Here is a 47,908-nt window from a genome sequence, read left to right as displayed (position 1 = left end):
CGCCCCTACATCGTCGTTACCAATCCCACTTGCCCCTAAACCCTGCCCGATGCGCCGGTACCTTAACTACTTTCTGAGCGGTTTCCTGATTGTGGCCCCCATCGGGCTCACGGCGTACATTCTGTTCGCGTTGCTGCGCTGGCTCGATGATCTGTTTGCGGGCCTGAGCTTCGATATACCCGGGCTGGGATTGGTGGTAGCCGTACTGCTGATTACGGCCGTAGGCTTCGTGGCTAAATCGTTTCTGGTGCGGCCTTTCCTTATTATTACCGAGCGGGTGCTGCACCGCACGCCGCTGGTCAGCATCATCTATTCGAGCCTGAAGGATTTGTTCGACGCCTTTGTGGGCGACAACCAGAAGTTCAACCGTCCGGTGCTGGTGCGCCTCAACAGCGCCGACCAGGTGTTCAAGATGGGCTTCGTCACCCAGCCCAGCATGGCCGCCATCACCCGCGACGACCTGCTGGCCGTGTACTTCCCGCACTCCTACAACTTCTCGGGCGAGTTGGTGCTGGTGCCCATCGAAAACGTCACGTATCTGGAGCTGCCCAGCAGCGAAATCATGAAGTTCATTGTGTCCGGCGGCGTATCGCGGCTGGGGTAGCCATCTGTCATCCTGAGTGCAGTGGGGGGCCTGTGCAGAAGCTATTTCCTGTTTGAGGTTAGCTTTTGCGCAGGTTCTTCGCTGCACTCAGGATGACAGACGGTTTGACTTTGCACACCCGGTTGCAACCGCCTCAGTTGCCACTTTCTACGCTTCGGGGGCGGCCACCGACGGTTGGGCAACCGCCCATTGAGGAAATGCAGTGGAAAGATTATATTTAGTCCACTCAGCTACATAACCGCCTCCCGCTCATGGAAACCACCGACCGCGACCCCCAACTCTGGCGCCTGGCCCGCCAACGTGCCAAATTCAAGTCCGGCCTGCTCACGTACCTGCTCGTGAATGCCCTGCTGTGGGCTGTATGGGCCTTCACGGGGCGCGATGCCAGCCCTATTCCATGGCCGTTGTGGGTGTCGTTCTTCTGGGGCATCGGGCTGGTTATCCGCGGGCTGAAAGTCTATGGGAACCTGGGCTGGGCCGACAGCTCGGAGCGCGAATACGAGAAGCTCCTGCGTCAGCAGCGCGACGAACTGCGCTAACCGGCGCACGGACCAAAATGAGGCCGACTATTGGCCGGGTTGGGCAACCTTCCCGGCCGGGCGCGGGTTAGGGGTACCATGAAATCCCGTTACTTCCTGCCCCTGCTGCTGGCTCCGCTGGCCCTGAGTTCCGCCGTCACGCCCGATCCCGCGGCGGCTCCCGATGCCAACCTGAGTAAAATAAAGCTGCCGCCCGGCTTCAGCATCAGCTACTTCGCCCAGAACGTGAAGAGTGCCCGCGAGCTGGCCCTGGGCCCCGATGGCACGGTGTACGTGGGCACCAAAACCGACAAGGTGTACGCCCTGCCCGACCGTAACAAAGACGGCCGCGCCGACGAAGTACTTACCCTGGCCACCGGCCTGAACGCGCCCAACGGCGTGGCCGTGCGCAACGGTAGCCTCTACGTGGCCGAAATCAACCGCATCCTGCGCTACGACAACGTGGGCGCTAAGCTCAAGCAGCCGCCTAAGCCGGTCGTAGTCAGCACTGCCCTGCCTGATAAGGAGTGGCACGGCTACCGCTACATTGCCTTCGGGCCCGATGGCAAGCTGTATGTGCCGGTGGGGGCGCCCTGCAACAGTTGCCTGCCCGAAGCACCAATCTACGCCACCATCAACCGCATGAACCCCGACGGCTCGGGCCTCGAAACCTTCGCCTACGGCGTGCGCAACACCGTCGGCTTCGATTGGAGCCCTCGGGATAAGGCGCTTTGGTTTACCGACAACGGCCGCGACAAGCTCGGCGACAACACCCCGGCCGACGAGCTGAACCGGGCCACCAAGCCCGGCCAGCACTTCGGCTTCCCCTACTTCTTCGCCGGCGACGTGCCCGACCCCGAATTTGGCAAAGGCAAATCGGCGGCTACGTACGTGAAGCCGGCCTGGAAGCTGGGGCCGCACGTGGCGGCGCTGGGCATGAAGTTTTACACCGGCAAGCAATTTCCGGGTAAGTATCAGAACCAAATTCTGATTCCGGAACACGGCTCCTGGAACCGGAGCAGCAAAATCGGCTACCGCATCACCCTGGTTACGCTCGATGCTGCCGGCCAGCAGGCCACCAGCTACCAAACCTTCGCCGAAGGCTGGTTGCAGGGCCAGAAGCCCTGGGGCCGCCCCGTAGCCCTGCTGGTAATGCCCGACGGCTCGCTCCTGGTGAGCGACGACCAAAATGATGCCGTGTACCGCATCAGCTACAAGGGGTAATTGTAAAATCAAAAGTTGGGAAGAACGATGTAGGGGCGGGGCTTGTCCCCGCCCGCCGGTAAACAGTATTATTGAACGGCGGATAAAGGCCCACAACGCCTCGTTTCGGCGGCGGGCGGGGACAAACCCCGCCCCTACATCGTTCTTCCCAACTTTTGGCTTAGTATTTTGCCCCCCATGAAAAAGCAACGTGAACCCAAGCGCACGGTAGGGCGGCGGGAGCTGGTTGATTTTCCGGCGCTGCAGCTCTGGGGCGTGGAGGCCAAGGTGGATACCGGCGCCTACACCGGGGCATTGCATTGCTCCAACATCCACCAGGAAACCGATGCGCAGGGCGTCACGCGCCTGCATGTGCAGCTGCTCGACCCCTCACATCCGCATTTCGATGGCTCGCCCATGATCTTCGACACGTTTAGCATGCGCGACATTCGCAGCTCCAACGGCGAAGTGCAGCAGCGCTACGTAATCGAGGCCGTTATCCGGCTATTCGGGCAGGATTTCAACACCGAATTCTCGCTCTCCGACCGTTCCGATATGAAATATCCCGTTCTTGTGGGCCGGGTGCTGCTGCGCCAGGCCCGGTTGGTGGTCGATGTAGCCCGGCGCAACGTATCGTACAAGTTATTAGCGCTTGGTGCCTAGCTGCTTGTGCCCGCCGGATGGTTGGTAAAGCGTAATTCGCGCAACTCTCCGCAGGCGTTCAGCTACGCCCTCAACACCCCTTTCGCCTTTACAGTCTGCACCCCAATGAAAGTAGCGATTCTATCGCGTGAGCCAACGCTCTATTCGACCCGCCGGCTGGTGGAAGCTGCCGAGCAGCGCGGCCACGAACCCGTAGTGATTGACCACCTGCACTGCAACCTGGTACTCGAAAAAGGCCAGCCCGGCATTATCTACCAAGGTCAGCGGCTGGAAGGTATTGATGCCATTATCCCGCGTATCGGGGCCTCGGTTACGTTTTACGGCTGCGCCGTGGTGCGCCAGTTCGAGATGATGAAGGTGCGCACGGCCATCGACAGCCAGTCGATTGTGCGCAGCCGCGACAAGCTGCGTTCGATGCAGATCCTGAGCCGTGCCGGCGTGGGCATGCCCAAAACGGCCTTTACCAACTACTCCGACGACGTGCCGGCCATGATTGAGCAGGTAGGCGGGGCCCCGGTTATCATCAAGCTGCTCGAAGGCACCCAGGGCCTGGGCGTAGTGCTGGCCGAGTCGGCCAAGGCGGCCCAGTCGGTTATTGAGGCCTTTCATAATCTCAAGGCCCGCATTATTGTGCAGGAGTTTATTGCCGAAAGCAAGGGCGCCGATTTGCGGGCCTTTATTGTGAACGGCGAAGTGGTAGGGGCCATGAAGCGGCAGGGCAAGGAGGGCGAGTTCCGCTCGAACCTGCACCGCGGCGGCTCGGGCAAGCTCGTAAAGCTGAGCCGGGCCGAGAAGGCTGCCGCGTTGCTGGCGGCCAAGTCGCTGGGCCTGGGTATTGCGGGCGTTGATATGCTGCAGAGTACGCGCGGCCCGCTGGTGCTGGAGGTGAACTCCTCGCCTGGCCTCGAAGGCATCGAGCGCGCTACGGGTCTCGATATTGCCGGCAAAGTCATCGAATACACCGAGCAGCTGACCCAGAAGAAGAAGTCGGCCGACGCGAAGAAAGCGTAAGCAGAGGGGGAAGTTCGCCTGTCATCCTGAGTTTGCGAAGGACCTTATCTCATGAAGACGACCAGTTCCTAAGACAGTCCTCACAGGATAAGCTCCTTCGCAAACTCAGGATGACAGGTGTGCTTCTGTTCTCGTTGCCTGCTCTCCACCTCGTTACCTTCCCACACCATGCCGCAACCCGCCCCCGACCAGCTTCTCCTGAACGGCCTGACCATTGGGCCGGGCGAGCGGGTGCTTACCCGGCTCGTGATTTCGCGGCTGCCTTCGGGAACGGTGATTGACATTCCGGTACATGTGTTCCGGGCCGTGGAGCCGGGCCCCACGGTGCTGCTGATGGCCGGCATGCACGGCGACGAGGTGAACGGCATTGAAACCATTCGCCGCCTGATTCGGCGCGAATTGCTGCAGCCGTTGCGGGGCACCATCATTGCCATTCCCATCCTCAACATCTACGGCTTCCTCAATTTTTCGCGCGAGGTGCCCGATGGCAAGGATGTGAACCGCAGCTTCCCCGGCAACCCGCGCGGCTCGCTGGCCAGCCGCGTGGCCCACCGCTTCATGCGCGAAATCATGCCGCTCATCGATTACGGCATCGATTTCCATACCGGTGGCGCCACCCGGGCCAACACGCCGCAAATCCGCTGCCTGCTGCACGAAGACGCCGAAACCGACGCGCTGGCCGCCGCTTTTGCTGCTCCCTTCACGCTGCACGCCGGCCTGCGCCCCGGCTCGCTGCGCGAAACGGCCATGCAGGAGGGCCGCCGCATTATCGTGTACGAAACCGGCGAGTCGATGCGGCTGGATGAGCCGGGCATCGACCTGGGCATTGCCGGTACGCTGCGGGTGCTACACCATCTGGGCATGGTGGCCGAGGCTCCGGCGCCAGCCCACCCAACGGTGGTGTGCCTGCGCTCTACCTGGCTGCGGGCCCGCTATGCCGGCATTTTCCGTAGCCTAGTGCAGCTGGGCCAGCATGTAGAGGAGGGGCAGGCGTACGGTTCAGTGGCCGACCCTTACGGCGAGCGGTCGGTGCGGTTGGAGTCGCCGGTAACGGGCTACATCATCGGCCTCAACCACATGCCCGTCGTGAACCAGGGCGATGCGCTGGTACACGTAGCCCGCCTGGATGCCGCCCCCAGCCGCGCCGACCTGGTAGTGCCCTTTGATGAAAAGCCCATCAAGCGCACCGAAGAAGACGTGCACGAGGTAGACCGGGCCGACGACCCCAGCACGCTGCCTGACGACGACGGGCACGGCGACGAAGTGTGGTAGGCGCGGGCGCACCGATTCGCCTATTCGCCTATTCCCTGTACTTTTGCCCGGCTGCCCTTCGGCGGTTTTTTGCTTCTTCTTGTTTTCTGAATGAAAAATTCCACTCAACTGATTGTAAATGCGCTGCTGGTTGTGGCCGTGGCCGTACTGTTTTACCTGCATTTCGCCAGCGGTAAGCCGGCCAAACCGGCCACCGCGCCCGCGCCCATAGCCGCAGCCCCTACCGATACCACCACCGCCGAGCCTGAGGAGCCCGAAGTACCCCTTACCCCGGCCGTATTGGCCGATACCAACAAGGTGGCCTACGTAGAAACCAACCGGCTGCTGGAAGAATATCAGGGCATGAAAGACGCCAGCAAGCGGCTCGAAGCCAAAGTCCGCGGCTGGGAAGCCCAGAATAAAAAGCTGGTAACCAGCTTCCAGACGGCCGTGCAGCAGTACCAGCAGAAGGCCGAGAGCATGAGCGCCGAGCAGCGTGCCGCCACCGAGCAGCAACTGCAGGCCCAGCAGATGAAGGTGGGCCAGGAGCAGGAGCGCCTACAGGGCCAGGCCCAGCAGGAGCAGGCCAAGCTGAACGACCAGGTGATGAGCCGCGTGAACAAGCAGATTGAGAAGTACGGCAAGGCTAACGGCTACCGCCTGATTCTGGCTACCGGCGCCGGCAACATTGCCTACGGCCGCAAAGACCTTGATATTACCACGCCGGTGCTCAAGTACCTCAACAAGGAGTACGCGGGCAAAAAGTAGCCATACAGCCACCCCATCCCAAAACGCCCAACGGCCCGACTTAGTAAGTCGGGCCGTTGGGCGTTTTGGGATGATAAGCGTTTCTGCCAACAGCAAGGAAACAGGAGGCTGCTAGAAAACGAAACGTAGGCTTACGGCTGCGTCATTGTATAAACCGGTATAACCTCGGAATACTTCAAAAAATGGTTTGTAGTCGAGGGCTACTACAAACGGCAGATCGGGTAGCTTGTACTCGAGGCCCAGGATGAGGTCGGCCCCACCTACCAGCCTGTTCTGATCGTCGAAGTAATACCTGTTTTTCTTCCGGCTGAAGCGGGAATCCTCGAAGTAATAGCGGCCCTGATAAACGCCCAGGTGAGCCCCGGCACCGTAGTAAAACTGCAGGCCTTTGAAATCGGAAATAGGCAGGTGTTTCTCCAGCAGCAGCGTCAGGCGGCCACCGCGGGCGGCATACTCACGCGTGAGCAGGCCCTCTACGGCCACGCCATTCTTGCCACTCAGGAAGTGCTTTACCGTGAGGCCCGACGACCACCCGCCAGCCCGCAGGCCGATGCCGGTAGTGTAGCCACTGTTGCTCTTTTTTTGTGCTAGGGCCGGAGTGCCCGCTGCCAGTACGCCCAGCGCCAAAGCGCCGGTTAGCCAGAATTTCATGTTGTAAGAAAAGTAAATGGGGAAATCAGAATTCCCGGCAAAAGTACAACAGGGGCCCCAACTAAATTACCCGACCATACTTCCGGCCCTGCCTTCGCGGGCAATAGCATCGGAGCGGTGGATGCGGATGCCGCCCCCATCATCTTCGGCCGCCCGCAGCATGGCCCGGGCCACGGTATCGGCCCCGATGGCGCGGTAGGGGCGCAGGGGGCCCAGCAGCAGCGGCTGCAGCAGGCCCAGCAGCCCGCCGGCCAGCCGCTCGCCCAGGCGTGGGTTCGGGCGGTGGCCCAACAGCAGCGAGGGCCGGAAAATGTGCACGGCATGAAACGAGGTCTGGCGCACGGTGGCCTCCATTTCGCCCTTCACCCGCGTATAGTAAGCCGCCGAACCAGCATCGGCCCCCAACGACGACACCACCAGCAGCTGGCCCCCGAAGTTGGCCGCCGCCAGCCTCGCCAGCTCTGTTACGTACGTAAAATCGACCTTATAAAAGGCCTCGCGCGAGCCCGCCTGCGCCATAGTGGTACCCAGGCAGCAAAACACGTCGTCGGCCACCAGCTGCTGCCGGTAGTCGGCGAGGCGCTCAAAATCAACCACCAGCTGCTCCAGCTTTTCGTGCACCAGCGGCAGCGGCTTGCGAACCAGGGCAATAACGCGGCTGTAGCGGGCCGAGGCCAGCAGCAGTGGCAGTAGCTGTTGGCCAATCAGGCCGCTGGCACCGGCAATCAGGGCAGTTTTGGGCATCTTGGTTGGGTTTTGACTGAGCAGATCATTCTGAGCTACGTGAAGAAGCTGAAGAACGGCGTAGGGGCGGGGACAAGCCCCGCCCCTACGCCGTTCGATACAGCCCGGTTAGCTGGGGCGTAGCTGGGTGTGCTCGGGGGCCAGATCGACCAAGCCCTGCTTGTAAAGCGCGCCCAGGGCCTTTTTAAAGATTTTTTTGCTCATGCCCAGGCGGCGGTACACGTCGTCGGCCAGGCTTTTGTCGCCCAGGGGCAGGCGGCCGTCGGGGGCGGCGCGCAGGGCTTCGAGCAGCGTGTCGGCCTGGGCGCGGGCCTCGTCGTAGCCAGGCTGCTGCAGGCTCAGATCTAGCTTACCATCGGGGCGGATGGCGCGGATGTAGCCCGTGTGCACGTCGCCGAGGCGCAGGGGCTTGAACACCTCGTTGTGGAAAATGAGGCCCTGGTGGGTGCCATCAACCAGCATTTTGTAGCCCAGATCGGTTTCTTCGGCCACGAACAGCTCGGCCGCGTCGCCTACTTTGCCCGGAAACGGGTCGGGGCTCAGAAACCACTCCCACTTGGCCGAGGCCACAATGCGGTCGGAGGTATCGTCGAGGTACACGAACACGGTGGCCCGCTCGCCGGGGCGCAGGTTGCGGCGCTGGTTGCGGTAGGGCAGCAGCAGGTCTTTCTCCAGGCCCCAGTCGAGGAAGGCGCCGGTGCTTGTTACGTCGCGCACGGTGAGGGCCGCGAACTGGCCCACGCGGGCGAAGGGCTCCAGGTTGGTAGCAATCAGGCGGTCTTCCGAGTCGCGGTACACGAACACGCGCACCACATCACCAATTTGGGTGCCCGGCTCCACGTATTTGCGCGGTAGCAGCAGGTCGCCGTCGTCGGAAGTCAGGTAGAGGCCGAAATCCACCTCCCGCACCACTTCCAGGTCGTTGAAATCACCGAGAACCATAGGGGTAATTATGAATTATGAATTTTGGATTTTGAATTGGGGCGGCAGCGGGGCACGAAGGTACGCAAAGGGCGGGGGGAGCCTGGCGGCGGCCCCGGAAGAATGCCAGGCAGCGGCGGCGGCGGGTGAATTTCATCTGCCGGGCTATGAATTTCACGCGTCGTCCTATAAAATTCATCCGAGAGCCTATGAAATTCATGCGTCGTCCTGTGAAATTCATCCGTCGTCCTATGAAATTCATCCGTCGTCCTATGAAATTCATCCGTCGTCCTATGAAATTCATCCGACTGGCTGTGAAATTCATCCGACTGGCTGTGAATTTCATCCGACTGGCTGTGAATTTCATCCGGCACCGGGCGAAAAACGAGGGGACGGGGCTACACGCCAAACGGGGCCGGATGACGCGCATCCGGCCCCGCGGGGGGAAGGGTGGGGGCCTGGCGGGCCCTTCCTATTTGAGCCGGTCGGCTTTGCGGGCCGTGCTTTGCTCGAAGCGGGTTTTGAGCACGGCGCGGGCATCTTCGGCCCCTGATATGCCCTGGCGGGCGGCCTGCTGCACCGAGTTGTAAAAAGCCAGCGCCGTGACGTAGGCCTCGCTGCTTAGCTTGATGCTGGTGCTGCTCAGGTTGGAGGCCAGCGGCTGCAGGCGCCGCCCAATGCGCTGCAGCTGCTCCCAGGCCACCAAATCCTGGCGCAGGCCGGCAATATCCACGTAGCCGGGGGCGAGGCTGGGCTGCTGCTCGGCCAAATCGAGGGCCTGCTGCATGAAGGGCAGCGAGGCGTCGCCGGCTTTGGGCAGGCGCTGCACCTCCTTGCCGGTGAGCGTAACCAAAACCGGGGCCAGCGCCGATTCCAGTGCGTCGAGGGCGTCGTTGATTTTCTTCAGGTCGGCCGCGGCCAGGTTGATTTGCAGGTTGTCGGGGGCAGGCATACGCAACGGGGGGTAGGGGAGAGAAGAGAAAAGACAGCGCGGCCCGCCAAGGCCGGCGCAAGGGCGGAAAGCCGGTGTCAAGATAACGGGTTTTAGGCCCGCAGCCAACACCCTAGCGGCGTATGGGCTAGTGCTTTATCTGGAGCTGCCGGCGCTCGGTTTGCTGGCCCTGCCGGCTGTGCAGAAAGTAGAGTCCGGCGGGCCAGGCGCGGGTGTCGAGGCGGGTGGGCTGCTGCCCGGCGCGGCCCTGGTACACGGCCTTGCCCTGGCTGTTGCGGATGGTGAGCACGGTGCCGGCGGGCTGCTCCAGCGTCAGGGCGCCATCGGCCGGGTTGGGGTAGGCAATGGGCTGGATAGAGGCCATGCGCGACTGAGGCGAGCAAACGGGCCGACCGTTGATATACGTCTGGTCCACGTTTACGTACCAGGAGGCCGTTTTCAGCCCGTCGCATTCGTTCTGGAACTGTACCTGCACATAGACATAGCCGCTTTCGGGCATCTGCAGCTCCAGCACCGAAGACGTGGCCCCCGCCGCTATCTGGGCCCCACCGCTGACGGTCCACTGGAAGTTGGTGTTTTGGCCGCGGGTGGCCTCGGTGATGGCGCGTAGCATGAGCGACGTGTAGGGGCAGACCGTACCCCCGGCCGGCGTGTAATCAGAAGAACTGATGCCGCCCTCGCCCGAGCCGGTGAGCAGCTGTACGAACAGCGGATTGGAGGGCTGGCAGTTGGCATTGATGGCGCGCACCTGCAAAATGCCCTCGGTAGCGGCAAACGTGGCCGGGGCCTGCAGCTGCAGCTCGGGCACGGCAGTTACGTAGGGGCTGGTAGCGGCGGGGTTGCCCACTACCGCGAAACCGGCCGGAAACTCCCAGCGGTAGCCCGTGGCGCCCGCCACAGCCGCGAAGCGAAACAACGGCTGCTCGCTGGCGCAGACCCCGAAGGTATTGCTGCTACCAATGACCGGAGCCGTGAAAGCCGTGGGCGTGGCTACCTGCGGGTTCCAACCAATATTGGCGTTGCCAGCCGGCGTGGTGTAGCCCACGCAATTGTAGGTGGCCGTAGCGGAAGCCGTGCCGCCGCCGCTGCCGCTGGGCACGACCGACACGCTGGCCGCGTTGGTGGCACTACCGGGGGCAAAGTTCCAGCCGGCGGGCAGGCTCCAGGCAAAGGAGTTGGCCCCCGGCTGGCTGGTAGCAGCCGTAAGCGTAAGCGGACGCTGGTCGCCGCAGGTCAGGGTCGTGCGCGAGGCGACGATGCCGGTGATGGTGGGCAGGGTGCGACGGATGCGCACGTATTGGGGGTTGCTGGTTTGCGTAGCCGGTGCGTTGAGGCCAGGGCCCTCGCACTCGCGGCTCCACAGCTTGACGGCCACCAACTCATCAAACTGCCCGGCCGGCACCTGAATAGTGATAGTTCGCCCGCTCAGCCAGTTGTTGGGCCCAAAAACGGTAGCGGGCTGTCCCCCGACGACGGTGAAGGAAGGCGGCACGCCCCACAGGTAGCTGGTGATAGGAAAGCTTGTATTACTGTTAAAGTAATGCTCGGGCAGTGTGAGCGTGAGCGTTTCCGCACCGCCACACAGCGGCAGGTTAATTTCTGTCACGCCGTTGATGCGGTCGGTGATGTTGCGCCCGAACACTGATTTGATGGTGACGCTGGGAGCAGTAGGTACGGTGACATTAATCCAGCTTGTCCCATCAGGTCTTTGCAGCCCCGCAGTAATGTTGCCGGCCTCGCCATTGCCCCATGTTACTTCGTACTCAGCCCGGCCGTTGCTGATAACGGGCGCCCTGTTCAAGGTGCCACCCGTCGCGTTAGCTCCAGAAATCCGGTAGCCCTCTGGGATGCCAGTCAGCACATACGTAACCGTTTGATTGGGGCAAACGCTTGGCGTATAGTTTAGAAAAGCAACCTGAGCTGTTGCGTTGGTACTGCTCAGTAGAAGCAGAAAGAATACAGCAAGAAATAATTGCCGAACCGGAAGTAAGTAAACTTTCATAGAAAAGGGGAAAAGAGTGAAACATTGGATTAAGAGCTACCACTTTATTGCTCTGCCAAAGCAATAGAGCAGAGTAAGTTGACTAACTGGCTGAACGACGGTTCGAAATCGTTTTTCGCTGTATGTGCCAGAGAGTGTTGAAAAAATCTGGCCGTTGTCAGAGCGGACAATTACACCAGACGACTCCCACTTAAAGGCCATATAGTTTGCTAGAATCGTTGCCTCCGCGCTCATATACAAGTAGGGCGTTAGCTGATAACGGATGCCCAGTAAAGGCCGCAGAAAGACAGAGGTGGTAGTGAAGCGGGTGTCGAGGTTTTCAAAGAGCGTAACTGCTCTATTATCCAAATTAACATCACGCCCGGAATACTCTAGTTTGCGGTAACTACTGTACCCAACACCCACATCCAGGCCGGCGTAGCCAATCCATCGCTTAGTGAAAACCCGCTGCCGCTCCAAGCCGACGTAGAGTTGTCCCCCCCAATTATTATTTGAGAAATCTCCATTGGTAAGGGGCTGGGCTCGGTAACGCCGCCCGTAATCTTGGTTGAACACCAGCCCTAATCGTAAGGCTTGGTTAGGCTTGGTCTGCCGCTTGTAGAGCAGGCCCAGAGGCAGCGTGCGGTTGTTCTTGAAGAAACCGTCGAGCACGGGGCTGGCCGTCAGGCCCAGCTGGTGCTTGTAGGTAGCCACCGTATCGGGCGGGGCGGTTTGGGCCGTGGCGGCCAGCGGCAGGGCGGCGGCCAGCAGCAGCAAGGGCCAGCACCGGCAGGTGGAGAGAGAAGGGGGAGCTTTCATAGCAGAAAGGGAAAAAAGGGAAAGGAAAAACAGGCCACCAACGGGGCGAGCCGGATAGAAAAGCAAGCGTGAGCCGGAGCCGCCCAACCAGAGGGAGGGGGTAAGCCAGCAGCAAGACAAGGTGTAGTAGGGAGGGCGCTGCCCGGCGCGGGGTAAAGCAATAGAAGCGGGCGGCGATAGAATAAGAGCGGCGGGGCCTACGCGGGGTTAGCGCTAAGCAGGGGCTATACTACTACGCCTCCACGTAAAATGCAATAGCGGTATATACCCCCCCTATTATAATTGTATATGCCTGAAATACAGGAATTTTTATTTGCGTAAGTGCCAATCCTTACTGAAACCGCGTGACGCCGGGCTGGCCGAAGCTGAAGTCGGAGAAGCCGTAGTAGGAGCGCGAGTTTTCGAAGATGCGCAGGCCGTTGGGCGAGTCGAGGCCGCGGGGGTAGAAGCCCAGCGTGAGCTGAATGGTGCGGATGGCGGTGTACTCGTTGCGGAAGCGCAGGCCCAGGCCCAGGCCGGTGTAGGGCTTCTCGAAGAAGGGCAGCAGGCGTTCGGGCTTGCGGGCATTGAGCCAGGCCACATCGGCGAAGCCCACCACGGCCATCCGGAAGCCCAGAAACGAGAGCGGCGTGTACATGGTAGCCTCGTAGTTGAGCGTAACGCGGCTGGTACCCGTGAGCGGGCCGGTGGGCCGAAAGCCCCGGAGGCCCCGCTCGCCATCAATCGTGAGGTACTCGTTGGCGAAGCGGTGCAGGCCCAGCGCCGAGCGCTGCCACAAAAAATGCCGCCACTGGAAGTTGCCGGTGCTGTAGAGGCGGGTGAAGTACAGTATCTCGCCGCTCAAAAGGCCCTGCTGCCAGTCGTTGCTGCGGCTCCGTACAAACCCCCCAAATTCGCCGCTTAGGTACAGGTAGCCCCGCTGCGGCCGGTAAGTAGCCGACGACAGCCGCACGCCATAGTAGCGGCGGTTGCCGGCCGGGTTGAACTCGTAGCCAGTTGTAAAGCTCACCAGCGAGCCGGTCGGAATATCCTCGGTGCGGCCGAAACCAAACAGATATTTGTCTTTATAATATCGCCGGATGCTATAGCCCACCGTGCCCAGCATCAGGTTGGCGCTCTGCAGGAAATCGAAGGGCTTTTCGTGGTAGGAGGTGCGCACCACGCGGGCCGCGGCAATAATGCGGCCGGGGCTTTCGTAGCCCAAATCGTAGCTGCGGGGCTGGAAAGCGCGTCCCACCCAGGCGTCCTGGGTGTTGTAACGTAGGGGCTGAAACTCGTAGGGCTTCTCCGCCGAGCCGTCGCCGGCAGTGGTGTAGAGCCAGTCGAAGAAGCTGTAGCTGACGGCACCGGCCCAGCGGGTATTGATAGAGTAAAAGTCGCGCGAGACACCGATGCTGCCCTCGCGACGGCGGGTTTCGTCGCGATAAGTAGCCCCGGCGTACACGAAGTTGCGGAACGGTACGCGGTAACTGCCCCGGTAGGCCCAGGTTTGGGCGCGGGGGCCGGTATCGGTGCGGCCGTAGGCGTAGCGGTTACTGAACTGGTGACCCAGGCCCAGGAAGTTCTCATCGCGCAGCCCCGCCACGCCCGAGCCTACGTCACGTAGCTGAAACGAGCCATTCAGGCTGAACAGATCTTTGGTAATCACTACCACATCCACGCTGTCGGCGGTAGCGGTGCGCTCGTCCACGTACACGCGGGCGTCCAGAATCTCGTCGGTCTGGCGCAGCAAACGCTCCGATTCGGCCAGGGCCTGGGGCTCCAGTTCGCGGCCTTCGCGTAGCAGCAGCACCTGCCGCACCCGCGAAGGCCGGGTTTTCAGGTGGAAGGCGTTGCCGGTTTTCTCCAGAATATTGCGTGGCACCCGCAGCGAGTCAGAAATGCTGTAGCCAAACGCATCGAGGGACGTAATGCGGATGCGGCGCACGATTTTGTAGTTGTGCTGCTCGAACTGTCGGTCGAGCAGGGCCGCATCGAGGCCGGCCTGGTCTTCGCGCCGCTCCCGAAACGAAAACACGGCCGCCGCCGCCCGCCCCAGAATCGTTTTGCGCCGCGTGTACGCTTTGAGCCCATTAAGCATGCGCTCCTGATCGAAGCGGCGGCGCAGTGAGTCGGGCCGGATGCGGCCGGCTGGCCGGGTGCTGTCGGGCGGCAACGGCAGCGCCGTCTGGGCAGCGGCCGGCGCAAGGCCGGCCCCCAGCCAGAGCAGCAATAGCAGCAGCCGTAGCACGCACTTTATCATCCGGACACAGGAAAGAAACAAGGTACGACGTCCGCCTGAGTTTGGCGCATTCCGAGGCTGCTACCAGAGGAACGCAGGAATGTAGGGGCGTGGCTTGACAATGAACGGAATCGTGGAACCGGGTAGCAAGAACGACGTAGGGGCGGGGCTTGCCCCCGCCCGCCGATGAACGGTACAGCCAGAACGCCTCAATGGAACGGCGTAGGGGCGGGGCTTGTCCCCGCCCGCCGGTGAACGGAATCGTAGAAACGGTGCTAACGGCGGGCGGGGGCAAGCCCCGCCCCTACAACGTTGAAGCGGCGCGAACGTGCCCCGCCGGAGAACCTTCTAGATAGTCCGACTTTACTGCCGGAGTTCGGAACGATTCCAACGAAATTAGCCTTGTAAAGCTTGCGCGTATGCGCGGGAAAAACTATTTTTAAGCCAGAAAATAAGCCCGATGAACGAAGAGCGCATCCAGGAGAAGCTAAGCATATTGGCAGACGCGGCCAAGTACGACGTGTCGTGCAGCAGCAGTGGCGGCAAGCGCAAAAACGTGGACAAGGGCCTGGGCAACGCCGAGGGCATGGGCATCTGCCACAGCTACACCGAAGACGGCCGCTGCGTGAGCCTGCTCAAGATTCTGCTCACCAATCACTGCATTTTCGACTGCGCCTACTGTGTGTCGCGCAAGAGCAACAACGTGAAGCGCGCCGCCTTTACCGTGGACGAAGTCGTGGATTTGACCATGAACTTCTACCGCCGCAACTACATCGAGGGCCTTTTCCTGAGCAGCGGCATTTTCTCCTCGCCCGACTATACCATGGAGCGGCTGGTACGCATCATCAAAAAGCTGCGCACCGAGCACCGCTTCAACGGCTACATCCACGTTAAGGCTATTCCGGGTGCTTCGGAGGAGCTTATTCAGGAGGCCGGCCTGTATGCCGACCGTCTGAGCGTAAACATCGAGCTGCCTTCGGAAATGGCCCTTCAGAACCTGGCACCCGAGAAGAATTACGAGGAGATTCTGACCCCGATGGCCCAGATTCGGGACGGCATCACGCGGACGAAAGAGGAGAAGGCGCTGTTCAAGAAAGTGCCCCAGTTTGCCACGGCCGGCCAGAGTACCCAGCTCATTGTGGGCGCGTCGGCCGAAAATGACCTGCAAATCATCAACCTCAGCGACTCGCTCTACAAGGGCTACGGCCTGAAGCGGGTGTACTACTCGGGCTACATCCCCATCACCGACGATGCCCGCCTGCCCCAGGTTACGCAGCCGCCGCTCATCCGCGAGCACCGCCTCTACCAGTCCGACTGGCTCATGCGCTTCTACGGCTTCCAGGCCGACGAAATCCTCGACCCCGCCCACCCTTTCCTCGACCTGGAGGTAGACCCCAAGCTGGCCTGGGCCCTGCGCAACCGCCACGTATTCCCGGTCGATGTAAATACCGCCGACTTCGAGATGATTCTGCGGATTCCGGGGGTGGGGGGCCGTTCGGCCAAGCGTATCGTGGCCGCCCGCCGCTTTACGCCGCTGGGCCTCGACCACCTGCACAAGTTTGGCGTGGTGCTCAAGCGGGCCAAATTCTTCCTCACCTGCCGCGGCCAGGCCCTAGAGAAACGCGACTATGATGAGCAGACCATTCGCCGCCAGATTCTGTTCGGGGCCGGCTCCGTCCGCTCCGCCCTCGTTACCCAGCAGCTCGATTTATTTGCCCAAGCTTCTTAACTGAGTTGTCAGTTGCTAGTTGCCAGTTGTCAGGTCGTTCTTGTTGAGCGGTTTGATGAACGGCCTGACAGCTGACCGCTCGCAACTGACAACTCATATGACTGTTGCTCATCGCGCTGCCGACGCGCCGGCCGCTCCCACCGTTCTGAAAGTAGCCCGCGTGGCCTGTTGCTGCAAGCTCTCGGAGCTGCTACCGGTGGTGCTGCGCATGCACCAGGAGGCGGCCCGCAACAATGGTAAATTCCGCCAGCCCAAAGCGGCATAGTTCCGCGCCGGGTTCCCGGGGCTGAAACCCTGGGCTACGTAGCGAAACTGCCACTGCGGGTTTTATTGTCTCTGTCAACTGAAGCCGCGAAGGGCGGTGTAGGGGCGGGGCTTGTCCCCGCCCGCCACTGAACGATTTGGTGACGGGCCGTTATAGAAACCAAACGGCGGGCGGGGGCAAGCCCCGCCCCTACACCGCCCTCCGCAAACTGAGTTATCGCTGCTGCCCATGTCCCGTTCCCTGATTCCGCGCCGCTCGGCTACCGAAGCAATGGCTGCGGCCACTCACCGCCGCCGTGCTGCCCCCGAGCTTACGCAGCCGCCCCTCGATTACGCCTACGACGGCTCGTTTGAGGGCCTGTTGTCGGTGCTTTTTCAGGTGTACGACCGCAAGGCCGCGCCCAACAGTATTCAGCCACTGGGGGCGGTGCAGGGCGGCCTGTTTGCTCAGCCCGTGGAAGTGGATACCGACGAAACAGCCGCCGCCCGCGTCTGGGAGGGGCTGCTGAAATACATGGACAAAGAGGCCCGCACGCGCCTGTTTCATGTGTTTCTGAGTGAGGACGCTAACCGGGAGCTGCTGGTGTTTCGCTACGCCGATACGGCTATGCGCGCCGGCCGCGACATTGCCGAGAACTACTCCGACGACAACGTGCGCCGGGTGCAGCGGCTGGCCCAGCAGATGTACCGCGAAAAGCACCGCATGGAAGCCTTTGTGCGCTTCGAGAAGACGAGCGACGGGCTATTTCACGCCACCATTGAGCCCGATTTCGACGTGCTGCCGCTCATTGCGTCCCACTTTACCACCCGCTACGCCGATCAGCGCTGGCTGATTTTCGACCGCCGCCGCTCCTACGGCCTCTACTACGACCTGCACCGCACCGACATCGTGCAGTTCGATGCCGACACCGCGCCCCAGCGCCGCGCCGCCGTGTCGGCCACCGTGCTCGACGAGCGGGAGCCGCTGTTTCAGGTGCTCTGGCAGGCCTATTTCGACCATGTGAACATCCCGGAGCGCAAAAACATGAAGCTGCACCGCCGCCATATGCCGCTGCGCTACTGGAAGTATCTGAGCGAAAAGCAGCCCCGGGAGCGGCCTTTCCAGCCCATCAACAACAAGCGCCCCGTGCAGCCCGGCGGTCCGGCATTGAGCGCGGGCGGGGAGGCCCAAGGGTAGGAAGGAAGCGGGAAAGCCGTAATTTGCACCCACCTGTCATCCTGAGCAAAGCGAAGGACCTTACAACGAGTGAACAAACACTCCTGACGTAATAAGGTCCTTCGCTCTGCTCAGGATGACAGAGGTTTCTCTCTATCCTTCCTTATGAACAAAACCCTCGTTTTCGGCGGCTCCGGCCAGTTGGGCCAGTGCCTGCAAGCTGTTGCCCAGGCGCGCGGCTTTACCAGCATCGTATTTCTGGCCGAAGAGCAGGCAAATATCCTCAATCAGGAAACCCTGCGGGCCACCTTCGAGCAACACCACCCGGCCTACATCATCAACTGCGCCGCCTATACGGCCGTCGATAAGGCCGAGGACGAGGTGGATATTGCCCGCAAGGTAAACCGCGACGGGGCCGAAAATCTGGCCCGCCTCTGCGGGGAATTCGGCACCACCATGCTGCATATTTCCACCGATTTCGTGTTTGCCGGCACCGGCAACGAGCCGCTGACCGAAACCGACGAAACTGCCCCCATCAGTGTGTACGGTCTTACCAAGCTCGAAGGCGAGCAGGTAATTCCGGAGCATACCGCGCAGTATTTCATCCTGCGCACTAGCTGGCTGTACTCCGAGTACGCGGGCAACTTCGTAAAAACCATGCTGCGCTTCGGCAAGGAGCGCGAGGAGATGCGCGTCATTTGGGACCAGCTGGGCACGCCCACCTACGCCGTTGATTTGGCCGGCGCGCTGCTGCACATTATCGAGTCGGGCAGCACCGCCTACGGCCTCTACCACTACAGCAACGAGGGCGTTACGTCGTGGTATGATTTCGCGGTGGCCATTTTCGAGCTGGGCGGCCTGCCCACCCGCACCGTGCCCATCCGCACCGCCGAGTACCACACCAAAGCCACCCGCCCCGCCTTCTCGGTGATGGACAAGACCAAGGCCAAAACCGCGCTGGGCCTGGCCATTCCGCAATGGCGCGCGAGCTTGGTGAAGTGCATGGGACGGTTGAAATAATATTCAGCGACTTTACGCGCTAGCCCCAGCGGGGCGACATATGGGTAGCCACCGGCGACAATACAACTTTAAAGCCCCAGCGGGGCGACACCGACCGTTAAACGATAGGTGCCGCCCCGCTGGGGCTTTGGCACGTCATCCTGGCTAGTACTACCGATGTGCCGCCCCGCTGGGGCTGGGGCGCAACAGCAAATACTCACGCCTCACCTACTTCCCGCCCATAAAACCGGCTCACCAGATACGCCAGCGCTACCAGGCCCAGGCCCAGGGCGCATACGCCGGGCCACTGGTAGTGTGTCCAGGCGAGGCCGCCGAGCAGGGAACCGGAGGCGGCGCCGATGAAGCAGGCCGTCATGTACACGGTGTTCAGGCGGCTGCGGGCCTCGGGGCGCAGGCTGAAAATGCGGGTCTGGTTGGCGATGTGCGCCATTTGCTGGCCCACATCGAGCACTACCACGCCCGCAATGAGGCCCAGCAGGTGGTAGCCCCCGAAAGTCATCAGCAGGTAGCCCCCGCCAAACAGCGCCAACCCGATGCGCAGCGCAAAGCCCGGCCCCCGCTGGTCGGCTGACTTACCGGCGTAGGAGGCGGCAAAGGCTCCGGTGGCTCCAATCAGGCCGAACAAGCCGGCAACGTCGGCGCCGTAACCGTAGGTGTCGCTCTCCAGAAAGAACACCAGCGTGGTCCAGAAGGCGCTGAAGCCACCGAACAGGCAGGCCCCGACCAGCGAGGAGCGGCGCAGCACCGGCAGCTCGCGGGCCAGCGTGCCCAGCGAGCGAAGCAGGCTGCCGTAGCTGCCCGCGTAGTAGGGCTGGTTGCGGGGCAGCATGCGGGCCAGCACGGCTACCAGCACCAGCATCAGGCCGGTGCCCACCCAAAACATGGTGCGCCAGCCAAAGTGCAGGCCCACGTAGCCACTGATAGTGCGCGACACCAGAATGCCAATCAGCAGCCCGCTCATCACCTTGCCCACTACCCGGCCGCGCTGCTCATCCGAAGCCAGCGAGGCAGCCATGGGCACCAGCAGCTGCGGCACCGCTGAAAAGAACCCCAGCAGCAGCGAGGCCCCCACCAGCACCCCGAAGGTAGGCGCGTAGGCCGCCAGGGCCAGGCAGCCGGCTGCCAGCCCAATCAGGGCCATAATCATCCGTTTTCGCTCCCATTTGTCGCCCAGCGGCACCAGCAGCAGCAGGCCCAGCGTGTAGCCTACCTGCGTAACAGTGGCTATCCAGCTCACCCGGCTCTCCGTCAGGCCAAAGGTGCGCCCGATTTCGGCTAGCAGCGGTTGGTTGTAGTACAGATTAGCCACCACCAGCCCGCAGGTAATGGCCATCAGCCAGACCTGAGAGGGAGCCAGCGGGGCAGGTGCCGGAGCCGTAGAAGTAGGTTGAACGGGCTCGGCAGTCAATAATTCACTCATGTACTAAAAGGGCCACTCCTGGTGGAGCGGATCAGCAAAGATACGCTTCCCCGGCTCCGTATCCGGCCCGGCACACTGTAAGCTCAGCCGTTGGGCCGCAAGGGGGTGATTAGTGTCGAGTTTCTTTGATTCCAGCTAGTTGGCCGTGTATTTTGATTATTTAAAGATGCCAAAATTCCGTTTCGGCCAGGCCAGAAAGTGGGGCGTATAGGGAAGGGTTGCGCGGCAGGGTGCCGGCTAACGCAACGCTTCACCCCAACTTATTTTTCTATGTTTTACCACGATAAAGAGCTACAGTATAAAGTGAGAGTTGACAAACCCAACCCCGTGTTTGCCCGCATGCTGCAGCAGGCTGTGGGTGGCATTGAGGGCGAAATTCGGGTGTGCCTGCAGTACCTGTTTCAGGCGTTCGGCTCACGCGGCCCATCTAAGTACCGCTACATGCTGCTGGAAACCGGCACCGAGGAAATAGGCCATATCGAGATGCTGGCCACAGCCGTAGCCCTCAACCTGGAGGGTGCCCCCCTGAGTCTGAAAGAGGAAATGGCGAAAGATCAGGCCATTGGGGCCGTAATGGGCGGTATGGATGTGCGCCACGTGCTCTCGTCGGGCCTTTCGGCCATGGCCGTGGATGCCAACGGCGTCCCGTTCAATGGCTCGTGGGTGGTAGGCAGCGGCAACCTGGCAGCCGACATGTACGCCAACGTAATGGCCGAAAGTACTGGCCGCCTGCTAGCTACCCGCCTCTGGGAAGCCACCGACGACCCCGGCATGAAAGACATGCTGGCCTTCCTGATTGCCCGCGACACCATGCACCAGAACCAGTGGCTGGCCGTGCTCGAAGAGTTGGGCGGCCCCACCGGCGTGCACCCCATCCCCAATAGCTTTCCGCAAAGCGAAGAGCTGCAGCAGTACAGCTACGCCTTCATGAGCACGAGCATCAACGGCGAAACGCCCCAGGGCCGCTGGACCAGCGGGCCATCTATTGATGGCAAAGGCGAGTTCTCCGTCATTCAGGGCAAACCCGCCGGCGACGAGCCCAAGCTAGGCCCGCCTGCACCCAAAGGCCATGCCCAGAAAGAGCAGATGAGTGCTTTCGATACTATCATCGACAAGGCCAAAGACGTGCTCGGATAGCCCGAAATAGCGTAACGGGTAGCCGCCCGGTCATCAGCGTTGCCCGAAAGGCCTAAGCAACGAGCCCCCGACCAGTGCCATACTGGTCGGGGACTCGTTGCTTAGGCCTTTCGGGGCGGGCTCCGAAGGCGCACGGATACTCATTGCAAAAAGTTAGTGGTATTTTTTGCTGAGCAGGTTACGCCCCCGAAGGATGCACTTAGCGGGCTGGCTCAACCGGAAGTTGAACCAGCCCAACTACTGGCGCAGCGTTGGGTGCCAGCTTCTGGTCGTCGATGAAAAACTGATAGAGTAGTTGCCTTTCGCCAGCGGAGTGAGCGACTATTCGGCCGCCCGCGTATCCCTTATTCACCACTTTATCCTCAACCGCTATGCAAACCGTATCTCTGCCTGCCCTGCTGCTCCTGGCTGCCACCACCGCCGCCACGGCCCAGCAACTCCCGCGCCCCGGCCAGCAAAACCCCGACTGGCGGCTGTTGAAAACCGAAAAGCCCTCTAGCGCCGCCGAAACAGATGCCGATCAGCCCCGCCCGGTGCCCATGCCCAACGGCGGCGGACTCCTCAGTGGCGGCTCGCGCGACAGCAACGGCCATTGGGTCCTCTACTACGACCCGGGTCATTCTCTGCGCTACAACCTGAAACAACTGCTGCCCAAGGGCATTGCCGTGGTGCAGCACACCCAAACCGGCACAGTGTACACCTACCAGGCCAGGAACCTTGTGGCGGTGCGCGAACCGGAATAAGCAGGTTGTTAAGCGCAAAGCCCCGGTGGGCCGCCCATATTGGTTGGGCGGCCCACCGGGGCTTTGTGGTGTAAACCGGCGCGGCGCGTGGGTTACTTCACCTTCACGGGCAAGCCTTCGAGCTGCACGTAGCTGAGCTTCCAGGCGTTTTTAGCGTTCTTTTTCCAAACCAAAATGAAGTTGCCTTCACCTTCGCCGCGGGGCTGGTCGGCCATTTCGGGCAGTACCTCGGTCGAGAACGTGCCGGCTTCGTAGGCCATGGCCGGGCCGTTGCCCGTGCTGGTGGCATACAGCTTCAGGTCGGCAATGGTGCCCATGGTGGCGCGTACCCATTTGTCCGACACCTCCGACTTGCCGCTGAAGCGCGTGGCGCCCTGGGCGTACTGCACGTCGTCGGCCAGCAGCGAATCGAGCTGCACGGTGTTTTTGGCGTTCCAGGCCCCAATAAACTGTTGGTTGAGGCTTTGCACGTTCACGTCGGCGGCGGCATCGGTTTTGGTGTCGGAGCAGCCGGCGAGCAGGGCACCTCCCAGCAGGAGGCCAAAAATGCGTTTCATGGGAAGAGGTTATGGTAAAAAAAACAGGAGCGAGGCAGGCAACGGGGCCAGAGGCGCGAAAAGCCCAGGTCCGCAGACCTGGGCTTTGAAACTACGCAAACGGGCCGGACTACCAGCTCTTACGACGAACTTCGGAAGTAGGGTAAGCGGCTTCGCGCTTGCCATAAGCCTCGTTGGGCAGGTAGCCCGAGCTCATGGCGTAAGCGGCAGGGGAAGCACCGGGAGCGGCAAAGCTGCTCATCATGGCAGGGGCAGCGGCCGGAGCAGCAGTAGCAGCCATGGTAGCGGCGTTGGCGCGGGCGGCCGAAGCTTTACCCTGGGCAATGCCCGAGCGGTAAGCCGACTGGCGGTTGGCCTCGGCCCGACGGGCAGCGGCTACGCGGGCGGCTTCGGCGCGGCGCTTGTTATCGGCGGTGCGGCCAATGCTGTAGCCCAGGCCGGCACCGGCAGCGCCACCCACGGCCCCGCCTACCACGCGGTTTTTCTTGTTGATGAGGGCTCCGGCGGCAGCGCCACCCAGGCCGCCGAGTACGGCACCTTTAGCGCTGGAGCTAACCTTACGGTCCTGAGCGAAGCCATTAAAGACCGTGGTGAGGAACAGGACAAATGCGAGAAGCAGACTTACCTTTTTCATGGCCAATGTGTTTAAAGTGGAAGGGCGCTGGTGGCCCGGAGTTACAGGGTGGTTTACAAGCACCATGCCAATACGCTTATCTCCTGGTTGAGGTTGAGCTTCGGCAGGTTGATTTTCGCTGCCTGCGCCGTGGTCTACCAAGCCGGTAAAAGTCTGTCTAGAGGCCAGCGTTGCACAATTTCGCGTATTTTATCTGATGAAAGCACTATTTCTATTACGAGTTGCCGAAAGCCGGGTGCTCACAGGCCTGGGCGTACTACTGCTACCCGCCGGGCCGCCCGAAACTCTGGCCTCGATGCCATTGCATACGAGCCTGGCGGTTCGAATGGTTTTTCCTGATAAACAGGAGTTTTCCGCTACGGCCAGCGTCGAGGAAGTAGCCCGCGCCGGTGAGCCTACTGTTCGGGTGCTATTGCTCACGCAGCAAGATGCTGCAGTTGTGCCCGTTGGTACAGAGGTGTGGGCGGTGGGGTAAAAGAAAGCCCGTCATTCGGCGCGCAGCGAAGAATGACGGGCTTTCTCCAGCTATTCAGCTGCTTACCTAGCCAGCGAATGGTCGCCTTCGCCGGGAGCAGTGGGGCCGCCGTGCTCTTCGTCGGGCTGGTAGTTGGCTTCCAGCTCGGCCAGCTTCTCTTTGCCATAGGCGAAGCGGGTGATGAGCACGTAGAGCACCGGCACGATGAAAATGGCCAGCAGCGTGGCCGAAAGCATGCCGCCGAGTACCGTCCAGCCGATGGTTTGGCGGCTGATGGCGCCGGCGCCCGAGGCGAATACCAGCGGCGTAACGCCCAGAATAAAGGCCAGCGAGGTCATCACGATGGGGCGTAGGCGCAGGCGCACGGCTTCGAGCGTGGCCTCAACGAGCGGCATGCCTTTATCTACCCGCTCCTTGGCAAATTCGATGATGAGGATGGCGTTTTTGGCTGATAGGCCGATGAGCGTAATCAGGCCAATTTGGGCGTACACGTTGTTGGTGAGCTTGGGCAGGAAAGTAAGCGCCAAGATGGCCCCAAACGCGCCCAGCGGCACGGCCAGCAGCACCGAAAACGGCACCGACCAGCTCTCGTACAGGGCCGCCAGCAGCAGGAACACGAACACCAGCGAAAGACCGAAAATGTAGAAGGTCTGTCCACCGGCCTTCTGCTCCTCACGCGTCAGGCCCGAAAACTCGTAGCCGTAGCCCTGCGGCAACGATTCGGCTGCTACTTCCTTCAGGGCATTCAGCGCGTCGCCCGAGGAGTAGCCGGGGGCGGCGCTGCCGTTGATTTCGGCCGAGCGGAACAGGTTGAAGTGCGAAATCAGCGGGGCCGACTCGGCGCGGCGGTAGCTGGTAACCGTGCTCAGGGGCACCATGCCGCCGGTTTTGTTGCGCACATAGTACTGGCTCAGATTTTCGATGCTGCCCCGGTAGCCCGAATCGGCCTGGGTAACGACGCGGAAATTGCGGCCGTAGAGTGTGAAGTCGTTGACGTAGGAGGAGCCCAGGTAAGTGCGCAGCGCCGTGCCGATGTCGGCAATAGACACGCCCAGCTTCTTGGCCTTTTCGCGGTCGATGGACAGCTGGTAGCCCGGCGTGCTGGCGGTGAAGAACGAGAAGGGCCGCGCAATTTCGGGCCGTTTGCCCAACGCCGCCTGAAAGGCTTTCAGGTTGCGGTCGAAGGTCTTGATATCCCCGTCGCCGTCGCGCTCCTGGAAAATAAACGAGAAACCCCCACTGTTGCCCAGACCCGGAATGGCGGGCGGCGAAATAACGACCACGTTGGCTTCCTTGAACTTGCTGAGCCGCTGTTGCACGGTAGCCATCAGGCCCTCCAACTGCAGCTCTTTGTCTTGGCGGTTGGCCCAGGGTTCGAGCTGGCAGAAAATGGTGCCGCTATTCGACTTCGATGAAAAGTTAATCACGTTCAGGCCGCCCAGACCGGCATAGTGGGCAATGCCTTTAATAGAATCCAGCTCCTGCATGATGCCCTTGAGCGTGGCCACAGAGCGCTCGGTAGAGGAAGCTTCGGGCAGGTTGTAGGTGATAAACAGGCGGCCCTCGTCTTCGGTCGGGATAAAGGCCGTGGGCTTGTTGAGGTACAGCAGGCCCGTGCCACCCACCAGCAGCACCAGCAGCAGTACCATCAGCCGCGAGTGCCGGATGCCGCTTTGCACGCCCTTGCCGTACCTGCCGGTGACGCGCTCAAACCAGTTGTTGAACCGGAAAAAGAACTTGTCGAGGCCCTTCGACTCCTCGTTGCGCTCGTGAGGCTTGAGCAGCAGCACGCACAGCGCTGGCGTGAGCGAGAGAGCCACAAAGGCCGAAATAACCACCGAAATGGCGATGGTGATGGCAAATTGCTGATACAGCCGCCCGGTAATGCCCGGGATGAAGCCCACCGGCACAAACACGGCCGCCAGAATGAGAGCAATGGCAATAACGGGTGCCGAAATTTCGCGCATGGCCGTCATGGTGGCTTCCAGAACCGGCATTTTGCGTGCGTTCATGTTGTGCTCCACGGCCTCCACCACCACAATAGCATCATCGACCACAATACCAATGGCCAGCACGAAGCCGAACATGGTGAGCGTGTTGATGGTAAAGCCCAGCGGAATGAAGAAAATGAACGTGCCGATGATGGACACCGGAATGGCCAGCACCGGAATGAGGGTGGAGCGCCAGCTTTGCAGAAACAGGAACACCACAATAATCACGAGCACCAGGGCCTCAGCCAGTGTGTGCAGCACTTCCTCAATCGACACCTTCACTACTGAGGCCGATTCGAAGGGGATGATGTACTCCACATCGGCCGGAAACTGCTGCTTAAGCCGTTCCATGGTGGTTTTCACGTTCTCGTAGGTGTCGAGGGCGTTGGCACCGGGGGCCTGGTACACGAGCAGGTAGGCGGCGCGCTTGCCATCGACAAACGAGTTGCTGGAGTAGTTGAACTTGCCCAACTCCAGCCGCGCCACATCCTTGAGGTAGACCACGGCCCCGTCTTCGGGGTTGGTTTTGATGATGATGTTGCCGAACTCCTCGGTCGTGCGCAGGCGGCCCTGCACAAACACAATATACTCGAACGCCTGGCCCGCCGGGGCGGGTGGGGCCCCAATGGAGCCGGCCGCAATCTGGGCATTCTGCTCCTGAATGGCGGCCGTTACTTCCTGGGCCGTTACGCCGAGCTGCGAGAGTTTATCGGGGTTGAGCCAGACGCGCATCGAGAAGTCGTCGGCCCGGCTCACAATGTCGCCCACGCCGGATGTGCGCAGCAGGGCGTCTTTGATGAACAGGTTGGCGTAGTTGTCGAGGAACGTGGTGTTGTGGGTGCCTTTGGGAGCGTACATGGCCACCAGCATCAGAATGCTGGGGTTCCGCTTGCGCACCGTCAGGCCCAGGCGCTGCACTTCCTGGGGAAGCGAGGGCAGGGCAATGCCCACGCGGTTCTGCACGTCGAGGGCGGCAATGTTCACGTCGGTGCCCAACTCGAAGTTCACCGTCATGCTCATTTGCCCGTTGCTGGTGCTGTTGCTCTGCAGGTAGGTCATGCCCGGCGTACCGTTCACCTGTACTTCTACGGGCGTGGCCACCGTCTGCTCCACCGTCTGGGCATCGGCGCCGGTGTACGTCCCGTTCACCGACACGGTGGGCGGCGTGATTTCCGGGTACTGGCCCACCGGCAGGTTCAGGATGGCCAGCACGCCCACCAGCACAATCACCAGCGACGTAACAATAGCCGTAACCGGCCGGCGGATAAAGGTTTCTGCTATCATTTTAGGGAGCTGTATTTCTAAGCTATTGGCTGAAAGCTGCTAGCTCTTAGCCTGCTGTTCAGAAGGGAAGCTGGTTTTCTAGTTTCTAGCGGCTGGGGTAGCTGTGGGGGCTGCTTTGGCAGAAGTTGCCGCCGGAGTGCCGGTTGCGCCGGCGGCTTCCGGCGTGCCGGCCTGCACGGGGCTGCCCTCGCGCAGGCGCTGGAAACCTTCGGTAATCACCTGGTCGCCTTCTTTCAAGCCTTCGAGCACCACAATCTGGTCGCGGAGCTGGGGGCCGAGCTGCACTTTCTGCTGATGGGCCTTGCTGCTGTCGCCCACGATGTACACGAAACTCTCGCCCATCTGGTCGGTCACGGCCTTGTAGGGCACCACAATGCGCTGGCCCGACTGCCGGTTGAGCACGCGCAGCACCGTGCTCATGCCATCTTTGAGGCGTTGCTCAGGGTTAGCAAATTCCACCCGCACCTGCACCGTGGCCGTTTGCTGCTCTACGCCCCGCGCAATGGCCTTTATGCGGCCTGGGTACTTATACATAGTGCCATCCGACAGCTCCAGCTGGAAAAGCGAGTCGGGATTGGCTTTGCCAGCGTTCTGCAGGGCCGTAAAGCGGGGCAGGTCGGTTTCGTTGATAACGAAATCCACGCCCATCGGGTCCTCGGCGCTGATGGTGTTAAGCAGCGTGGAACCGGGGCTGATCTGGGAGCCCAGGCGCACCTGCGAAATGCCGATGCGGCCGGTGAACGGAGCCGTGATGGTGGAGTAGCTTAAATCGGTGCGGGCCAGCGAAACGGCGGCGCGGGCCTGGGCTACCTGGGCCTGGGCGGTGGCGTAGCTGGTGGCGGCGTTGTCCACAATCTGGCCTGCAATGGCGTCCTGCTGGGCTAGGCGCTGGTACCGGTCGAGGTTGAGCTTGGCATTCTGGGCCGTGGCCTGGGTGCTCCGCAGCCCTGCCAGCGCCTGCTGGTAGGCCGCCTCGTAGGTGCGCTTATCAATTTCGTAGAGCTTCTGGCCCTTGCGCACCACTTCGCCTTCCTTAAAAAACAGGCCCGTGATAAAGCCGCCCACCTGGCTGCGCAGCTCCACGCTGTTGAGCGCCACGGCCGTGGCCGGGTACTCGTCGTAGTACACGGCGTCGGTGGTGCGGGCCGTTATCAGTGTTACGGGCGTGGGCGGCGGCGGACCGGCTGGTTTGTCCGCATCCTGGTTGGAGCCGCAGCCCGCCAGCAGCAGCAGGGCCAAAAGAGAGAGAAAAGGGTACTTCATGAGTTGGGGTGTTGGGCCGGGAGGCAGCTTTACAGGGGCAGAAGACCGTGGTCATTCAGAGCGCAGCGAAGAATCTCGCGTGCTACCGTTGAACGGTTGGTAAAAAGACTCCGAGCGAGATTCTTCGCTTCGCTCTGAATGACGTTCTTTCCGAACGGCTTGTTCTTATCAATACGCTACTGGCAGCGTACCCAGGGCGCGCTGCACGTCGAGTTTGGCGGCCAGCACGGCGTAGAGGGCGTTGTAGTAGTTGAGCTGGGAGGCGCGCAGGTCGTTTTCGGCCACAATTACTTCGAGGTAGGTTTTGATGCCTTCATCGTACTGCAGCTTGATGATTTTGTAGATTTCGCGGGCATCGTCGCGGTTCTGAGCCTGGGCCTGCAGGTCGAGAAAGTTGCCTTTGTAGCGGGCCAGCGCCTGTTCGTATTCGGTGCTAATCTGGTTTTTGGTGTCGAGCACCTGCAGACTCAGGCGGTCCTGGCGCAGCTCGGCAATCTTGAGGTTCTGGAGGCGGCGGGTGCCGGTGAAAATCGGTAGCCCCAATTGCAAACCGGCCTGCGAGGTAGGGAAAGCCTGCTTATAGAGTTCCGAGAATTCGTTGTTCTGGTACACCTTGGTGTAGTTGCCGAAGGCCGTAAGCGAGGGCAGAAAACCTAGGCGGTAGTAGTCGATGTCGAGGCGCTGGAGCTGTTGCTGAGTCAGGAGTTGCTGTAACTCAATGCGGCGCTCGAAGGCCAGGGGCTCCAGCGTGTCGAGCAGGGTTTCGCGGGCCAGCTGCAGCGTATCGTAGGCCAGCGTTACGGGGCCGGCCTCGGGCGGGGCGCCCATCAGCTGGCGCAGCACGGCGTACTTGCCCTTAAGGTTTTCGGCCGTGCTCTTGCGGTCGGTCACGGCGTTTTTCACGGCAATTTCGGCCCGCTTGTAGTCGATTTTATCCTTGAGGCCGACCTCGTATTGCGCGAAGGCATCCTTGAGCTGCTGCTGCTGGCGGCGGATGGCCTCGTCGAGCACGCGCAGCTGCTCGTTGGTCAGCAGGATGTCGTAGAAGGCCTTACTCACGTCGCGTACCACGTCAATCTGAAAGCTGACGGTGTTTTGCCCGTTCTGCTGGCGCACGTAGCGGGCCGAGCGGGCGGCCAGCAGCACATCGGCATTATACAGCACCTGGTTGCCCTGCAGCCCCAGGTTCGAGGTGTTCTGCAAACCAATGCGCCGCACCTGGGCCGGGGCCGAGGGGTCGGTGAAGTTGGGCAGCACGGCCACCGGTAGCTGGAAATTGCGGGTGTAGGTGCCCGTACCCTGAATCTGGGGCAGCCAGGCCGAGAGGCCGACCCGAATCTGCCGCTCGCCAATGGCCTCATCGAGCCGCGCCTGGCGTACCAGCGGCTGGTTCTGCAAGGCATACTGCAGGCACTCTGTAAGGGAAAGCGGTTGGTTGGAAAGCGGTGGAGCAGGTGCAGCCACCTGAGCGAGACTTAGTAGCGGCAGGAGCAGCAGCAGGAGCAGCAGTAAACCCGGCAGCCCGGAAGCGCGAAGCGGTAGTTTCATAGGACGGGCGTAAGCAGCAATCTGCTTACGCGAACAGAGGAAAAGCAGTCAGAAAGCACGGATTAAAAAGGTCGGACCAAGACCGGGTAATGAAACCCAAGCTGCCACAACCCGCAGCCGGCGTAATTGTTGGCACGTTCGCCTAACCGCACGGTCGTTGTGTTCAGCAAAACGTTGCACAGCGCGGCCCGCAACCGGCTGGCTGCCCCATTGGCGCTGACTACCGCCAACGCCGGGAAATACCTCCTGAAAAGAGCTTAACGCTATAGTTCCGACACGGTTACCAGCACGTCGGTGTTGCGGCCGTGGTCGTCGGCGCAGGAGATTTTGAGTGGTCCGGGTGGGGGGCGAAAAAATACCCGCTCGGTGGCCGCCGCCGCCCGCAGAAACTGGTCGTTCACGTACCAGTACACCTGGCGGACTTCGCTGTCGGTGGTGCAGCTGAGCAGCAATTGCTGCTGCTCGTGGGCGCTCAAAACGTACTCGGTGTTGGGGGTGGGTGAGGTGATAGTGGGTGCCCGCTCGGGGCCGCCGCTGGCGCGCTGGCACTGCGGGTTGTGGGGCGGCAGGCGGCGATACGGCAGGCCCTGGGCCACCCGGTAGGCGGCCACATCGGGCAGCAGGTTGGGGTACAGTTCGCGCCGGAACCCGGCCGCCGGCGCGCAGGCCCGGCAGTAGGTAAACGCCCCGTCGGCCGATACCAGCACCTCGCGCTGGTGCTGGCAGCGCAGCCCCGAGCTCTGACCGGGCAGGAAGTAGTCAATTACTTGGTCGGGGCAGTTCTCGCCGGGTACGAGGCCGGTTTGGGTGCATACGAGCCGGAAATCGAGGCTGGCGGGCGGCACAAACCAGTCGTTGGGCGAATTGTAGGCCAGGGCGTTGAACAGGTCGAAGAGCAGGGGCGTAGCCACATCGGAGCCGGTGAGGGCCGGGCTGCCCTGCCCGCTGAAGTTGCCCACCCACACGCCGATGGTATAGTCGCGGTTGTAGCCAATGCTCCAGGCGTCGCGGCGGCCGTAGCTGGTGCCGGTTTTCCAGGCAATTTTGGGCAGCCGGGTGCTGCGAGCCGCGCCCAGCGGCAAGTCGGGCCGGGTCAGCTGGCTGAGGATGTCGGTAACGAGGAAGGCGGCGGCGGGGGAGGTGAGAGCCCTGGGGGCCTCACCCCCTAGCCCCCTCTCCAGAAGAGAGGGGGAACTAGCTTTTTTTCTAGAATTAGATGAGGAAATAGAATCTAGTCCCCCCTCTCCTTTTTCGGAGAGGGGGTTAGGGGGTGAGGCGCTACGTGAGGCGCCCGGCAGGAGGGAATCAGCAGTCAGCCCCAGCGCCGCATACTCGCCCCCGTTCGCCAGGGCCGCGTATAGCCCGGTCAGCTCTTCCAAGGTAGCGCCGCAGCCGCCCAGAATGCTGCTCAGGCCCAGCTGGGTGCGGTTGCGGGCTATGCTTTGGAAGCCGGCCTGCTGCAGCTTTTCGGTGAAGGCGGGCACGCCGTAGTTCTGGAGCACGCGCACGGCGGGGATGTTGAGCGAGAAGGCCAGGGCCCGTTCCAGCGTTACTTCGCCCTGGCAGTGCTTGTCGAAGTTTTCGGGGCGGTAGCCCTGGAAGTTGGTGGGCACATCGGGTAGCTGCAGCTTGGGCGTTACCAGGCCCCGGTCGAGGGCCAGCGCGTACAGAAAGGGCTTGAGCGTGCTGCCCGGCGAGCGAACCGCCACCACGCCGTCGTTCTGGCCCTGGCCCCGAAAGTCGCGAAAATCGGCCGAGCCCACATAGGCCTCCACCCGCCGGGTGCGGTTGTTGACCACCAGCACCGAAGCCTGCGAAATGCCCAACTCGTGCAGGCGGCGCACGTAGTTGCCGGTCAGTTCCTCGGCCCGGCTTTGCTTGGCGCGTTGCAGACTGCTCCGAATAATGGCCTCGTGCGGAAACTGCCGCACCAGCCGCCTCGCCAGGTGCGGGGCCAGCATGGGCGCGGCGTGGCGGCGCACGTTCAGCGGCTCCAGCAAGGCGTCAGCAATGTCCTGCTTAGCGAATAGCCCGGCGTCCCCGAACCGCCGGAGCCAGCGGTTCCGCTCGCGGCGCACGGCCTCGTTGTTCTGGCCCAGCACCAAGCCCCGCGGGCGGTTGGGGATGATGGCCAGCGTGACGGTTTGGGCCAGCGAGAGGAAGTTGGGCGGCTGCTGGAAATAGAGCAGCGCGGCCGACTTCACGCCCTCCACGTTGCCGCCGTAGGGCACCAGGTTCAGGTAAAGCTGCAGAATCTCGTCCTTGCTGTAGTGGGCTTCGAGCTGGGTGGCGCGGGCCATTTCGAGCAACTTGTTACCCAGCGTACGCGGCTTGGGCTCCAGCAGCCGGGCCACCTGCATGGTAATGGTGCTGGCCCCGGTGGTGCGGCCCTGCCCAAACACATTGCGCCCGGCCGCCTGCACCAGCGCCAGCGGGTTCACCCCAAAGTGCCAGCGAAACCAGCGGTCCTCCTTCTCGATGATGGTCTGGCGCAGCACCGGCGTAATCTCGCTCAGCTCGGTTTTCATCCGCCACTTCTGAGTAGGGTTGAGGTAGGCGTGCAGCACCGTGCCATCGGCGGCCAGCACGATGGGCGAGTAGCGCGGCGCGGGCGGCAACGGAAACACCCGGTCGAGAACCAGCAGCAGCAGCGCCAGCCCGGCCAGGATTTCCAGGGTGCGAATAGCGGTGCGCCGTTTCATGGCGGCAAGATACGGGTTGCTACGGCCTTCTTGCCGCCAGCCTTGCGTATATTCGTCAGTCTGCTAACCTCCTGCATTATGCCCGTTATCACCGACATCTCCCAACTCGACCTCAGTAAAACCTATACCTACGCCGACTACCTGACGTGGCGGCTGGATGAGTTTGTGGAGTTGATTCGGGGCCGAGTGCGCCGTATGAGCCCTGCGTCGCGAGTTCGGCACCAATCGGTTTCGTTTCACTTGAGTGCACTGATTGGGGGGCTACTAAGAGGGAGCGCCTGCCAGGGCTTCGCCGCGCCGTTTGATGTGCGGCTGCTGAAAAGTACCGCCGATGGCGACGCCCGAATCAGCACCGTCGTGCAGCCCGACTTGTGCGTTATCTGCGACGCGGCCAAGCTCGATGAGTTCGGCTGCGTGGGCGCGCCCGACTGGATTATTGAAATCCTGAGCCCCGGCAACGTGGCCCACGACAGCAAAACCAAGTTCGACCTCTACGAAGAAAACGGCGTGCACGAATACTGGATGGTGGATCCCGGCCTCAAAAACGTGATGGTGTACGTGCTCGAAAAAAACCAGTACCAGCTGCAAGGCGAGTTCTACCAGCCCGGCCCAATTCCGGTGGCCACGCTGCCCGGCGCGGCGCTGGAGTGGGCCGAGGTGTTCGAAGGAATCTAAAATCAGGTAGTTTATCGGCCGAAGCGTCCCGGCTTCAAGAGGCGCGCAGAAACGCCTGCAAACCACGAAGCCGTATGGACCGGGTATCAGCTTTACTCAACGAAGCTGTTTAGCAAGTCTGTCATCCTGAACATTGCGCGAATCAAACGGCGACGAAGGGCCTATACAGAGGCTAATCAGTTAGAATAGCTGCTGTATAGACCCTTCACAAAAGCACGCGCAGGATGAAGGACGACAGGACTGCAATAATTTGACTTGCTAAACAGTTTCAGCGGCTACTTCGGCAGTAGCGGCTTTCTTCCACAAAATGTCAATCCCATCTTCGATAGTCATGAGCTGGTCGCTGGATGAGGCCTGCAGTTCGCCCTGTGCGTCGATGATGAACGGCTGAAATCCGTAGCTCACAATTAAGTTGATGAACTCTTGAGGATCAATTCCGCCTTTTCGCATCATCTCCGAAGAATATTCGGTATGCAGAAGCGGCAAGTGGGGCAGCAGATTTTTCGCTCCCTTGAGCACAAAATATTCGTAGCCCTCAACATCTATTTTCACGAATTTGATTTTCCGCGGGTCCAACTGTGCATCGCGCATAAAATCATCCACTGTGGTGGTAGCAACTTGTATTTTTTTGCCCTCGTGCAGGGGAAGTAGCGAATGACGGCCGCGGTTTTTGTCGGGATATAGGTACAGGGTTTTGTTTTCCTGCCGGTCGGAAAGCGCCTGCTGAACGCAGGTGACCTTCCGCGCATTATTGCGCTGCGCGTTGTCAGTTAGCAGCCCGTAATTAAGCGGATCGGGCTCGAAGGCATAAATGCGCGCCGAAGCAGGCGAATTCCGGTCGAAGAGCATCGAATACCAACCGATATTGGCCCCAATGTCGAGCATGATATCATTCTCCCCTAAATGCACGTTATTCAGAAAGCAGCGGGTAATGCCGGGTTCACATATGCCGGTTTTAAACATCCGCCTACCAACCGCGTCCTCAGTTTTAAATTTAAAGCTCAGATTATGCTCGGGTGCCGGCGCAATCAAATATTGCTTGTGGAAAACCCACCGCATAAAGAAATAATAGGTCGAATTCAGGTAGTAGGAAGTTGTGTTCATAGATTGCTTGTTTCTGAAAAAACGCCAACCCAGGCCAGCACCGCTCGCCGCCTCTTTCGGTGATTGGGTGGGCTAAGGTACGCAATTCCACTGCCTATGCCCGAGTCGTGTCCGGCGGAGCCCGGGCGCCGGCGCCTCGTTGGTGGAATTGAGTTTCCTGAGCCAGGAAGCGCCGGAATGAGCCTGCCGAGAGCTGTTTGGCAAATTCCGCGAATACGCGAATAAGCTGTTCAGTTGGGCGGGCTGCTGACTGAAGTCCGGGCTAAAATATTCACCGCACCCGCACCACGCCGGCGCCGCTGTAGCTGTGGTATTCGGCGTTGTACATGGCGTCGGCGCTGACGGGGCCTAGGCGGAAGGTGCCTTTGCTCACGGCGCGGGCCAGGTAGTAGAAGGCTTTAGGTTTGGGGGTAGCGGTGGTGAACAGGTTCAGGCGGTCGTCGCGCACGTCGAGGTAGTCGGGCTGGGCGGCGTCTTTGGCCCAGGCCAGCTCGCGCACGGCCCCGATGCGGGGGTTCTCGATTTCGAGGCCGGCGGGCAGCAGGTCGGTGATGGCCACGTTGGCCACTTCGCCGGCGCTTTCGGCCGACTGCACCGTGATGCGCACCACCACTAAATCATTCTGGCGGAAGGTGGCCGAGCCCAGCGGGTTGCCGTTGCGGTCCAGGAACTGGCGGCGCACCGTTAGGTAGGCATCCTCCTCGGCCACGCGGCCGGTGGGCGAAATGCCTTCCAGCTCCCAGAAGTAGTAGAGGCTGCCTTTGCCGGCCGGCCGCAGCGTAATCTGGCGGTTGGCCACGTTGCTCACCGTGAGGTCTTTACCAGTGAAGGCGCCGATGTTCTTGCCGTCGGCCAAAAGCTGGGCGGTGGCGGTGCTGTTGGCGTTGCTCTTGGCCAGCTTGCCCAGGGCCAGCAGCGAGAAAGCGCGTTCCTGGGTGCTCAGCCAGCCGGCCTGCTGCACGCGGCGGCTCAGCTGGCGGCTCAGACTCACGACCTGCGGGTTGCCGGGGTCGGCGGCGAGCAGGGCGTTGAGCACCAGGGCCATGTCGCGAATGGGCGAGGCGAAGGAGCCGCCCAGCTCGCGGCGGGCGATGCTCGGGGCCGCGCCGTAGCGGCTGGGCACCGTCTGCTGGAAACCGCGCTGGTTGCCGCTCAGGGCGAAGGCCGCCGCCAGCAGGTAGCGCGAGTCGTCGGCCAGCAGGGGGCGGTTGGCTTTGTAGTAGTTGAGGGCCACGGGGGTGGGCCGGCCGGCCAGGGCCAGTACGTAGAGCGAGTACGGGATTTCCTTCTTGGCCAGCGTTACGGGCCGGATTACCCCGCCGGTCTGGATGATGTTGTAGATTTCGGTTTCGCGCTGGCGGCTGCGGGTTTCCAGGTAGCCGAGCACCCGGTCGAGCACGTTTTTGTTCACCGCAAAACCGGCCTGCCGGGCCTCCAGCAGGAAGTGGGCGGCGTAGGCCGTGGCCCACCAGTTGTCGTAGTCGCCGCCGGGCCAGTAGCTGAGGCTGCCGTTGTACATCTGCTGGGCCTCCACCTTGCGGATGGCCTCCTGCACGTGGTAGTTGGGGTTATAGTTAGAGCTTAGATTTGAGAGCTTAGAGCTTAGACCGTTTTTTTGGCCCAGCGTGGCAGCCAAATCACCGTAGTACAGCTGCGGGAAGGCGGCCGACACGGTTTGCTCCAGGCAGCCGTAGGGGTACTGCAGCAGCCAGCGCAAATCCTTGGCAAACTCGGCCATCGGCGAGCGGCTCACCACCAGCTGGCTCCGGAGCGAGGCGGCCATGAAATCGGTCTTCAGATTCAGCTGCTGCGCCTTGCCGCCGCCCGCCAGCGAGCCGCTGCCGGTGCGCTTTTGCAGCGGCGAAGCGGGCCGCACGGGGATTTCGATAGTTTCGGTGAAGGTATAAGTTGGTTTGGCCGCATTGGCGTCTGTGTTGTTACCAGGAGTATTAGGTGATTTACGAGTGTATGCTTTGACTTGTATCTTAATAGAAGCTGAGCCAATTGTTTTTGCTGCGTAACGGTACAACACCCTCTTTTCTGTGTTCGGACTTAGCGGTAGCATGTCAACCCGATAGCCTAAGTCACTGCTAGATGAACGAGGAAGGTCAGCTATACGCTTAAGCAAAGTGCTGCTTGGTTCTATAATGATATCTATAACCTTATCCGTTGTATTCGTCAGCGTCACCGGCACGTCAATCGTGTCGCCGGGGCTTAGGAAGCGGGGCAGGGCTGTGGAAATAACCACCGGGTCGGCCACGCGCATGGTGTGTTCGGCCGAGCCGAAAGCGTCGCCCTGGTAGGCCACGGCCATGATGCGGATGGCCCCGCTAAACTGGGGCACCTGCAGTTTGTAGCGGACTTTGCCGTTGGCGTCGGCCGTGAGTACGCCGCTCCACTTGGCCAGCAGCTTCACGCGGCGCGAGGGCACGGGCGTGGTGCGGCGGGCCAGGTCGTAGCCGTCGCCGCCGGTGGAGCTGGTGCCCAGCTCGGGCAGCAGGAAGGGGTACACGTCGTGGGCCGCCACTTCGAGGGCGCGCTTCTGGTAGAAGTAGCCGTGGGGGTCGGGCGTGCGGAAATCCTTCATCTGCAATATTCCCTCATCCACCATGGCCAGCGTTACCTGGGCGCCGGGGGCGGTGGTTACCTCAATGGTCTGGCTGGTTTGCGAGCGGCTCAGCGCGGGCGCCTTAATGGCCACTGACAGCCGCGAACCGGTCTTTTCGACCGTCAGGGGCACGAAGCCGCGGGCCACGGTCAGAGGCAGGCGGTTGTCTTTGATGGGGCGGATGGCGGTGGCCGTTACGTAGATGTTGGGCACGTGGCCGCCGCGAATCGGAATGTCGACCTTGGCCGATTTCTCGTCGGTATCCACGTAGAAATGGTCGAGCACCCGGTCCCGCTCCACCGTTACCAGCACGCGGCCGGGGAAGGGCGTTTTGAGCAGCAGGTGGGCGGTCTGGCCGGGCTCGTATTTCGCCTGGTCGGCCTCAATAGTTACCTCGCCCTCGTTGTTCACCTCGAAGGAGTTGCTCTGGGTGTCGCCGTAGCCGTAGGCGTACACGCGCTGGGCCACGTAGGTGGCCGCGCCGGGCCGCGAAACCCGAATTTCGTACTCGCCCGAATACTGCGGCGCGAAGCCCAGATTGGCATCGGTGCCGCTGCCGGAAACCTGCACGTTGCGGCTCAGGGTCGTTTCCTCGCGCTTCTGCGAGTTGTAGATGTAGCGGCCGCCGCGGCGCTCAATCACGGTTTCCCAGAGCATGCGGATAACTTCCACCCTGGCCGTGGCGCTGGTGGGCTGGCCGGCCGGCGTGAGGGCCACCAGCCGCACGGGCACCTCGTCGCGGGTTTTCACCAGCTCATCCAAGTTCTGCACCCCGAACATTACCGCCTGCGTCTGCACCTCGAAGGTGGCTAGGCGGTTTACGGGGCGGCCGGTTTCGTCGAACACGGTGGTAAAGGCCGCGCCTTCCAGGGTGCCCAAATCGGGGTAGTCGGGCACCTGGTAGGTGGCCGTGCCGCGGCCGGCGGCGTCGGTGGTGCCTTCGCGCACGGTTTTCTCGAAGCGGTCGGCAATCGGGGTCGATTCCAGGCTGCCGTAGTTGCCGCGGCGCCGGTCGCCGCTGTTGATGGCGAAGGTATAGTTGGGGAATTCCTTGGGCTGGAAGCGCTTTTCTTTGAGTGAGAATTCCACCTCAAACTTGCGGTCGGAGGCGGGCGGACCAAATAGGTTCTGGGCCGTAATCCGGGCCTGCACGGTCTGGCTGGGCTTCACCACGGCCGGACTAGCCTTCACCGTCACCTTCATCCGGTCCGGAATAAACTCCTCCACCGAGAGCTGGCGCGAAGTCAGCAGCACGTCGTTGGCGGTCAGGATTTCGAGCGTGTAGAGGCCGGTCATCACGCTGGGGGGCAGAATGAAGCGGGCCTCGCTGCTGCCCTCGGCGCTCAGCGTTTTCTGCAGGCTGGCGTACTCCTTGCCGGTGGGCAGCAGCAGGCGCACCTTCAGCGGGAGGCCTTTGGGCGGGGCCTGCCAGGTTTCGGTGCGCACCACGGTGTTGGTCTGGATGGTGTCGCCGGGGCGGTACAGGTCCCGGTCGCCGTAGAGGAAGGCCTGGTAGCGGGCGGCGTTGCTTTGCAGGCCGCCCACCTCGAAGCGCGAGGTTTCCACCCGGCTGCGGCTCAGGTCCAGAAACGTGAAGTCGTCGCCGCGCCGGGCCACCACCATACCCAGCCGGAACCGCGCGTTCTGGGCGGTGCTGTCGAACTTGGCCACGCCCGCGCCGTTGGTGACGCCGGTGCCCATTACCTGGTTGTTGGTGCTCAGGTAGCTGATTTCGACCCCGCCCAGGGCCTGGGCTTCCCGAATCGAGTTAGCGAATACCATCGTGCTGCCGGCTGCGCCCTGCTTCACAATCAGGCCGATGTCCGACACGGCTACCAGCTTGCTCACCTGCAGCCACTGCCGCTCGGTGTCCTGCACGCGGATCACGTAGAGCCCCTTGAGGCCCCCCGAAAACTCCAGGTCTTTCAAGCTCAGGTTCAGCAGCCGCAAACCCTGCTCTTTGGGCATGCCGGCCACCGTGTAGGTGCGGTCGGAAAGCACGTTGCCCAGGTTCTCTACGTCGTAGTACTGAAACGAGCGGTCCACGTACTCGCCGTACTCGTCCTGGTTGCCGCTGTCGTCGTCGGGGTCGTACTCGGGGTAGCCGTACTGGCTGCCGCCGCGCAACAGCTGCTGGATGTTGTTGGCGTACACCTTGGCAATGGTCACCTTTACCTTGTCGACCTCGTTGATGCGGATGCCCAGGTTGCGGGCGCCCAGCGCGTCGAGGTACAGGGCCTTGTCGGCGCTGGCAAAGCTGATGGTGGGCCGTTCGTTGGAGAAGCTCACCGTCTGGGTTACGTCGTCGTTCAATAGGCCGCCCAGGCTGCCGCGCAGGCCGCTGCTCAGGCGCACCTGGTAGCTTTTGCCCACCTCGAAACCGCCTTTCAGGCGCACGCCGCTTTCCAGCTCCTCCACCTCAAAAGCCACCTGCGGCGACACGGCCACGGCGCTCCGCAAATCCATGGCGCTTACCGGCTGGTTGGTCTGGATGGTAACGACCGGGTCGGCGCCCTGCAGCGTGCCGGTCATGGCCGTTACTTCCAGGGCCTGGGGGTCGGGCACGGTCAGCTCGGCTTCGGTGGCCTGGTCGGTGGGCAAGTCGCTGCCTACTGCGCTCAGCCCGGGGGCCAGCGCCACTAGTAGCGGCGTGCCGGGCCGCACCTGCTGGGTCAGGTTCAGGCGCACCTGCTGGCCCGCCTCGGCGGCGGCCAGCTCGAAGGCCACCGGCTGCCCGTCCTGGGTCAGGCGCAGCAGCGGCTTCACGTCGGCGGGCTTTACGGGGTAGTTGAAAGGGAGTTCCACCCGCAGCTCGGCCGTGCCCGCGGCCCGGCCCGAGCGGCCCCAGAAGGCCTGGGGTGCCTCCAGCGTCAGGTAGGGCGTATGGAATTTCTCGCGGTCGGTGGGCAGCTCGGTTTTCCGGCGCGTGTCTTCGGGCAGGGCCTCCGTGCGCAGTTTGGCCGTGAAGGCCGTGCTGGGCCGCAGCGGCACGTTGGGCGAAAACACCAGCTCCCGGTCGGTGGTCCACTTGAACTTGCCGCGCATGGCCGGCTCGAACGCCACCACCCGCGTGGTATCCCAGCGGTCGAGCTGCTCGGGCCCCACTACGGCATCGGCAAACTGGAACACGATGTTCTGGTAGGGGTCGATTTCCGCGCCGTTGGGGTCGGGTGCGCCCTCATCGGAGCGCGAACAGGCGAAACCAAGCAGCGCCAGCAACACCAGCAGCGGCTGGCGGGCAAGTCGGGAAAGCAGCATAGGGGGAGGAAGGATAGGCGCCCGAAGGTATAGAAAAAGGGGGATGTTGTGGGCTTTTATATAGCTTTGAGTGGGGTAATTACTGATTCAACGCCTTCGTACATGGGACTTGTAAATAGTGGTTTTCTTCTGCTAATAAGTGTTCTGGCTAGCCTTACAATCACCGGGTGTAAAGACCAGAATAAAGGTAGATATGAAGTGAGGCCGAACTACGATTATACTCTGAAAGCAAAGCTGTCCGATGGCGGCGGCGAAAGCGGATGTGGAAACAGCACGAAATACACACTGGCACGGAAAGACCAATGGACAAAAAAGTATTCAGGGAGATACTTTTCTGAATCAGGTAATCCTGAAACTGTGATGTACATCTACCGGATCAGAACCCGATATGAGTTCAATAGTATATTGATTAAGTGTGCAGTGGTTTCCGGCGATACGTTGATATCAGATGTGAGTAAACAGCAGGCAGATAGCCTGTTCGACTTGGCAAAAGCAGTATTCAATAATGTAATAGTTACCAATCTTGACACCGTTTACGATGGGAAGGACCGACTACTGCACTATGTTATCCATGATGCAAGTGGTGCTCTTGAATTTGAGAATAAATCCACTCACGTTGAAATGTATACAGGCGGATTAAGTAGCTCAACGAATATTCATGCAGCCCCATTCATGGCCCTCGTCGGTAAGTTTGAAGCAGTGTTTTCAAAGGTGAAAAAATGAGTTACGGTGGCTGATAACCATATTATTGAGCCTACACCCCCGCAAACACCTCCGCCCATTCCATCTCCAGCCCCGGCAGCGTGTGGCAGCCAATCCGGCCCGGCTCGAAGTATTCGCCGTGTACCTGGTAGCGGCCGTCACGCAATACGTACACCGTAATGCTTTTTTCGCCGGGTGACACAATCCAGTATTCCGGCACCTCGTTCTCTTCGTAGAGGTCAAACTTTTCCTTGGTGTCGCGAGCCAAATTGCCTGGGCTTAGAATTTCAATAATCCAGCTAGGCGAGCCCACGCAGCCTTTTTCGTCCAGTTTGGCTGGGTCGCACACTACGCAGATATCGGGTTGTACCACAGTAGTTACCTGGGCATCACCATTGGCTGACATTCTGGTGAGCCGGACATCAAAAGGCGCATGAAAAACCTCGCATTCGCCGTTGGCTAGTTGCTGGTAAATCAGGCCCATAAACCGGCTGGATAGGCGCTGGTGCACGACCCGCGGCGCCGGGCTCATCAGCCGCACTTTACCTTTAATCAACTCCACGAACTCATCCAGCCGCCAGGTCAGGTAGTCGGCGTAGGTGTACGTTTTAGTGAGGTCGAGCTGGGAAATGTGGGTGATGATAGGCATAACAGCGGGCTTATGGTCTAGCCTAAAGATACGCGGCCGGCGTACATTCGGGCCATGCAAGCCGTTACCCTCCTTACCGTTCCCGGCCTGGGCAGCTCGGGCCCGGCCCACTGGCAAACCCATTGGGAGCAGCACTATGGCTGCCGGCGCGTGGAGCAGCACGACTGGGAGCACCCCGTTTGCACCGACTGGGTGGCCGCCCTCGACGCGGCCGTTTCTGCCGCCGCGCCGGGGCCGGTAGTGCTGGTGGCCCACAGCCTGGCCTGCGCTACGGTGGCCCACTGGGCCGCTACGGCCACCCGCCCCGTAGCCGGGGCCCTGCTCGTCGGTCCCGCCGATGTGGACCGGCGGGCACAGCTGCCCGAGGTACGCGGGTTTGCGCCCATGCCACTGGCGCGGCTGCCTTTCCCGGGCATCGTGGTGGCCAGCGAAAACGACGAGTATGTGACGCTGGACCGCGCCCGGGAGTTTGCCACCGCCTGGGGTAGCCGTCTGGTAAACGTGGGGGCCGCGGGCCACCTCAACTCCGAGTCGGGGCTAGGGCTTTGGCCGGCTGGCTGGGCGCTGGTGCAGAAGCTGATTGATGGTGCGTCTGTATCGCCGTAGCGCGAGGCGCAGAACGGCTGTAGCGCGAAGCTCCAGCTTCGCGTATCGTTGAACGATGACGTTCGGCAGTCAGCAAAATCAGCAACGACACGCGAAGCTGGAGCTTCGCGCTACATTTCAACCAAAAGCGCCCCGACCAACCGGCCGGGGCGCTTTTTTTATCGTTGCCAAAGCAATAGCTACAGCTTCTGGAGGCGGCTCACGTAGGCCTGCTTCGCGCCCTCTATACGCACCACATACAGGCCGCTGCTTAGGCTGGCCACGCGCTGGCTGAGCTGCTGGTTAAGCTGCCCGGCCGAGCCGGTGGCTTCCAACACGAGGCGGCCGGTGGTGGTGTACACGCTCAGGCGCAGGTCTCGTCCGGTTTCGGGCACCTCAAACCGGAGGCTGCTGGTGGCCGGGTTCGGGTACAGGTTCAGCGGAGCGGTGGCCGTGGCGGCGGTAGTTGCCGTGGGCGTCTGGGTCAGCAGAAAGCGCGTGAACACCGGGTAATGGTCGGTGGTGGTGCTGGCGTAGTTGGCAACGCCGGCGGCCAAATCGGTGCGGATGGCGGCCGTGCCGTTGATGTAGTACGAGGCCAGCTGCCGGGTGGCAATAGCATTGTCAATCACCGTTCCGAAGCCCACGGTGCTCTGGGCGCCGGCCCGGGCCAGCGGCAGGGTGAGGGCCACATAGTTGGGGTCAGAAACGAAGGTGTCGTACGAGGAAACGGCGGGCGTAACGCCCGTGGCAATGGTGCCTTCGAGCACATCGTTGAAGTCGCCGAGGATGAGCGTATTGGAGCCGGGGTAGCTGGTTTCGAGCAGGGTTTTGAGCTGTTCGGCGCCGGCTTTGCGGCGGGCATAGTCGTTGGCCGAGCTGGCCGAAAAGTTGGCCTTGGCATGAATGTTCACGAAGTTGACCCGCTGCGTGCGGCCGTCGAGCGTAACATCGGCAGCCATCAGGTACGGGAAGCGGCCCGATGACCAGGCGTTGAAAGCGGGGCAATTCTGGGCCTGGGTGCAGCGCAGCAACCCCTGAAACAGCACGGGCTTCACCACATCGGAGCGGTATACGAAGGCCAGTTTCTGGGTACCGGCATAGTCGGGGTCGGCCGCGTTGTCGCCGAAGGAGCCGAAGTCGGCAATCTTGTAGGCGTAGGGCAGGCCCGACTGAGCCGATAGGGTCGCCGTCAGGTTGCGCAGGCGCAGCGTGTCTACTATTTCCTGCAGCGCATACACATCGGCGGACAGCGCCCTGAATACGGTGGTGGCGTTGGTTTGCTGTAGCTCCACATCGGTTGGTCCCTGGCCGGCTACCGTCGAGCCAAACCACTCCAGGTTCCAGTTCACGACTTCCAGGGTTTTGCTGGCGTCGTAGGTGTTGCCGCGCAGGGCCGGGGTTAGCGTGGGTACGTTGGGCGTAGCAATGCTGAGGGTGGTAGCGTAATCGGCAGCAGGTTGCGTGGGCAGAAAGCGCACCCGCACGGGCAGTTGGCGGTTGCTGGCTTCGGCCTGCGAGTACGTCAGGCTGGTGCTGAACACGAGGCTGTCTTTCGACAGCTGAAAGGCCGCATCCGTCGACGTAATGGTCAGCGGACCGGTCAGGTTGGTGGTCGTCAGTACGATGTTCTGGAAGGCAGGCGCGTTTACTGGCTGGTAGCCGAAAGCCAGGTTCTGGGTGCTCAGACGAATGGTAGGTGCCGAGGGGGCAGCCGAATTAGTCAGCACCACATCATCAACGCTCCAGCGGGCGGCGCCGTTGGTAGTCGAGCTATACACAAAGGCCACGTATACGCCGCCTTGCTTGTAACCGCTCAGGTCGAGGCTGTAGTTTTGCCACACATTCGAGTTCTGGGCGGGGAAACTGGCGCTCAAATCGGTCCAGGTAACGCCGGGGGCGTTGGGGCTGCCGGTCCCCGAATAGGTAGTAGAAACCAGCAGGCGCAGGCCTGGGCCGTTGAAGGCCGTGCGGGTCCAGTATGAAAGCTGCGGAAACGTGGTACTGGTCAGGTTCAGGGCGGGCGAAATCAGCCAGTCTTCGTTGGCCTGGTTGCCGCCGTTGGCAAAGCCATTCATCTGCACGGCACCGGGGCTGGGGGCCGCATCGGTAGGGTCGGTGGGGTTGCGGCCGAAGCTGGTGCAGGCCCAGGTTTGCCCCCCCGTTACGCTGAACTGAATCCAGCCATCGGCCAGATTGGTGGTTCCATTGCAGGTATTGAAATCGTATACCGTCTGGGTCGGGTCGTTGCCGGTGCCGCGCAGTGCTACCGCGCGGCTGCCGGCGCCGGGGCTGCTGGCAGTGGCTACGCCGCTCACCGGGCCGCTGGCCTGGCCCAGGGTGCCGGGGGTGAAGCGTACGTACACCAGTCGGGGCTGGGCCAGCTCGGCCACCGAGTACACGGCCACGCTGTCGAAGACCACCCCATCCTTGGAAACGGCAAACGGGGCGGCCGTGCGCACGCGGGCCGGGGCCGTGAGCCGGGTGCCCGTTAGGCTGAAAGTGCGCGGCTCGGAAGGAACATTGATGCTTTGCTTGCCGAAGTCGATTGTCGTGGGCGCAACAGCCAGAGCTGGTGCGTTGGGGTTGGCGTTCCAGCTGAGGGCAAAATCATCAATGGCCGAGCTAGGCCGGCTGCCCGGGCCGGTAGTGGGGTTGGGGGCTATAATCCGAATCCAGACGGGACCCGCCTGGTTGTCGAGGGCTCCGCCAAACCCAATCTGGATAGGCGTGTTGGCGAAGAACGGGCCGGTATTAGCTGTGCTACCTACCGTTGTAAAGCTGCCGGGCGCGGCTCCCAGGCCGTACTCGACCTGCCAGGTAGCGGTACGACCAATGGTGTTGTCGAGCGACTGAAGCCGGAAGGCCAGCTCGAAATCGGTTTTGCCAAGGGTGTTGGCTATCTGAAACACAAAAGCCGGCCCCACGCCGGTAGGCGGGGTAGCCATGCTGGTGCCGTCGCCGAAGCTGCCGGTCTGGCGCAGGCCCAGGGCCCGGTTGGGGGCCGCCGCCTGCTCGGCCGACGAGGCAGTAGCGGGCAGGCCGGTAGCCGAGGCGAAGTTTTTGAACGCGCCGCTGCTGTTGTTCCAGGCGGTGGGCGCCGTGGTAAGCGGGGCCGGAGTGCCCAGCCGGGCCGGAGCCGCGTTGGTATAGATGCTGAAACCGGCTGGCAACCCGCCGTTCAGCCCGTCGAAGGTTTCCAGGTAAGGGCTGTTCGTGAGCGTGACCTGGGCCTGAGCCCGGGCCGGGAGGGCGCTCAGGCTTAGGCTGGCCCAGCTTAGCAGGAGAAGACGTTTCAGCATAGCAGCACAGATGAGGAGAAAAACAAATAGATTGCTCAGTCTGAGCGGTCTGCATTGAACAGACTATCAGCAAAGATGCCTCTAAAACTATCCGAATTCAACAGGCTCACAATTTGTTGCGCGCCGCGCCGGCCAGCAGGTGCCCCAACAAATCCACCCGGGGGCTGCTGACGAATCTGCCGTACTTTGCGGCGGCCATGCTCTCACTCGCCCACGAAGTCTTCCTGGAAGTTGCCCGCCAACTCAGCTTTACCAAAGCGGGCCAAACGCTGTTTCTGAGCCAGTCGGCGGTGAGTAAGCGGGTGCGGGCGCTGGAAGGATTCTACAAAACCGGCCTGTTCGAGCGGCTGGGCAATAGCGTGCAGCTCACGCCGGCCGGCGAGCTGCTCTACCAAAAGCTGCTGCTGGCCCGCCAGCTGCAGCACGAGCTGCACCTGGAGTTTGCGGCCCTCAGCCCGGCCTTCTCGCCCCCGCTCGACATGGTGATTGGGGCCAGCACCACCATTTCGCTCTACGTCATTCCGCCGGTGCTGTCGGCCTACCTGGGCGAGTTTCCCAACACCCGGCTCACGCTCAAAAACCGCAATTCCGAAAACATCCTCAAAGCCCTGCTCGACCACGAAATCGACCTGGGTATCATCGAAGGTATCCACCGCGTCAGCCACGTTACTTACACGCCCCTGCTCACCGATGAGGTAGTGGCCGTGTGCTCGGGCCGCAACCCGCTGCTGCGCCAGCCCCTGCTGGCCGCCGACCTGCTGCGCACGCCCGTGGCCCTGCGCGAAGCCGGCTCGGGCACGCTGGCCGTACTCGAAGAAGCGCTGGCCGCCAAAGGCATCCGCCTCGCCGATTTACCCGTGAAAGTGCGCCTGGGTGGCACCGAAGCCCTTAAAAACTTCGTCCGCGTCGATACCTGCCTGGCCTTTCTGCCCCGCCAGGCCGTAACCAAGGAGCTAGCCGCTGGCGAGTTAATCGAGGTGCCCATTCTCGATCTGAGCCTGGTTCGTCATTTCGAGTTCGTGCAGCGTAAGGGCACCGAAAACAACCTGCCCTACAAAACCTTCGTGCAGTTCACGCGGCGGTATTACAGCGGGTCTGGGGGGTAGAAGGCGGCGAAGAACAACGTAGGGGTGGGGCTTGTCCCCGCCCGCCGCTGAACAGAGCTACTAGAGCAAGTAGGCTCGTACCTCTTGCAATTTGTATCAATGATTCCATCCAATGGCGGGGTCCGACTTCGCTCCTGCGTCGTTCTGTCAACTTAACGTGGCTGTCCTTGACTGTAACATGGTATTCCGAATAGGCATGGGCTATTCCATCTAGCCATTTGTTTTCGGCATGCAGGGCAGAGAATTTTGCGTTCAACTCTCTGCTTATGAACTCCACCACCGAAACCCTCACCCGCCTGCACGAGCTGGAATGCTCCGAGTGCGGCCAGCCCCACTCCGCGCATCGTATGCAGCTTGTGTCGGAGTGCCACCAGATGCCACTGGTTGCCACCTACGACCTGCGGGAGCGGCTTTCCCGTTCCGCCGCCATCAACCCAACCGATGCTTCCATGTGGCGCTACCGGGCCCTGCTGCCCCTGCTCGATGACAGGAACAAGGTGACCTTGGGCGAAGGAATGACGCCGTTGCTGCACCTGCCCACCCTCGGCGGACGCTACGACTTATCCAGCCTGCTGCTCAAGGATGAAGGCCAGAACCCCACCGGCTCGTTTAAGGCCCGGGGCCTGAGCATGGCCGTTTCCAAGGCAAAGGAGCTGGGCGCTACGGGCTGCATCATCCCGACGGCCGGCAATGCGGGCGTGGCGCTGGCGGCCTACTGCGCCCGGGCAGGTATGCGGGCCGTAGTAGCTATGCCCCGCCACACGCCCAAGGCTTTCAAGGAGGCCTGCTACTGGTACGGGGCCGAAGTGCAGCTCATCGACGGCCTCATCAACGACTGCGCCGCCTGGGTGCGCCAGCGCAACGCCAACGGCGAGTTGCTCGACGTGTCGACTCTGAAAGAGCCCTACCGCCTGGAGGGCAAGAAAACGATGGGCTACGAGCTGGCCGAGCAGCTCAACTGGCAGTTGCCCGATGTGCTGCTGTACCCGGCCGGCGGCGGCACCGGCCTCATCGGTATCTGGAAAGCATTCCGCGAGATGCAGCAGCTGGGCTGGCTGGCGCCCGATGCCAAGCTCCCCCGCATGGTGGCCGTGCAGGCCGATGCCTGCCAGCCGCTGGTAGCTACCTACACCGGCCAGCAGGCCAACTGCCACGCCTACGTCGGCCGTCCTTCCATTGCCAACGGCCTGGCCGTTCCGCGGCCTCTCGGCGAGAAAATGATGCTGCGCGTACTGGCCGAATCCAATGGTACGGCGCTAAGCATCACCGACGAGGGAATGCTGGACGGTATGCGCGAGCTGGCCCGCCACGAGGGGCTGCTGGTGGCTCCCGAGGGCGGGGCCGTCTGGCTGGCCGCCCGCAAGCTGCTGGCCTCGGGCTGGATTGCCCCGGGCGAGCAAATCCTGCTGCTCAATACCGGCTCAGCCGACAAATACATGGAAAACGTGGAGGGCCGCTGGGAGAAATAACGAGGCTGTTTTAAGTAGTGTTGCATAAGTAAACGGGTGGTACGTATGGGCGTATCTTTGGGCCATGATTTTAGCCCCTCTGCCGCTGACAGCCCTCGAAATAACCACCCTGGAAGCGGCTTGTGCCCGGGGGCCGCACCCGCGCATGCGCCGCCGGGCACAAGCCGTGCTGGGCCACCATCGCGGGGCCAGCATCAGTTCCTTGGCCACCCTATTTGGC

At 61.7% G+C, this 47,908-nt stretch carries 37 protein-coding genes; 19 read left to right on the top strand and 18 right to left on the bottom strand.

What is annotated here, in order from left to right; translation table 11 throughout:
• Positions 1–49: 49 nt before the first annotated feature.
• The 7 genes from J7E24_RS13110 to J7E24_RS13080 all read left to right on the top strand — a co-directional run bounded on the left by J7E24_RS13110 (position 50) and on the right by J7E24_RS13080 (position 6,018).
• Positions 50–604, top strand: a complete 555-nt coding sequence (locus tag J7E24_RS13110) for a DUF502 domain-containing protein (protein ID WP_215138610.1) — start codon at positions 50–52, stop codon at positions 602–604.
• A 251-nt stretch (positions 605–855) separates the two neighbouring features.
• On the top strand, positions 856–1,143 hold the full coding sequence (locus J7E24_RS13105) for a 2TM domain-containing protein (protein WP_215138609.1): 288 nt from the start codon (positions 856–858) through the stop codon (positions 1,141–1,143).
• Positions 1,144–1,221: 78 nt separating this feature from the next.
• Complete coding sequence (locus J7E24_RS13100; protein WP_215138608.1) at positions 1,222–2,346, top strand: PQQ-dependent sugar dehydrogenase; 1,125 nt, start codon at positions 1,222–1,224, stop codon at positions 2,344–2,346.
• Between the two features lie 177 nt (positions 2,347–2,523).
• The gene (locus J7E24_RS13095; RefSeq protein WP_215138607.1) at positions 2,524–2,988 is read left to right on the top strand and encodes an ATP-dependent zinc protease; all 465 of its coding nucleotides are present in this window, start codon (positions 2,524–2,526) and stop codon (positions 2,986–2,988) included.
• 105 nt (positions 2,989–3,093) lie between these two features.
• Positions 3,094–3,999, top strand: coding sequence for a 30S ribosomal protein S6--L-glutamate ligase (gene rimK / locus J7E24_RS13090; protein WP_215138606.1), 906 nt, complete (start codon positions 3,094–3,096; stop codon positions 3,997–3,999).
• Positions 4,000–4,167: 168 nt separating this feature from the next.
• Positions 4,168–5,271, top strand: a complete 1,104-nt coding sequence (locus tag J7E24_RS13085) for a succinylglutamate desuccinylase/aspartoacylase family protein (RefSeq protein ID WP_215138605.1) — start codon at positions 4,168–4,170, stop codon at positions 5,269–5,271.
• 90 nt (positions 5,272–5,361) lie between these two features.
• Positions 5,362–6,018, top strand: coding sequence for an OmpH family outer membrane protein (locus tag J7E24_RS13080; protein WP_215138604.1), 657 nt, complete (start codon positions 5,362–5,364; stop codon positions 6,016–6,018).
• A gap of 111 nt (positions 6,019–6,129) precedes the next feature.
• Here the strand turns inward: J7E24_RS13080 and J7E24_RS13075 are convergent, their stop codons facing one another.
• The 7 genes from J7E24_RS13075 to J7E24_RS13045 form a co-directional block, all read right to left on the bottom strand.
• Positions 6,130–6,669, bottom strand: coding sequence for a hypothetical protein (locus J7E24_RS13075; RefSeq protein ID WP_215138603.1), 540 nt, complete (start codon positions 6,667–6,669; stop codon positions 6,130–6,132).
• A gap of 66 nt (positions 6,670–6,735) precedes the next feature.
• Entirely contained in the window at positions 6,736–7,413 is a 678-nt protein-coding gene (locus J7E24_RS13070) for an NAD(P)H-binding protein (protein ID WP_215138602.1), read from the bottom strand.
• Positions 7,414–7,521: 108 nt separating this feature from the next.
• Positions 7,522–8,355 (bottom strand): S1 RNA-binding domain-containing protein, encoded by an 834-nt coding sequence (locus J7E24_RS13065; protein ID WP_215138601.1) that lies wholly within the window; start codon positions 8,353–8,355, stop codon positions 7,522–7,524.
• A 451-nt stretch (positions 8,356–8,806) separates the two neighbouring features.
• Complete coding sequence (locus J7E24_RS13060; RefSeq protein ID WP_215138600.1) at positions 8,807–9,286, bottom strand: hypothetical protein; 480 nt, start codon at positions 9,284–9,286, stop codon at positions 8,807–8,809.
• Positions 9,287–9,413: 127 nt separating this feature from the next.
• On the bottom strand, positions 9,414–11,147 hold the full coding sequence (locus J7E24_RS13055; RefSeq protein WP_215138599.1) for a T9SS type A sorting domain-containing protein: 1,734 nt from the start codon (positions 11,145–11,147) through the stop codon (positions 9,414–9,416).
• 177 nt (positions 11,148–11,324) lie between these two features.
• A complete protein-coding gene (locus J7E24_RS13050; protein ID WP_215138598.1) occupies positions 11,325–12,086 on the bottom strand; it encodes a hypothetical protein in 762 nt (253 codons plus the stop codon).
• Positions 12,087–12,417: 331 nt separating this feature from the next.
• Positions 12,418–14,328 (bottom strand): hypothetical protein, encoded by a 1,911-nt coding sequence (locus J7E24_RS13045; RefSeq protein WP_215138597.1) that lies wholly within the window; start codon positions 14,326–14,328, stop codon positions 12,418–12,420.
• Between the two features lie 439 nt (positions 14,329–14,767).
• On the opposite strand from J7E24_RS13045, the gene J7E24_RS13040 reads away from it, so the two are divergent.
• The 4 genes from J7E24_RS13040 to rfbD all read left to right on the top strand — a co-directional run bounded on the left by J7E24_RS13040 (position 14,768) and on the right by rfbD (position 18,476).
• Complete coding sequence (locus tag J7E24_RS13040; RefSeq protein WP_215138596.1) at positions 14,768–16,036, top strand: putative DNA modification/repair radical SAM protein; 1,269 nt, start codon at positions 14,768–14,770, stop codon at positions 16,034–16,036.
• Positions 16,037–16,133: 97 nt separating this feature from the next.
• Positions 16,134–16,301, top strand: a complete 168-nt coding sequence (locus tag J7E24_RS13035; RefSeq protein ID WP_215138595.1) for a hypothetical protein — start codon at positions 16,134–16,136, stop codon at positions 16,299–16,301.
• A 228-nt stretch (positions 16,302–16,529) separates the two neighbouring features.
• Complete coding sequence (locus J7E24_RS13030; protein ID WP_251047191.1) at positions 16,530–17,477, top strand: TIGR03915 family putative DNA repair protein; 948 nt, start codon at positions 16,530–16,532, stop codon at positions 17,475–17,477.
• A gap of 144 nt (positions 17,478–17,621) precedes the next feature.
• Positions 17,622–18,476 (top strand): dTDP-4-dehydrorhamnose reductase, encoded by an 855-nt coding sequence (gene rfbD / locus J7E24_RS13025; protein WP_215138594.1) that lies wholly within the window; start codon positions 17,622–17,624, stop codon positions 18,474–18,476.
• 196 nt (positions 18,477–18,672) lie between these two features.
• Here rfbD and J7E24_RS13020 read toward each other — a convergent pair whose 3' ends face one another.
• Positions 18,673–19,896, bottom strand: coding sequence for an MFS transporter (locus J7E24_RS13020; protein WP_251047190.1), 1,224 nt, complete (start codon positions 19,894–19,896; stop codon positions 18,673–18,675).
• A 270-nt stretch (positions 19,897–20,166) separates the two neighbouring features.
• Here J7E24_RS13020 and J7E24_RS13015 point away from each other — a divergent pair, with 270 nt between their 5' ends.
• Both J7E24_RS13015 and J7E24_RS13010 read left to right on the top strand, forming a co-directional pair.
• On the top strand, positions 20,167–21,033 hold the full coding sequence (locus J7E24_RS13015; RefSeq protein WP_215138593.1) for a manganese catalase family protein: 867 nt from the start codon (positions 20,167–20,169) through the stop codon (positions 21,031–21,033).
• 371 nt (positions 21,034–21,404) lie between these two features.
• Positions 21,405–21,776: a hypothetical protein gene (locus J7E24_RS13010; RefSeq protein ID WP_215138592.1), complete on the top strand. Its 372-nt coding sequence runs from the start codon at positions 21,405–21,407 to the stop codon at positions 21,774–21,776.
• Between the two features lie 92 nt (positions 21,777–21,868).
• Here the strand turns inward: J7E24_RS13010 and J7E24_RS13005 are convergent, their stop codons facing one another.
• A complete protein-coding gene (locus J7E24_RS13005; protein WP_215138591.1) occupies positions 21,869–22,333 on the bottom strand; it encodes a YybH family protein in 465 nt (154 codons plus the stop codon).
• 109 nt (positions 22,334–22,442) lie between these two features.
• The gene (locus tag J7E24_RS13000) at positions 22,443–22,967 is read right to left on the bottom strand and encodes a glycine zipper domain-containing protein (RefSeq protein ID WP_215138590.1); all 525 of its coding nucleotides are present in this window, start codon (positions 22,965–22,967) and stop codon (positions 22,443–22,445) included.
• A 196-nt stretch (positions 22,968–23,163) separates the two neighbouring features.
• Between J7E24_RS13000 and J7E24_RS12995 the strand changes: the two genes are divergently transcribed.
• The gene (locus J7E24_RS12995) at positions 23,164–23,442 is read left to right on the top strand and encodes a hypothetical protein (RefSeq protein ID WP_215138589.1); all 279 of its coding nucleotides are present in this window, start codon (positions 23,164–23,166) and stop codon (positions 23,440–23,442) included.
• A gap of 62 nt (positions 23,443–23,504) precedes the next feature.
• Here J7E24_RS12995 and J7E24_RS12990 read toward each other — a convergent pair whose 3' ends face one another.
• From J7E24_RS12990 to pbpC, 4 genes are all read right to left on the bottom strand, one after another.
• The gene (locus J7E24_RS12990; RefSeq protein WP_215138588.1) at positions 23,505–26,717 is read right to left on the bottom strand and encodes an efflux RND transporter permease subunit; all 3,213 of its coding nucleotides are present in this window, start codon (positions 26,715–26,717) and stop codon (positions 23,505–23,507) included.
• Between the two features lie 78 nt (positions 26,718–26,795).
• Positions 26,796–27,980, bottom strand: coding sequence for an efflux RND transporter periplasmic adaptor subunit (locus tag J7E24_RS12985; RefSeq protein ID WP_215138587.1), 1,185 nt, complete (start codon positions 27,978–27,980; stop codon positions 26,796–26,798).
• A 168-nt stretch (positions 27,981–28,148) separates the two neighbouring features.
• Complete coding sequence (locus J7E24_RS12980; RefSeq protein WP_215138586.1) at positions 28,149–29,528, bottom strand: TolC family protein; 1,380 nt, start codon at positions 29,526–29,528, stop codon at positions 28,149–28,151.
• A 263-nt stretch (positions 29,529–29,791) separates the two neighbouring features.
• On the bottom strand, positions 29,792–32,230 hold the full coding sequence (gene pbpC / locus J7E24_RS12975) for a penicillin-binding protein 1C (protein WP_215138585.1): 2,439 nt from the start codon (positions 32,228–32,230) through the stop codon (positions 29,792–29,794).
• A gap of 78 nt (positions 32,231–32,308) precedes the next feature.
• Between pbpC and J7E24_RS12970 the strand changes: the two genes are divergently transcribed.
• Positions 32,309–32,905 carry a Uma2 family endonuclease gene (locus J7E24_RS12970; protein WP_215138584.1) on the top strand — a complete coding sequence of 199 codons (597 nt, stop codon included), beginning with the start codon at positions 32,309–32,311 and terminating at the stop codon, positions 32,903–32,905.
• Between the two features lie 258 nt (positions 32,906–33,163).
• On the opposite strand, the gene J7E24_RS12965 is transcribed toward J7E24_RS12970, so the two are convergent.
• The gene (locus J7E24_RS12965; protein ID WP_215138583.1) at positions 33,164–34,009 is read right to left on the bottom strand and encodes an FkbM family methyltransferase; all 846 of its coding nucleotides are present in this window, start codon (positions 34,007–34,009) and stop codon (positions 33,164–33,166) included.
• A 271-nt stretch (positions 34,010–34,280) separates the two neighbouring features.
• On the bottom strand, positions 34,281–39,875 hold the full coding sequence (locus tag J7E24_RS12960; protein WP_215138582.1) for an alpha-2-macroglobulin family protein: 5,595 nt from the start codon (positions 39,873–39,875) through the stop codon (positions 34,281–34,283).
• A gap of 102 nt (positions 39,876–39,977) precedes the next feature.
• Between J7E24_RS12960 and J7E24_RS12955 the strand changes: the two genes are divergently transcribed.
• Entirely contained in the window at positions 39,978–40,598 is a 621-nt protein-coding gene (locus tag J7E24_RS12955; RefSeq protein WP_215138581.1) for a hypothetical protein, read from the top strand.
• Between the two features lie 31 nt (positions 40,599–40,629).
• Here the strand turns inward: J7E24_RS12955 and J7E24_RS12950 are convergent, their stop codons facing one another.
• The gene (locus tag J7E24_RS12950) at positions 40,630–41,226 is read right to left on the bottom strand and encodes a Uma2 family endonuclease (RefSeq protein ID WP_215138580.1); all 597 of its coding nucleotides are present in this window, start codon (positions 41,224–41,226) and stop codon (positions 40,630–40,632) included.
• 54 nt (positions 41,227–41,280) lie between these two features.
• Here J7E24_RS12950 and J7E24_RS12945 point away from each other — a divergent pair, with 54 nt between their 5' ends.
• Entirely contained in the window at positions 41,281–41,832 is a 552-nt protein-coding gene (locus tag J7E24_RS12945; RefSeq protein ID WP_215138579.1) for an RBBP9/YdeN family alpha/beta hydrolase, read from the top strand.
• A 179-nt stretch (positions 41,833–42,011) separates the two neighbouring features.
• Here J7E24_RS12945 and J7E24_RS12940 read toward each other — a convergent pair whose 3' ends face one another.
• Positions 42,012–45,113 carry a T9SS-dependent choice-of-anchor J family protein gene (locus J7E24_RS12940; RefSeq protein ID WP_215138578.1) on the bottom strand — a complete coding sequence of 1,034 codons (3,102 nt, stop codon included), beginning with the start codon at positions 45,111–45,113 and terminating at the stop codon, positions 42,012–42,014.
• 197 nt (positions 45,114–45,310) lie between these two features.
• On the opposite strand from J7E24_RS12940, the gene J7E24_RS12935 reads away from it, so the two are divergent.
• Both J7E24_RS12935 and J7E24_RS12930 read left to right on the top strand, forming a co-directional pair.
• Entirely contained in the window at positions 45,311–46,219 is a 909-nt protein-coding gene (locus tag J7E24_RS12935; RefSeq protein WP_215138577.1) for a LysR family transcriptional regulator, read from the top strand.
• Positions 46,220–46,485: 266 nt separating this feature from the next.
• Complete coding sequence (locus J7E24_RS12930) at positions 46,486–47,688, top strand: threonine synthase (protein WP_215138576.1); 1,203 nt, start codon at positions 46,486–46,488, stop codon at positions 47,686–47,688.
• Positions 47,689–47,908: the final 220 nt, after the last annotated feature.

Source organism: Hymenobacter sp. ISL-91, assembly GCF_018613725.1.
Classification (GTDB): Bacteria; Bacteroidota; Bacteroidia; order Cytophagales; family Hymenobacteraceae; genus Hymenobacter.
Note: the sequence above shows the minus strand (reverse complement) of the source record. Positions and strands in the feature narration are given on the sequence as shown.

Coding starts and splice junctions, on each gene's coding strand:
- J7E24_RS13110 (WP_215138610.1), top strand. CDS start 50: ATGCGCCGGTACCTTAACTACTTTCTGAGCGGTTTCCTGATTGTGGCC.
- J7E24_RS13105 (WP_215138609.1), top strand. CDS start 856: ATGGAAACCACCGACCGCGACCCCCAACTCTGGCGCCTGGCCCGCCAA.
- J7E24_RS13100 (WP_215138608.1), top strand. CDS start 1,222: ATGAAATCCCGTTACTTCCTGCCCCTGCTGCTGGCTCCGCTGGCCCTG.
- J7E24_RS13095 (WP_215138607.1), top strand. CDS start 2,524: ATGAAAAAGCAACGTGAACCCAAGCGCACGGTAGGGCGGCGGGAGCTG.
- rimK (WP_215138606.1), top strand. CDS start 3,094: ATGAAAGTAGCGATTCTATCGCGTGAGCCAACGCTCTATTCGACCCGC.
- J7E24_RS13085 (WP_215138605.1), top strand. CDS start 4,168: ATGCCGCAACCCGCCCCCGACCAGCTTCTCCTGAACGGCCTGACCATT.
- J7E24_RS13080 (WP_215138604.1), top strand. CDS start 5,362: ATGAAAAATTCCACTCAACTGATTGTAAATGCGCTGCTGGTTGTGGCC.
- J7E24_RS13075 (WP_215138603.1), bottom strand. CDS start 6,669: ATGAAATTCTGGCTAACCGGCGCTTTGGCGCTGGGCGTACTGGCAGCG.
- J7E24_RS13070 (WP_215138602.1), bottom strand. CDS start 7,413: ATGCCCAAAACTGCCCTGATTGCCGGTGCCAGCGGCCTGATTGGCCAA.
- J7E24_RS13065 (WP_215138601.1), bottom strand. CDS start 8,355: ATGGTTCTCGGTGATTTCAACGACCTGGAAGTGGTGCGGGAGGTGGAT.
- J7E24_RS13060 (WP_215138600.1), bottom strand. CDS start 9,286: ATGCCTGCCCCCGACAACCTGCAAATCAACCTGGCCGCGGCCGACCTG.
- J7E24_RS13050 (WP_215138598.1), bottom strand. CDS start 12,086: ATGAAAGCTCCCCCTTCTCTCTCCACCTGCCGGTGCTGGCCCTTGCTG.
- J7E24_RS13045 (WP_215138597.1), bottom strand. CDS start 14,328: ATGATAAAGTGCGTGCTACGGCTGCTGCTATTGCTGCTCTGGCTGGGG.
- J7E24_RS13040 (WP_215138596.1), top strand. CDS start 14,768: ATGAACGAAGAGCGCATCCAGGAGAAGCTAAGCATATTGGCAGACGCG.
- J7E24_RS13035 (WP_215138595.1), top strand. CDS start 16,134: ATGACTGTTGCTCATCGCGCTGCCGACGCGCCGGCCGCTCCCACCGTT.
- J7E24_RS13030 (WP_251047191.1), top strand. CDS start 16,530: ATGTCCCGTTCCCTGATTCCGCGCCGCTCGGCTACCGAAGCAATGGCT.
- rfbD (WP_215138594.1), top strand. CDS start 17,622: ATGAACAAAACCCTCGTTTTCGGCGGCTCCGGCCAGTTGGGCCAGTGC.
- J7E24_RS13020 (WP_251047190.1), bottom strand. CDS start 19,896: ATGAGTGAATTATTGACTGCCGAGCCCGTTCAACCTACTTCTACGGCT.
- J7E24_RS13015 (WP_215138593.1), top strand. CDS start 20,167: ATGTTTTACCACGATAAAGAGCTACAGTATAAAGTGAGAGTTGACAAA.
- J7E24_RS13010 (WP_215138592.1), top strand. CDS start 21,405: ATGCAAACCGTATCTCTGCCTGCCCTGCTGCTCCTGGCTGCCACCACC.
- J7E24_RS13005 (WP_215138591.1), bottom strand. CDS start 22,333: ATGAAACGCATTTTTGGCCTCCTGCTGGGAGGTGCCCTGCTCGCCGGC.
- J7E24_RS13000 (WP_215138590.1), bottom strand. CDS start 22,967: ATGAAAAAGGTAAGTCTGCTTCTCGCATTTGTCCTGTTCCTCACCACG.
- J7E24_RS12995 (WP_215138589.1), top strand. CDS start 23,164: ATGAAAGCACTATTTCTATTACGAGTTGCCGAAAGCCGGGTGCTCACA.
- J7E24_RS12990 (WP_215138588.1), bottom strand. CDS start 26,717: ATGATAGCAGAAACCTTTATCCGCCGGCCGGTTACGGCTATTGTTACG.
- J7E24_RS12985 (WP_215138587.1), bottom strand. CDS start 27,980: ATGAAGTACCCTTTTCTCTCTCTTTTGGCCCTGCTGCTGCTGGCGGGC.
- J7E24_RS12980 (WP_215138586.1), bottom strand. CDS start 29,528: ATGAAACTACCGCTTCGCGCTTCCGGGCTGCCGGGTTTACTGCTGCTC.
- pbpC (WP_215138585.1), bottom strand. CDS start 32,230: ATGAAACGGCGCACCGCTATTCGCACCCTGGAAATCCTGGCCGGGCTG.
- J7E24_RS12970 (WP_215138584.1), top strand. CDS start 32,309: ATGCCCGTTATCACCGACATCTCCCAACTCGACCTCAGTAAAACCTAT.
- J7E24_RS12965 (WP_215138583.1), bottom strand. CDS start 34,009: ATGAACACAACTTCCTACTACCTGAATTCGACCTATTATTTCTTTATG.
- J7E24_RS12960 (WP_215138582.1), bottom strand. CDS start 39,875: ATGCTGCTTTCCCGACTTGCCCGCCAGCCGCTGCTGGTGTTGCTGGCG.
- J7E24_RS12955 (WP_215138581.1), top strand. CDS start 39,978: ATGGGACTTGTAAATAGTGGTTTTCTTCTGCTAATAAGTGTTCTGGCT.
- J7E24_RS12950 (WP_215138580.1), bottom strand. CDS start 41,226: ATGCCTATCATCACCCACATTTCCCAGCTCGACCTCACTAAAACGTAC.
- J7E24_RS12945 (WP_215138579.1), top strand. CDS start 41,281: ATGCAAGCCGTTACCCTCCTTACCGTTCCCGGCCTGGGCAGCTCGGGC.
- J7E24_RS12940 (WP_215138578.1), bottom strand. CDS start 45,113: ATGCTGAAACGTCTTCTCCTGCTAAGCTGGGCCAGCCTAAGCCTGAGC.
- J7E24_RS12935 (WP_215138577.1), top strand. CDS start 45,311: ATGCTCTCACTCGCCCACGAAGTCTTCCTGGAAGTTGCCCGCCAACTC.
- J7E24_RS12930 (WP_215138576.1), top strand. CDS start 46,486: ATGAACTCCACCACCGAAACCCTCACCCGCCTGCACGAGCTGGAATGC.